50 protein-coding genes (1 of these 50 cut by a window edge) are annotated in these 57,671 nt (G+C 59.3%); 29 read left to right on the top strand and 21 right to left on the bottom strand.

Features of this window, described 5'->3' with window-relative positions:
- Positions 1-12: 12 nt before the first annotated feature.
- The 3 genes from RTCIAT899_RS26385 (at position 13) to ftsZ (ending at position 3,711) form a co-directional block, all read left to right on the top strand.
- The gene (locus tag RTCIAT899_RS26385) at positions 13-1,056 is read left to right on the top strand and encodes a substrate-binding domain-containing protein (protein WP_015342884.1); all 1,044 of its coding nucleotides are present in this window, start codon (positions 13-15) and stop codon (positions 1,054-1,056) included.
- 73 nt (positions 1,057-1,129) lie between these two features.
- Positions 1,130-2,335: an acyl-CoA dehydrogenase family protein gene (locus RTCIAT899_RS26390; protein WP_015342885.1), complete on the top strand. Its 1,206-nt coding sequence runs from the start codon at positions 1,130-1,132 to the stop codon at positions 2,333-2,335.
- 368 nt (positions 2,336-2,703) lie between these two features.
- On the top strand, positions 2,704-3,711 hold the full coding sequence (gene ftsZ, locus RTCIAT899_RS26395; protein WP_041678393.1) for a cell division protein FtsZ: 1,008 nt from the start codon (positions 2,704-2,706) through the stop codon (positions 3,709-3,711).
- An 86-nt stretch (positions 3,712-3,797) separates the two neighbouring features.
- Here the strand turns inward: ftsZ and RTCIAT899_RS32910 are convergent.
- Both RTCIAT899_RS32910 and RTCIAT899_RS26410 read right to left on the bottom strand, forming a co-directional pair.
- A protein-coding gene (locus RTCIAT899_RS32910) for an IS3 family transposase (RefSeq protein ID WP_376766910.1) occupies positions 3,798-5,167 on the bottom strand; the annotation gives its coding sequence in 2 pieces (ribosomal slippage) (positions 3,798-4,690 and positions 4,690-5,167; 1,371 coding nt in all).
- Between the two features lie 71 nt (positions 5,168-5,238).
- Complete coding sequence (locus RTCIAT899_RS26410) at positions 5,239-6,456, bottom strand: SfnB family sulfur acquisition oxidoreductase (protein ID WP_041678189.1); 1,218 nt, start codon at positions 6,454-6,456, stop codon at positions 5,239-5,241.
- A 508-nt stretch (positions 6,457-6,964) separates the two neighbouring features.
- On the opposite strand from RTCIAT899_RS26410, the gene RTCIAT899_RS33590 reads away from it, so the two are divergent.
- Positions 6,965-7,327: a hypothetical protein gene (locus RTCIAT899_RS33590; protein ID WP_154660811.1), complete on the top strand. Its 363-nt coding sequence runs from the start codon at positions 6,965-6,967 to the stop codon at positions 7,325-7,327.
- Positions 7,328-7,556: 229 nt separating this feature from the next.
- A complete protein-coding gene (locus RTCIAT899_RS33910; protein WP_015342889.1) occupies positions 7,557-7,715 on the top strand; it encodes a hypothetical protein in 159 nt (52 codons plus the stop codon).
- Between the two features lie 73 nt (positions 7,716-7,788).
- Here the strand turns inward: RTCIAT899_RS33910 and ampC are convergent, their stop codons facing one another.
- Together ampC and bla are read right to left on the bottom strand one after the other, a co-directional pair.
- Entirely contained in the window at positions 7,789-8,976 is a 1,188-nt protein-coding gene (gene ampC, locus RTCIAT899_RS26425) for a class C beta-lactamase (RefSeq protein ID WP_041678394.1), read from the bottom strand.
- Between the two features lie 100 nt (positions 8,977-9,076).
- Positions 9,077-9,970, bottom strand: coding sequence for a class A beta-lactamase (gene bla / locus RTCIAT899_RS26430; protein WP_015342891.1), 894 nt, complete (start codon positions 9,968-9,970; stop codon positions 9,077-9,079).
- Positions 9,971-10,140: 170 nt separating this feature from the next.
- On the opposite strand from bla, the gene RTCIAT899_RS26435 reads away from it, so the two are divergent.
- Entirely contained in the window at positions 10,141-11,016 is an 876-nt protein-coding gene (locus RTCIAT899_RS26435; RefSeq protein ID WP_015342892.1) for a LysR family transcriptional regulator, read from the top strand.
- Between the two features lie 96 nt (positions 11,017-11,112).
- Here RTCIAT899_RS26435 and RTCIAT899_RS26440 read toward each other — a convergent pair whose 3' ends face one another.
- Entirely contained in the window at positions 11,113-12,612 is a 1,500-nt protein-coding gene (locus RTCIAT899_RS26440) for a globin-coupled sensor protein (protein ID WP_015342893.1), read from the bottom strand.
- Between the two features lie 340 nt (positions 12,613-12,952).
- On the opposite strand from RTCIAT899_RS26440, the gene cml reads away from it, so the two are divergent.
- Positions 12,953-14,149, top strand: a complete 1,197-nt coding sequence (gene cml, locus RTCIAT899_RS26445; protein ID WP_015342894.1) for a CmlA/FloR family chloramphenicol efflux MFS transporter — start codon at positions 12,953-12,955, stop codon at positions 14,147-14,149.
- A 103-nt stretch (positions 14,150-14,252) separates the two neighbouring features.
- On the opposite strand, the gene RTCIAT899_RS26450 is transcribed toward cml, so the two are convergent.
- Entirely contained in the window at positions 14,253-15,275 is a 1,023-nt protein-coding gene (locus RTCIAT899_RS26450) for an LLM class flavin-dependent oxidoreductase (RefSeq protein WP_015342895.1), read from the bottom strand.
- Between the two features lie 360 nt (positions 15,276-15,635).
- Here RTCIAT899_RS26450 and RTCIAT899_RS26455 point away from each other — a divergent pair, with 360 nt between their 5' ends.
- The 8 genes from RTCIAT899_RS26455 (at position 15,636) to RTCIAT899_RS26490 (ending at position 24,865) form a co-directional block, all read left to right on the top strand.
- Entirely contained in the window at positions 15,636-16,136 is a 501-nt protein-coding gene (locus RTCIAT899_RS26455) for an invasion associated locus B family protein (RefSeq protein ID WP_015342896.1), read from the top strand.
- 180 nt (positions 16,137-16,316) lie between these two features.
- Entirely contained in the window at positions 16,317-17,246 is a 930-nt protein-coding gene (locus RTCIAT899_RS26460; RefSeq protein WP_015342897.1) for an ArsR/SmtB family transcription factor, read from the top strand.
- Positions 17,247-17,464: 218 nt separating this feature from the next.
- A complete protein-coding gene (gene arfA, locus RTCIAT899_RS26465; protein WP_015342898.1) occupies positions 17,465-18,973 on the top strand; it encodes an arabinosylfuranosidase ArfA in 1,509 nt (502 codons plus the stop codon).
- Positions 18,974-19,166: 193 nt separating this feature from the next.
- Positions 19,167-21,068 (top strand): ABC transporter substrate-binding protein, encoded by a 1,902-nt coding sequence (locus RTCIAT899_RS26470; RefSeq protein WP_015342899.1) that lies wholly within the window; start codon positions 19,167-19,169, stop codon positions 21,066-21,068.
- Positions 21,069-21,185: 117 nt separating this feature from the next.
- Positions 21,186-22,190, top strand: a complete 1,005-nt coding sequence (locus RTCIAT899_RS26475) for an ABC transporter permease (protein WP_015342900.1) — start codon at positions 21,186-21,188, stop codon at positions 22,188-22,190.
- A gap of 3 nt (positions 22,191-22,193) precedes the next feature.
- Positions 22,194-23,051: an ABC transporter permease gene (locus RTCIAT899_RS26480; RefSeq protein ID WP_015342901.1), complete on the top strand. Its 858-nt coding sequence runs from the start codon at positions 22,194-22,196 to the stop codon at positions 23,049-23,051.
- A 3-nt stretch (positions 23,052-23,054) separates the two neighbouring features.
- Positions 23,055-24,044, top strand: a complete 990-nt coding sequence (locus RTCIAT899_RS26485; protein WP_015342902.1) for an ABC transporter ATP-binding protein — start codon at positions 23,055-23,057, stop codon at positions 24,042-24,044.
- The gene (locus RTCIAT899_RS26490) at positions 24,041-24,865 is read left to right on the top strand and encodes an ABC transporter ATP-binding protein (RefSeq protein WP_015342903.1); all 825 of its coding nucleotides are present in this window, start codon (positions 24,041-24,043) and stop codon (positions 24,863-24,865) included. The genes RTCIAT899_RS26485 and RTCIAT899_RS26490 overlap by 4 nt, the downstream gene beginning before the upstream one ends.
- 9 nt (positions 24,866-24,874) lie before the next feature.
- On the opposite strand, the gene RTCIAT899_RS26495 is transcribed toward RTCIAT899_RS26490, so the two are convergent.
- The gene (locus RTCIAT899_RS26495) at positions 24,875-25,306 is read right to left on the bottom strand and encodes an Lrp/AsnC family transcriptional regulator (protein ID WP_041678395.1); all 432 of its coding nucleotides are present in this window, start codon (positions 25,304-25,306) and stop codon (positions 24,875-24,877) included.
- 138 nt (positions 25,307-25,444) lie between these two features.
- Here RTCIAT899_RS26495 and RTCIAT899_RS26500 point away from each other — a divergent pair, with 138 nt between their 5' ends.
- The gene (locus RTCIAT899_RS26500) at positions 25,445-26,548 is read left to right on the top strand and encodes a saccharopine dehydrogenase family protein (RefSeq protein ID WP_015342905.1); all 1,104 of its coding nucleotides are present in this window, start codon (positions 25,445-25,447) and stop codon (positions 26,546-26,548) included.
- A gap of 81 nt (positions 26,549-26,629) precedes the next feature.
- Here RTCIAT899_RS26500 and ydiJ read toward each other — a convergent pair whose 3' ends face one another.
- The 4 genes from ydiJ to hglS all read right to left on the bottom strand — a co-directional run bounded on the left by ydiJ (position 26,630) and on the right by hglS (position 34,028).
- Positions 26,630-29,665 (bottom strand): D-2-hydroxyglutarate dehydrogenase YdiJ, encoded by a 3,036-nt coding sequence (gene ydiJ / locus RTCIAT899_RS26505; RefSeq protein WP_015342906.1) that lies wholly within the window; start codon positions 29,663-29,665, stop codon positions 26,630-26,632.
- A 135-nt stretch (positions 29,666-29,800) separates the two neighbouring features.
- Positions 29,801-31,036 (bottom strand): pyridoxal phosphate-dependent aminotransferase, encoded by a 1,236-nt coding sequence (locus RTCIAT899_RS26510; protein ID WP_015342907.1) that lies wholly within the window; start codon positions 31,034-31,036, stop codon positions 29,801-29,803.
- 5 nt (positions 31,037-31,041) lie between these two features.
- Positions 31,042-32,574, bottom strand: a complete 1,533-nt coding sequence (gene amaB / locus RTCIAT899_RS26515; RefSeq protein WP_015342908.1) for an L-piperidine-6-carboxylate dehydrogenase — start codon at positions 32,572-32,574, stop codon at positions 31,042-31,044.
- Between the two features lie 59 nt (positions 32,575-32,633).
- Entirely contained in the window at positions 32,634-34,028 is a 1,395-nt protein-coding gene (hglS, locus tag RTCIAT899_RS26520; RefSeq protein ID WP_015342909.1) for a 2-oxoadipate dioxygenase/decarboxylase HglS, read from the bottom strand.
- A 104-nt stretch (positions 34,029-34,132) separates the two neighbouring features.
- On the opposite strand from hglS, the gene RTCIAT899_RS26525 reads away from it, so the two are divergent.
- A complete protein-coding gene (locus RTCIAT899_RS26525; RefSeq protein WP_015342910.1) occupies positions 34,133-35,032 on the top strand; it encodes a LysR family transcriptional regulator in 900 nt (299 codons plus the stop codon).
- Positions 35,033-35,053: 21 nt separating this feature from the next.
- On the opposite strand, the gene RTCIAT899_RS26530 is transcribed toward RTCIAT899_RS26525, so the two are convergent.
- Positions 35,054-35,971, bottom strand: a complete 918-nt coding sequence (locus RTCIAT899_RS26530) for an ornithine cyclodeaminase family protein (protein WP_015342911.1) — start codon at positions 35,969-35,971, stop codon at positions 35,054-35,056.
- 37 nt (positions 35,972-36,008) lie between these two features.
- The gene (locus RTCIAT899_RS26535; protein ID WP_015342912.1) at positions 36,009-37,256 is read right to left on the bottom strand and encodes an argininosuccinate synthase; all 1,248 of its coding nucleotides are present in this window, start codon (positions 37,254-37,256) and stop codon (positions 36,009-36,011) included.
- A 127-nt stretch (positions 37,257-37,383) separates the two neighbouring features.
- Here RTCIAT899_RS26535 and RTCIAT899_RS26540 point away from each other — a divergent pair, with 127 nt between their 5' ends.
- The 4 genes from RTCIAT899_RS26540 to RTCIAT899_RS26555 all read left to right on the top strand — a co-directional run bounded on the left by RTCIAT899_RS26540 (position 37,384) and on the right by RTCIAT899_RS26555 (position 41,031).
- Positions 37,384-37,854, top strand: a complete 471-nt coding sequence (locus RTCIAT899_RS26540; protein ID WP_015342913.1) for an Lrp/AsnC family transcriptional regulator — start codon at positions 37,384-37,386, stop codon at positions 37,852-37,854.
- A 220-nt stretch (positions 37,855-38,074) separates the two neighbouring features.
- Entirely contained in the window at positions 38,075-38,731 is a 657-nt protein-coding gene (locus RTCIAT899_RS26545; protein ID WP_244441563.1) for a nucleotidyltransferase domain-containing protein, read from the top strand.
- A 134-nt stretch (positions 38,732-38,865) separates the two neighbouring features.
- Positions 38,866-39,951 (top strand): LLM class flavin-dependent oxidoreductase, encoded by a 1,086-nt coding sequence (locus RTCIAT899_RS26550; RefSeq protein WP_041678397.1) that lies wholly within the window; start codon positions 38,866-38,868, stop codon positions 39,949-39,951.
- 417 nt (positions 39,952-40,368) lie between these two features.
- On the top strand, positions 40,369-41,031 hold the full coding sequence (locus tag RTCIAT899_RS26555) for a hypothetical protein (protein ID WP_015342916.1): 663 nt from the start codon (positions 40,369-40,371) through the stop codon (positions 41,029-41,031).
- A 150-nt stretch (positions 41,032-41,181) separates the two neighbouring features.
- On the opposite strand, the gene RTCIAT899_RS26560 is transcribed toward RTCIAT899_RS26555, so the two are convergent.
- The 8 genes from RTCIAT899_RS26560 to RTCIAT899_RS26595 form a co-directional block, all read right to left on the bottom strand.
- On the bottom strand, positions 41,182-42,021 hold the full coding sequence (locus RTCIAT899_RS26560) for a mechanosensitive ion channel family protein (RefSeq protein WP_015342917.1): 840 nt from the start codon (positions 42,019-42,021) through the stop codon (positions 41,182-41,184).
- A 123-nt stretch (positions 42,022-42,144) separates the two neighbouring features.
- Complete coding sequence (locus tag RTCIAT899_RS26565; protein ID WP_244441560.1) at positions 42,145-43,614, bottom strand: sensor domain-containing diguanylate cyclase; 1,470 nt, start codon at positions 43,612-43,614, stop codon at positions 42,145-42,147.
- Between the two features lie 216 nt (positions 43,615-43,830).
- On the bottom strand, positions 43,831-44,280 hold the full coding sequence (mntR, locus tag RTCIAT899_RS26570; RefSeq protein WP_015342919.1) for a manganese-binding transcriptional regulator MntR: 450 nt from the start codon (positions 44,278-44,280) through the stop codon (positions 43,831-43,833).
- Positions 44,281-44,432: 152 nt separating this feature from the next.
- Positions 44,433-45,503 carry an LLM class flavin-dependent oxidoreductase gene (locus RTCIAT899_RS26575; RefSeq protein WP_015342920.1) on the bottom strand — a complete coding sequence of 357 codons (1,071 nt, stop codon included), beginning with the start codon at positions 45,501-45,503 and terminating at the stop codon, positions 44,433-44,435.
- An 84-nt stretch (positions 45,504-45,587) separates the two neighbouring features.
- Positions 45,588-46,442 carry an ABC transporter permease subunit gene (locus RTCIAT899_RS26580; RefSeq protein ID WP_015342921.1) on the bottom strand — a complete coding sequence of 285 codons (855 nt, stop codon included), beginning with the start codon at positions 46,440-46,442 and terminating at the stop codon, positions 45,588-45,590.
- A complete protein-coding gene (locus RTCIAT899_RS26585) occupies positions 46,439-47,227 on the bottom strand; it encodes a taurine ABC transporter ATP-binding protein (protein ID WP_015342922.1) in 789 nt (262 codons plus the stop codon). The genes RTCIAT899_RS26580 and RTCIAT899_RS26585 overlap by 4 nt, the downstream gene beginning before the upstream one ends.
- 55 nt (positions 47,228-47,282) lie before the next feature.
- Entirely contained in the window at positions 47,283-48,263 is a 981-nt protein-coding gene (tauA, locus tag RTCIAT899_RS26590) for a taurine ABC transporter substrate-binding protein (protein ID WP_376766871.1), read from the bottom strand.
- A gap of 332 nt (positions 48,264-48,595) precedes the next feature.
- Positions 48,596-48,805: a hypothetical protein gene (locus RTCIAT899_RS26595; protein WP_244441561.1), complete on the bottom strand. Its 210-nt coding sequence runs from the start codon at positions 48,803-48,805 to the stop codon at positions 48,596-48,598.
- A 291-nt stretch (positions 48,806-49,096) separates the two neighbouring features.
- Here RTCIAT899_RS26595 and RTCIAT899_RS26600 point away from each other — a divergent pair, with 291 nt between their 5' ends.
- The 8 genes from RTCIAT899_RS26600 to RTCIAT899_RS26640 form a co-directional block, all read left to right on the top strand.
- Complete coding sequence (locus RTCIAT899_RS26600) at positions 49,097-50,089, top strand: LLM class flavin-dependent oxidoreductase (protein ID WP_015342926.1); 993 nt, start codon at positions 49,097-49,099, stop codon at positions 50,087-50,089.
- A 24-nt stretch (positions 50,090-50,113) separates the two neighbouring features.
- Positions 50,114-51,463: an LLM class flavin-dependent oxidoreductase gene (locus tag RTCIAT899_RS26605; RefSeq protein ID WP_015342927.1), complete on the top strand. Its 1,350-nt coding sequence runs from the start codon at positions 50,114-50,116 to the stop codon at positions 51,461-51,463.
- Positions 51,464-51,478: 15 nt separating this feature from the next.
- Positions 51,479-52,678: a M20 aminoacylase family protein gene (locus RTCIAT899_RS26610; RefSeq protein WP_015342928.1), complete on the top strand. Its 1,200-nt coding sequence runs from the start codon at positions 51,479-51,481 to the stop codon at positions 52,676-52,678.
- An 8-nt stretch (positions 52,679-52,686) separates the two neighbouring features.
- Complete coding sequence (locus tag RTCIAT899_RS26615) at positions 52,687-53,235, top strand: GNAT family N-acetyltransferase (protein WP_041678399.1); 549 nt, start codon at positions 52,687-52,689, stop codon at positions 53,233-53,235.
- A gap of 40 nt (positions 53,236-53,275) precedes the next feature.
- Positions 53,276-55,057 carry an amino acid ABC transporter permease/ATP-binding protein gene (locus tag RTCIAT899_RS34445; protein WP_015342930.1) on the top strand — a complete coding sequence of 594 codons (1,782 nt, stop codon included), beginning with the start codon at positions 53,276-53,278 and terminating at the stop codon, positions 55,055-55,057.
- Between the two features lie 93 nt (positions 55,058-55,150).
- The gene (locus tag RTCIAT899_RS26630; protein ID WP_015342931.1) at positions 55,151-56,095 is read left to right on the top strand and encodes an ABC transporter substrate-binding protein; all 945 of its coding nucleotides are present in this window, start codon (positions 55,151-55,153) and stop codon (positions 56,093-56,095) included.
- A 77-nt stretch (positions 56,096-56,172) separates the two neighbouring features.
- Positions 56,173-57,111, top strand: a complete 939-nt coding sequence (locus RTCIAT899_RS26635; protein ID WP_015342932.1) for an ABC transporter substrate-binding protein — start codon at positions 56,173-56,175, stop codon at positions 57,109-57,111.
- A gap of 12 nt (positions 57,112-57,123) precedes the next feature.
- Positions 57,124-57,671 carry the 5' portion of an LLM class flavin-dependent oxidoreductase gene (locus RTCIAT899_RS26640; RefSeq protein ID WP_015342933.1) on the top strand. Its footprint extends 493 nt past the window's final position, so the window shows 548 of its 1,041 coding nt (coding positions 1-548); it begins with the start codon at positions 57,124-57,126; the stop codon falls past the right edge of the window.

A 57,671-nucleotide genomic window follows, 5' to 3' on the forward strand; every position in this document is an offset into this window, starting at 1 on the left:
AGGATCGCGACAATGAAATTTCTCACACGGCTTGCCCTGACGGCCGTTGCTCCTCTTCTTCTTACGCAGGCTGCGCTGGCTGGCGGTGTGAGTGGCGCTCCAGCGCCCTTTGATAAGGGCGGCGTGAAGATCGCCTTGATCAGCTACATTTCCGCCGGCGACTTCTTCCAGGCCTATCAGGCCGGCGCAGAAGCTCAGGCAAAGGCACTCGACATCGATCTGCGCGTCTTCCCCGGCCGCCAGGATGCGGCTGCGCAGCGCGAGCAGATCCTCCAGGCGATCAATCTTGGTGTCTCCGCCATCGTTATCGATCACGGCCTGCCGGAATCTCTCGGCGATGTCGTTCAGCAGGCGCTCGACAAGGGCATCAAGGTCGTTGCCTTCGACGTCAATCTCAACAATCCCAAGATCCCTCAGGTCGAGCAGAGCGATCATGAGCTTGCCGATCTCGCGCTGAAGCAGGTCGTCAAGGACAACGGCAGCAGCTTCAAGGCAGGTTATGTCTACGTAGCCGGTTTTGCGCCGCTCGATCGCCGCAACGAGGTCTGGGACACGTTCAAGAAGCAGAATGCAGGCGTCGTCGAAAAGGCTCGCTTCGGCAATGTCAGCGATACGACGGCGACCTCGACTGCGGACCAGGCAAAGGCGGCGCTGACGGCCAATCCCGACATATCAGTCGTTTTCGCACCCTATGACGAGTTCGCGCGCGGCGTGAAGCTTGCTGCGACGGATCTCGGCATCACGGGCAAGCTGAAGATCTATTCGGCCGATGTATCGACGGCCGACATTCAGGAAATAACCGAACCGGGTAGCCCGTGGGTTGCGACGGTAGCGACCAATCCGGCTGTCGTTGGTGCGGTTTCCATCCGAGCCGCCGCTTTGCAGGTGGCGGGCCAAGAAGTTCCGCATCAGATCACCGTCAAGCCGACGCTGCTGACGCAGGAAGGGCTTCGCGCCGCCAATGTCCGGACGATCGAGGAGCTGGCCAAGAAAGTTCCGGCCTTCAACGCAAGCGATGCGGTCACCGCCAGCTGGATACCGGAGAAGCTTTTCTAAGCAGCTGTCCACGATCCGCCGGCGAGAGTTTCTTAATCTCGCCGGACTACGTCCATGAACCGGAGTTCATATGATGAGTCAGTCCAACGTCGTCTTTGCGGGCAGCCGAAACGCCACGCGGGAAGACCTTTTTGCCCGAGCGGAAGAGATTGCCGCCGATCTTTCCAAGCGCGCTCCAGAACTTGATCGCGAAGGCCGTCCACCGCTCGGCGAAATCGTCAAGCTGAAGAATGCGGGCCTGCTGAACGCCTTGCATGCTGCCCCGGTTGGCGGCGGCGGCCTCGATTGGGTGGATGGCTTGCGGTTGGTGCGCATCCTTGCGCGCGGCGAAAGCTCCATTGGCCAGCTTCTCGGCTATCACTACGTCAACAGCCAATATGTCTATTGGGCCTTCGAGGAGGCGCGTGCGCAGGAGCTCGGCAACAAGACGGTGGCAAACAGCCTCTACTGGGGCGCAGCCGTCAATCCGCGCGATCCGGGCCTCGTGTTGACGCGCCGTGGCAATGGCTATGTTCTGAACGGCCGCAAATCTTTTTCCACAGCCGCTCACGTGTCGGATTACATCAACGCCAATGCTGCCCTTGATGACAAGATTGTCGGCTTTGCCGTCCCGACCAATCGGGCCGGTTACAGGGCCAATGACGATTGGGACAATTTCGGCCAGCGACTGTCGGACAGCGGCAGCGTCGAATTCCACGATTTTCCCGTCTATGAAGAGGATCTGGACAGGGCAGCAACCGTCGGTGGCGAAGCGCCGGTGCTCGCGACTTTCAATACGCCCCTCATCCAGCTCGTTTTCGTGAACTTCTATCTCGGAACGGCCGAGGGCGCATTGCGAGAGGCGGTCGATTATGTCCGTACCACGACGCGGCCCTGGATCACCTCCGGTGTCGAGCGCGCATCGGACGATCCCTATATTCTCGAGCGTGTCGGCGAGTTCACTGCGGCCTTGAAGGCTTCCGCTGCGCTGGCCGACAGCGCCGCGGCAACGGTGCAGGAGGCGCTTGCGAGAGGAAGTCGGGCAACGGCGCGTGAGCGTGGCGAGGCGGCGGCCGAAGCCTATGCGGCGAAGGTGCACGCGACCCATGTTTCGCTCGATATCACCTCGCGCGTCTTCGAGCTCACCGGCGCCCGCTCGACCGCGGAGAAATATCGTTTCGACCGCTTCTGGCGCAATGTACGGACGCACACCCTGCACGATCCGGTCTTCTACAAGGCCAAGGAAGTCGGGGAGTTCGTGCTGAACGACCGGATTCCCGAAGTCAGTCTCTACAGCTGACACAAGGGCGAGGACGTGGCGCAGTCTAAAAAGGGCATAGGCTCATAATCTCCGCTGGTGCTGACTTCACCTGTACTCAAGATCGGTCAGCGTCATTTATATCCGAGGTGGTGTGGGCCAGGGTTGGAACACACCACAGCTTCAAGCAGGCTCGCCGATTGTGGCCTTTACGCAATGCTGGATGATTGATGTTTCAATATCCGGCTTACAAATCCTGTGCTCAACTCATTATTCTGTGGAGGGTTGCCGGCGCATGCCGCAATCCGCACACGTTCCTCATTAGGATCTCTTCGCTCACGAATCGTTTTCAACCTCCAGAAGGGCAGGCGATCTCGATTGAGAATGAAATCGATCCAATGGAGTCCTTCATGGCTGACACGCGCGCACCACTTTCCGGGGTGATACCGGAGATTTCTGTCGTCGGTGTCGGCGGTGGCGGCGGCAACGCGATCAACAATATGATCGCGCAACAACTTCAGGGCGTTGAATTCATCGCGGCAAACACGGATGCGCAGGCGCTTGCGACGTCCAAAGCCAACAGGCGCATTCAACTTGGCGCACAGGTGACGGAGGGCCTCGGTGCAGGCTCCCTGCCGGAAATCGGACGAGCCGCCGCCGAGGAATCCATCGATGAGATCATGGATCATCTCCAGGGCACGCACATGTGCTTCGTGACGGCCGGAATGGGCGGCGGCACCGGTACGGGCGCCGCGCCGATCATCGCTCAGGTCGCGCGGCAGGCGGGCATCCTCACGGTCGGCGTCGTCACCAAGCCCTTCACGTTCGAGGGCAACCGGCGCATGCGCACGGCCGACGAGGGCATCGAGCGACTGCGCGAAAGCGCGGACACCGTTATCGTCATTCCCAATCAGAACCTGTTTCGCATTGCGGACGCCACGACCACCTTCGCAAACGCCTTTGTGACTGCAGACCGCGTCCTTTATGCGGGCGTCAGCTGCATCACGGACCTGATCATCAAGGAAGGTCTCATCAATCTCGACTTCGCCGATGTCAAATCCGTGATGCGGGGAATGGGACGTGCGATGATGGGAACGGGCGAAGCTTCAGGACCGGGCCGCGCGTTGAAGGCGGCAGATGCCGCAGTCTCCAATCCGCTTCTGGACGACATGAGCATGAAGGGCGCGCGGGGCGTGCTGATCTCCATTTCCGGCGGAACGGACATGACGCTGTTCGAGGTCGATGAGGCCGCCAGCCGTATCCGCGACGAAGTTTTTGCCGATGCCGATATCGTCGTCGGTGCGATCTTTGACAAGAATCTCGACGGGGTGTTCAGGGTATCGGTCGTTGCAACCGGTCTGGAAAGTCTCGCGGCGTCCGCTGGTCAGCCCATGGAAACCAATATGGACCGGCACTAATTGGCTTCAGCGTGGCGCTTGGATCTGTGCCTTTGATTGTGTGAAAGCCCCGTCGCGGGTGAACTGACCCCGTAAAGTTGGACGGTTTATTGGCTTGGCTGATTTAAGGGCTGGGTCCTGTATTGAACAGGGCTCAGCCCTTTAAGCTTTAGCCTGATGCGATCGTTGTTGTAATATCGGATATAGTCCTCGACACCATCACGCAGGCTTTCGATGCTGTCGAAGTGGTTGGGATAAAAGAACTCGGATTTGAGGGTGGCGAAGAAGCTCTCCATGGCGGCATTGTCGAGGCAGTTGCCTTTGCGTGACATGCTTTGGGCAATGTTGCGGCTTTCAAGCATTTGGCCCCAGGCCGGCATCTGATATTGCCATCCCTGATCGGAATGCAGGATCGGCCTCTCGGCATTGCAGAGTTGGTCCAGGGCCTTGTCCAGCATGTTCTTGACCAACGAGAAGACAGGCCGCCTAGCCGTCTCGAAGGCAACGATCTCGCCGTTGTGGAGGTCCATGACCGGCGAGAGGAAGAGTTTTTGGCCGGCGATGTTGAACTCGGTGACGTCCGTCACCCATTTCTGATGCATACGCTCGGCGGTGAACTGCCGCTGAAGGAGGTCCGGGGCCACGCGTCCCGTCTGCCCCTTGTAGGAGCGATACTTCTTCGGCCGGACCAGGGACTTCAATCCCATCTCGATCATCAGACGCTGGACGGTCTTGTGATTGACCGTCTGCCCGAGGGTGCGGATCGCAGCCGTGACCCGACGATAGCCATAGCGCCCCTTATGGGCTTCGAAGATCGCTTTGATCCTGGTCTTCAGCGCTACATGCCGATCGGCCGGGGACGAGACCTTCTGCTGATAATAGAACGTGCTGCGGGCCAGGCCCGCAAGCTTCAGCAGACCGTCGAATGGATAGAGCGGCCTTAACGCCTGGACGGCTTGCGTCTTGTCGGCGCTTGTCGTGCCTGCGTTAAGGCTTCCAGTTTTTTTAGATAGGCATTCTCCATACGCAGATAGGCCAGCTCCGCCAGGAGTTCCTCGCGGCTCTTGGCCTCATCGCTCTGCGGGGCATCCGTCTTGTCGGACAGCACAGGTGGCTCGGGCATCGATCGGGGCCTTCCTCGACGACGTGGCATCAGGGCGTCAATACCACCGGCCTTATAGCGGCGCTCCCAATCCGGCAGGCAACTCTTATTGCGCAGGTTGAACAACGCCGCCGTCCGACGGTAAGAGAGCCCATCCTCCCACATCCGGCGCAGAACCGATAGCTTGAACTCAGCAGTGTAGTGGCCGAACTTCCTGACCAGACCGTCAACTCCATGCGCCGCGTGCATCGCAACCCATGTGCGCACCGTCGAATGCTCGATCCCAAAATACGCACTCACCTCCTGCAGGCTGCGCGCGCCGCCGCCATAAAACGCCACAACACTCTGCTTGAACGACGTGCTGTATTTCGACATGCAAAACCCCCGATGTTGGTGGTCCAACTTTCGGGGGTCAGTTCACGGGCGACGAGGCTTTCGTCTATCCGTTAAAGCGCGCCATTCTTCGGCGGAATGACGTCGTTGAGGTGATAATTGCCGACGACGTGATATTTCCAGCGGACGGGGTCATGAAGCGTATGCGTGCGGGCATTGCGCCAGTGGCGATCGAGATTGAGATCCAGCTTGACCGAGGCCGTGCCGGCGAGCTCAAACAGCGTGTTGGTCGCTTCGATAGCGATTTCCGTTGTCAGCACCTTTGCGGCCGCCACCGCGAGTGTCGCCTCGACGACCCTCTTTTCTGTTGTCTCGACCTGGGCGGCGTCGACCTTGCGACCGGCACGCTCGACGGTCGCGGTTGCGGCTTCCAGCCGGACGGCGATCTGCCCGATCTTGGCGATTGTCAGCGGATCGTCGCTCGCCCGCTCTACGCCGCTATCCATCCAGGGGCGCGATCGGGTCTTCACGAAATCAAGCGTCTCGGCAAAGGCTGCCCGGGCGATGCCGAGATCGACACCCGCATGGATGATCTGGCCGACGGAGCCGATCGTCGTCGGTCGTTCGAAGCCTTTGTGGTGAAGAACGACATGGTCGGCATTCACATAGACATTGTTGAGGACCGTGGTGCCGCTACCGGTCGTGCGCTGCCCGAAGCCATCCCAATCGTCAATGATTTCGATGCCTTCCGTTCCCTTCGGGACGAAGGCCATGACCAGCTTGTCGGCTTCGTCAAGCGCGAAGACGGTGATCCAATCTGCAAAGAGGACGCCTGTCGAATAGAACTTTCGGCCATTGATGCGATAGCCCGGACCATCGCGGGTGATACGCGTATCGTAATGCCCGACCGTCTTCGTGCCGCGCTCGGAAAGAGCGTTGCCGAAGCGATCGCCGGCCAATGCGCGCCCGAAGAAATAGCGCTTCTGATCTTCCGAACCGTCGACGCGCAAGGCTTCGAGGATGTAGAAGTGGTTCTGCGGGATCTGCCCGATCGAGCCGTCGGCCTGGGCGAGCGTCGCCGTGATTTCCGCCAAGGTGGCATTGGAGACATCCAGGCCGCCATGCTCCTCGGGAACCGTAATTGCCAGCAGCCCGGATTGTGCCAGCGCATCCATCTCGGCAAAGGGAAGCAGCCTCTCGCTATCGCGCTCCGAGGCGGTGGCGGCAAAACGCTGGGCCAGCTCCTGCGCAACGGCCAGCGCCTGCTGTTCGGTCTCCAGCACGGTGGCCTCAGGATGCGTGGCGTTAATATGGTGCAGTTGCGCGTTCATAGGCGGGCTCCGATTTCATTTGGCGCCACGATGCCGCATTCAAAGCCGGGCTTCGAGAAAAGGCATTTCATTTTTGAAGATGTCGTCGCTTCTTCATTCCTTTCTCTATAGAATTGATAGTCAATTGCTGCCCGAAACCATGCCGGCGTTGAAAACGATCGATACTCCGGGCTTTCATTGCTGGATGCTCGGCTCGCAGCTCTATCGCCGGTGCCTCCCGCCCCAAGCGCGCAACTGTCCGAATTGTAAAGAATGCGGCATTGATGGCCGGTAGGCTTTCCCATTTATCGGGCCATCGCGGCAATTCCGACAACGGGGTATCGGATGGAGACTTTGCCGGCGTGCACCTGCACAAGCCTTTTGCAGGTGAGGCAAGAGGCATATCGCTCCGCTTGCAGGGAGCGATATGCCGTTCGTATCAGGAGGCCAGAGCGCGTCGCTCGGTTTTTGCCGGCATCGCTTTGCCGTGAACGCGCAAAGGTCGTTTGGCGGCGACGGGAGACATGCGTTGCGTATTGGTCTTCGCAGCTCCGAGCCAGCGAAGAATCGCATCGAAGCCGGGCTGGGCAGCCCGCTTGAACTCGGGGCTCATTTCCTCGTCCATGCCGCAAAGAGAGGCTATTTCCTGGAAATCCACACGTCCTGCCCGGAGAGGAGGGCGCGACTGGAAAACGATAAGGCCGATCATGAAGCCTTTGATATTCTCGAAGCTACGCGGCTGAAGCAGCGGCTTGAGCCGCAGATCGCAAAAATCCGAAATCTTGCGCTGGAAAACGTCAGAGGCAGAGCTTTTTTTTATGGGCATTATTCATTCCTTGCAGGCGACATCATCCAATGGTCGGGGTGTGGCCCGCTAAAGCACGGAGGTTAAGGAAGCGCAAACAACCGACCGATTGGCCGCTTTCAATTCTACGATGAGCCGGGATTTGGCAAGTGGCAGATTGGTCACGCTTCGGTAAACTCCGCGTCGGGTGGAATGCGCTGCCGGCAAGATCAGAGCCTCTTCGGTCGCGCCGCTAAGATCATGAAAAAACTGTAACTTGCCTCCCACGCCATTGAGAGCGACATTTTCCTTGCGCCGGATATATGAGGTGAAAGACATGTCAGTCTTAGAAATATTGGTCAGACGCCGTATGCAGGAAGAATATGCAAAGGGTACACCACCAGAGCGCATTACCCGCCTCCTGCAGGAATTCTTCAACGGAACGGAAGCCTCCCAAGCCGATGTTGCCGCGCGACGGTCTTCCGGCAATCGATAAATGACGGTGGCCGGCCTCGACGCATCGCAAGGCCGGCCGTTTGGTGAGGCAATTAAATCCTCATAACAGCTCTTTACTGGACCGCATTGGATCCCTGCATGTCCTCGACGGCGGTCAGGATTTTGTAGGCTGCCGCGACGCGCGCGGGGATCGGAAAATTCCTGTTTGCAAGCAAAACGATACCGATCTGCTTGGCCGGTATGAAGGCCGCGTATGCGCCAAAGCCGTTCGTTGAGCCTGTCTTGTTGAGCAGGACATCCTTGCGCGGCTGCTGAGGCGGGGCGAGCCGGGTGACCTTGTGGGGCTCAAACGCCATCTCAGACGAGTTGCCCGCAAGCAGCCGGGCAAGCGTCGTTGGATAGGCATAGATCTCCCAACCGAGCGCCTGCGTCGTGTTGTCGACGCGGTAATAGCCGACATGCGTCGCGTCGATTGCCTGCTGAAGCTTATCGTCGAGCTTTGCTTCGCCCATATTCGCTTCCAGAAAGGCAAGCATATCGGAGCTGGTAGTCTTGATGCCATAGGCCTGCGTATCGAAAACGCCGCCGTTGACGCGGATCGGCTTGCCCTGCTTGGAATAGCCATAGGCATAATTGGCCATTTCAGCCGGCGGAACGCGGACATAGGTGTGACGGAGGCCAAGACCAGGAAGAATTTTGTCCTGCATCAGCGTATCGAATGGCTCTCCAACGGCCTGCGCTGCCAGGTAACCGAACAGGCCGATGCTGGGATTGGAATATTGCCTGTAGGCGCCGGGCGCAAAGGATGGATGCCAGTTGCGATAATAGGCAACCATCTTGTCCTGATCCGTCACGCCATTGGGGAACTGCAGAGGCAGACCGCCGGCCGAGTATGTAGCGAGGTCGAGCAGGCTGATCCTGTCGAAGCCGCTGCCCGCAAGTTCCGGCATATATTTCGTCGCCTTGTCGGAGAAGGAGAGCTTTCCGTTGATCTGGGCGTAGGAGCCGAGGGTCGCCGTAAAGGTCTTGCTGATGGAGCCGAGCTCGAAGATCGTGTCGTTCGTCACCTTCTGACCGCTCTCCTTCGAGGCGACGCCGTAGTTGAAGACATAACGCTTGCCCTTGACGGTCAGCGCGATCGCCATGCCCGGCACATCGTTTTCCTTCATCAGCGGGCGGACGACCTCGTTGACGGCCCGCTCCAGCCGATCCTGGTCATTGCCATCGGCAGCGTGTGCGCCGACGCCATAGAAAAGGCAGCCAGCGACGATGCCGAGCTTCTGCAAAGAATTGGTACGTATATTCAAGATGATATCCTCATTGTGATGATCGACCGTGCAGGATCGTACGGTCGAAAAAGAGGTAATGATTGGCGGCGGTTGTTATCCGGCGCGTATGATCTCAGATCGCCGCGGCAATGCGGCCGATTTCGGCAATGATGGCGTTGCGCTCGTCAGCTGTAATGGCAGGGATCTCGCAATAGGCCGTCACGATAATGGGCGCGCGATTGGATGGCCATAGAACCGCGATGTCGTTGGCATTGCCATGCTTGTCGCCGTTTGTTCCGGTCTTGTCACTCACCAGCCAATCCTTCGGAAGCCCGGCACGTAGACGGGCGTCACCCGTCTTGTTGGTGATCAGCCAGGCGGCGAGCTGCGATCGCGAGGCGGGCGTCAGCACATCGGTAAACATAAGCCGCCGCAGGTTCTCCAGCATCGCCGAAGCTGTCGTCGTGTCGCGCTCATCGTTCGGAATGTCATGGTAGTTGAGCGTGGGCTCGGTGCGGTCGAGGCGGGTAATCTCGTCGCCTATGCTGCGGCAGAAGGTCGTAATTGCCTCTGGGCCGCCAAAGCTCGCGAGCAGCAGGTTGGCAGCGGTATTGTCGCTGAGCGTCACTGCCGCCTCGCAAAGTTCGCCAACGGTCATGCCATTGTCTCCGACGTTGGGTTCGGTCGCCGGAGAATAGTCGATGAGATCGCTCTTCTTGTAATGAATGCGCCGGTCGAGCTTCTCTTCTCCCTTGTCGACGCGCGCAAGCACGAGAGCTGCCGTCAGCGCCTTGAATGTGCTGCACATCAGGATGCGCTCGCCGGAGCGATGCTCGACGCGCTTGCCGCTGGCCATGTCGAGAATGCTGACGCAGATGCGGCCTGGATGCTTGCTTTCGAGTGCGGCAAGTTGCGCCTCGCCTGTATTATCGTCTGCAGTACGTCCAACCGAGCTTAGCCCTGCCAGAACAGGCAGCGCAAGCAAGCTGCCGGCAAGGCTTTGCCGGCGCGACAATAGGATCGTCATCTTGTTTCCACTTCGATTTTGCGTTGGGCAACGGTGCGCCTATCAAGCCCGTGGACGTCATTGGGGTCTGGCAAATCACCGTGCGAGGCAGACTATGGCTCTGGTTTCTGCCCTAGACAAACGATCAATTCTGGGCTTAGACATGAGAAAAACTTGGCCTTAGGACACAAATGGACATTTCCCAGCTGCCACTGAACGCGCTGCGGGTTTTCGAGGCCTCGGCGCGGCATGGTAGTTTTACGCGGGCTGGCCTGGAACTCCGGGTCACGCAGACGGCGATCAGCCATCAGGTCAAGGCGTTGGAAGACGTGCTGGGCGTGACCCTCTTCAAGCGCCTGCCGCGCGGCCTCGCGCTGACCGACGAGGGGCATGCGTTGCTGCCGGTCCTGACGGACGCCTTCCGCCGCATGAGCGCCACGCTCAGCCAGCTGGAGGAGGGAGATTTCGCCGAGATCCTGACGATCGGCGTCGTCGGGACTTTCGCGATCGGCTGGCTCCTTCCGCGCCTCGGCAGTTTCAAGGCACAGCATCCCCATGTCGATCTGCGCCTGAAGACCAACAACAACCGAGCCGACATGGTGCTCGACGGGCTGGATTTCTTCCTGCGCTTCGGCGACGGCGCCTGGCATGGAACGGAAGCGATCCATCTGATGGATGCGCCGCTCTCCCCAGTTTGCACGCCAGCGATTGGCGAACGCTTACGCACGCCTGCCGATCTCGTCGATGTCGAACTGTTGCGATCCTATCGGGTCGATGAATGGTCGCTCTGGTTCAGGGCGGCGGGCCTGCCGCCACCGCATCTTCGTGGCTGGATGTTCGATTCGTCGCTGACGCTGGTGGAGGCTGCAGCACGCGGCGTCGGTGTCGCGCTGGTGCCCGTCGCCATGTTTTCCCATGACGTCGAAGCCGGCAGGATCATGCAGCCGTTCCGGATTACCGCGATGACCGGCAGCTACTGGCTGACGCGCTTGAAATCGCGAGCGGAGACGGCGTCCATGAAGGTGTTTCGCCAATGGCTATTGGCTGAAATCGAGGAGATGCCGTGAGGCTGTATAGTTGAAGACAGCCCCGGGTTCCTACCCGGAGCCGTTTGGAATAAGTGGCAATTGGAATGCGGATGATTGCGGTGTGCGGCAACTGTTTCAGCTTGCGAGCCTCAGCCTGACGGCACCGGTCCGCGTTCCCGAACGCACCGTCTTGAACCGTCCGACCAGACCGGCGAGCTCGCTGCTGATGTCAGCGAGGTGCCGTGTCGAGGCATTTGTCTCTTCCATCAGCGCGACGTTCTGTTGGGTCATCTGATCCATGTTGCGCACGGCGGAGTTGATCTCGCTGATGCCGACGGCCTGTTCCTGCGCCGAACGGGCGATGGCACCGACATTCCTGTCGATGGAGGCGACCTGGTCGCCGATCAGGGCCAGTGCCTCGCCGGTCCGGTTGACGAGCTCGACGCCACGGCGCACGTCGTTCGATGATCTGTCGATCAGATCCTTGATTTCCTTTGCGGCGGTTGCCGAACGCTGCGCCAGTTCGCGGACTTCCTGCGCGACGACGGCAAAGCCCTTGCCTTGTTCGCCGGCTCTGGCCGCCTCAACGCCCGCGTTCAATGCCAGAAGGTTGGTCTGGAAGGCGATATCGTCGATGACGGAGATGATATCTGTCATCTTGCGCGACGAGGTTTCGATATCGCCCATGGCGGAGACGGCCTGTTGTACGACCTCGCGCGAGCGTTCCGCCTCCGAGGCGGATTCCTTGACGATCGCCTGCACTTCGCGCGTCCGCTCGGCCGTCTGTTCGGAAATCGTGGTGATCTGGTCGATCGCCGCCGCGCTTTCCTCGAGTGCTGAGGCCTGCTGCTCCGTGCGCCGCGCCATGTTGTCGGCGGCCGACGAGATCGATCCGGCTTCGTCGCGAACGCGGGTCACCGAATCCTCGATGTGTCGCATCGCCGTTCCAAGAGAGGCGAGCGACTCGTTGTAGTTGCTCTTCAGAGCTTCGAACTCGGCCGAAAGGGCTTCTGTGATATCAGCCGTCAGGTCGCCGTTTGCAAGGCCGTTCAGCGCGATGCCGAGTGCGTCAAGCGCGCGTTCCTGCTCGCGCTGGGCAGCAGCCCGCTCGGATTCCGCGCGGTCGCGCTCATCGGCGAGCACCTGCAGGTAAACCGAAATGCCGTAATCCATGTCGACGAGGGCAGCCTTGACGATCGCCGACAGCCGCCGTGACAGGGCTTGTTCACGCTTGCGCTGCATGAAACCATTGAGCTGCTGCGCGACGATCGAACGCACCATCCCTTCGAGGATCAATGCGTAACCGCCAATATACCAGCGCGGCTCGAGGCCAAGACGGGCATGGGTCCTGCCGACCGCCGAGACCGCTTCGACATAATCGGGTCCGTATTTGCCTGACGCGATCGTCTTCCAATGGTCCTGCTGCTTGGATTTGGCGTGGTGTACATGCTGTTGCGACGAAAAGAATTTCGACATCGCCGGATGTTTGGTGATCTTCTCGTAAAAGGTGTCGAGAGAGCCTTTGACGGCGGATTCGATAGTCGGCTGCAGCTCCGAAAGGGCCTGCCTGGCATCCTGTCCCAGTCCAACAAAGTCGAGCCGATCATTCAACTCGTCCATTTTCGATGCGCGCATCTTAACCTGCTCCAATGAAGAAATTACAAGCAGTTAGGGCATGGGTATGGTTAAAAATCTATTAGATTTGCAGCCGATTTTCGCGGCAAGATTGTCATAGGCCCGCAGAGCTAGGTTGCAGTCGTTGGCGCCTTGTAATGTCATTGCCCACCTTCTCGGCATCTGCTAGAGGCTACTGGTCATCACTTATATCGCCATGGGGCAATTGGCATGGGGAACTCCAAGTCAGCAGATAGATAAGCCGCAACAGCTTTTTGTTGTTGCGGCGTGCTGTCGAATTCATTGCAATTGAAGCCAGTGGCAGGCGCCGCCCGAACTCTCTTTCGAGCGGAATTTTCTCATGTCTGATATACGCCCGTCATGGGCCTACTCGCTGCCGGCGGCACTGCTGCTGATGGCGCCTTTTGATATCCTCGCCTCGCTGGCCATGGATATCTACCTTCCTGTCGTGCCGTCGATGCCCGCTATTCTCAACACCACACCTGCTGTGATCCAGCTGACACTGAGCCTCTACATGATCATGCTGGGTCTCGGGCAGGTGGTGTTCGGCCCGCTTTCGGATCGTATCGGCCGTCGCCCAGTCCTGCTTTCCGGCGCGCTTGTGTTTGCCGCATCTTCCTTTGGGGCAGCTCTTGCAGGAAGCGCTCCCATCTTCGTGCTATGCCGCCTGCTGCAGGCCATCAGCGCGTCGGCGGCCTTGGTCGCGACCTTCGCGACCGTGCGGGATGTTTACGGCAATCGTCCGGAGCAGGCCATTATCTATGCCACATTCGGATCGATACTCTCCTTCGTGCCGGCGCTCGGTCCGATAGCCGGCGCGATCATTGCCGAGCGGTTCGGGTGGCGCGCCATTTTTATATTGCTCTCGCTTCTGGCATTGGCCGCGACCTTTCACGCCATGGCGAAGTGGCATGAAACAAGGCCCCAAGGCTCGACCGCGCCGCGCCGGTCTATCTGGCCGATCTTCAGAAGTCGATCGTTCTGGACCTATACGCTCGCCTTCAGTGCCGGCATGGGGACATTCTTCGTGTTCTTCTCGACCGCTCCTCGCGTGCTGATCGGCAGGGCCGGCTACTCAGAACTCGGTTTCAGCATTGCCTTTGCAACGGTTGCCGTCGTGATGATTGCGGCGGCACGCTTCGCCGGATGGTTTGTCGAAAGATGGGGTGTCGCAGGCTGTGTTGCGCGGGGCATGGGACTGCTTCTTATCGGTGCGGCAGCTCTTGCGCTTGGCCAACTCCATGGAATGCCGTCCTTCGCAAGCTTCGTGCTGCCGATGTGGATCATGGCGGTCGGCATCGTCTTTGCGGGATCGGTTACGGCGAATGGGGCGCTGGCGGAATTCGGCGATATCGCCGGATCGGCGGTGGCGTTCTATTTCTGTATTCAGAGCCTGATTGTGAGTCTCGTCGGAACGCTGGCGGTCACCGCACTGGATGGCGATAGCGCATGGCCGCTTGTGGCTTTCTCCGCTGTCATGGCGCTGCTGGTATTGGCAGCACTTCATAGGCTGCGGCGTCACACCGCCTTGGCTTGATCCGTCAAGCATGCGCCCTTCACGGGGTAAAATCAGAAACGACCGCCCGCGAAGGTGAGCTTCGCGGGCGGTCGGTTTTGTCTCGTCCTGTTTCAGAACCCTCCTAGCGCCACCCCAATGCCGGTGCGACATGCGTCAGGATGCTTTCGATGACATGGGCGTTATAGTCGACCCCGAGCTGGTTCGGCACCGTCAGGAGCAGCGTGTCGGCCGCGGCGATGGCTTCGTCCTTTGCCAGCTCTTCGATCAGCACATCCGGCTCTGCGGCATAGCTGCGGCCGAAAATGGCGCGTGTCTTCTCATCGATGAAGCCGACCTTGTCCGAATCCTTGCCGCTGCTGCCGAAATAGGCACGGTCGAGATCATTCACCAGCGCGAAGATGCTGCGGCTAACCGAAACCCGCGGTTCACGCTTGTGCCCGGCTTCTTTCCATGCCTCGCGATAGAGCCTGATCTGGTCTGCCTGCTGGACGTGGAACGGCAGGCCGCTTTCATCATCCTTCAGTGTGGAGCTCTGCAGGTTCATGCCGAGCTTCGCGGCCCATACGGCCGTGGCATTGGAGCCGGCACCCCACCAGATTCGCTCGCGCAGGCCCTCGGAATAAGGTTCCAGGCGCAACAGGCCGGGCGGGTTGGGGAACATCGGCCGAGGGTTGGGCTGTGCGAAGCCTTCGCCACGCAGCAGATCGAGCAGCACTTCCGTATGCCTGCGGCCCATATCGGCATCGCTTTCGCCCTCCATCGGTGCATAGCCGAAATGGCGCCACCCGTCGATTACCTGTTCAGGAGAGCCGCGGCTGATGCCGAGCTGCAGCCGGCCGCCGGCGATAAGATCGGCAGCGCCCGCATCCTCGGCCATGTAGAAAGGATTTTCATAGCGCATGTCGATGACGGCGGTGCCGGTTTCGATGTGGCTGGTCTTGGCGCCGACAGCCGCCAGCAGGGGGAAGGGGGAGGCAAGCTGACGTGCGAAATGATGCACGCGGAAATAGGCGCCGTCCGCACCCAGCTGTTCCGCCGCGACGGCAAGGTCGATCGATTGCAGCAGCGTGTCGGCAGCCGAACGGGTTTGCGACTGGGGCGAGGGCGTCCAGTGGCCGAATGAAAGGAAACCGATCTTCTTCATGGTACAATCCTACTATATCCGGTTAGCACGGCCCGATTTTGCATCCCCCATGTCCATCCAGACAGGTGCCGCGTCCAAGGGGCCGCTTGCTTGTCTCTTTATGGCATGGCTCGCAAAAGCCGCTTTTTCAGATGGTTATATGTGCATGGATGCAGCGGATGGAACAGCGCAATCTGTGAACTGATCGTCAATGCCGACGAGGTTGTGTTCTTCCCATATGTGGTTTCCTGCGTGTTTCCTAACATGAACAAATTTTAACGAAGACATTAACAATCAGATAACGCACCGCACCGAAACTGCCGCGCGTGTGAGTGCATCTCTCGCTTTCAATGTCCTTGAAACAAGAAATGGCAGGAAACCATGTTTGCAAGAAATTTCGCCCCCGCTCTGGTCTTCGTCGCATTCAGCGCCGGTATCGCGCATGCGGAAGTGCCCGTCCGTATCGATCAATTCGATCACTGGGGTGCTTATTCTTATAAGTCGGGCGACAGCGTCAGTTGCTATGTTTTATCGAGGCCGGTTGCGCAGCAGCCCGCCAGTGTTGATCATGGCGACAACTTCTTCATCGTCTCGCGTCTGTCGCCCGGCGACAAACTGGTTCCGGAAGCCGCGATGGGCTACGACCTGAAAGACGGTGCGCAGATGACGGCGACGGTCGGGGACAAGACGTTCCCGATGTTTACGAAAGATCGGCATGGGTGGGTGAGGAACGAGGCGCAGGAGCCGACCATGGTCAACGCCATGAAAGGCGGCGCGCAACTGCAGCTGCAGGCGACCTCGAAGCGAGGCACCGAGACGAGTTATTCCTACTCTCTTTCCGGCATTACGGCCGCATTGAAGCGGATAGAGACTTGCCGGTGAGATCGGCGGCGTTCGAGGATCTATCGGTGATTTCGTTGCGGCGAGTTGTGTAGTGGATAGGCGGATTGGCGTCTTCTCATTCGCGGAGAAGGCGCCAGCCGGGGCTTTCGAACTGATATCTCTTGTGAAATCAAAAATCCTGATATAAATGAGATCTGTTGATGGGGAATTCAGGATTTTATGCAGCGCGGCTTTCTGACAATTTATGCGGGTGAGAACGCTGCGGTTTTCCGAGCGCTATCGGCGCCGGCACGTGTCGACATGTTGAAGCTGCTGTGCGCCAGGGGCTCGCTAAATGTCAACGAGATCGCCCGGGAACTGGATCTGCCGCAATCGACCGTCGCGACTGGTATCATGATCCTGGAGGAGGCCGGTCTTGTCGAGACCAAGGCCGCCAAAGCGCGCAAGGGCTACCAGAAGATCTGCACTGCGCTCTATGACGAGATCCTTTTGAGTTTCGAGGATCAGGCCTTCAAGCATGATGAGGACGTGATCGAAGTCGCCATGCCGATCGGCCTTTATACGAGCTGCGAGACGCATGCACCATGCGGCCTGTGCTCGACGGAGGGTGTCATCGGTCTGCTCGATGTTCCCGACTATTTCCTCGACCCTCAGCGCATGCAGGCGGGCCTTCTCTGGTTCGGTCGCGGCCATGTCGAATATAAATTCCCAAACAATGCCAAGATCTTGAACAGGAATGTCAATGCCATCGAATTCTCGATGGAGCTCTCATCCGAAGTGCCTGGCACCAATCCTGACTGGCCGTCCGACATCACTGTGTGGATCAACGGCGTCGCCGTTGGCACATGGACGTCTCCGGGCGATTATGGCGATAAGCGTGGGGCTTTTACGCCAAGCTGGTGGAAGCTGGAAGGTTCTCAATACGGTAAGCTGAAGACCTGGCGAATCTCCAAGAAGGGTACGTTCATCGACGGAGTCGCCTCTTCCGATGTGACGATCGATGATCTCGCCATCAGTCAGCACTCATCGATCCGTCTGCGGATCGGGATCGCGGAGGATGCGCGCAACACCGGCGGCATCAATATTTTCGGCCGCGGTTTCGGCAATTATGGCCGCGATATCCTCATGCGCATCGATTTGGCGCAATAGTATCGTAATTTATGATACATAGCACATTGTCGGGGTTAAATTCCGGTAAGTCATATTTTTTATAAGATGCTGATTTTGCGAGGTATTTTATAAAATCCCAGGCGTTGCTCCTGTGGCTTTTGTGATATTTTCCGTCTCGGGTGCGTTGACGACCTTCCAAAAGTGTATCAAGATCAAGGTATAAGAACGAAATATCTGATATATATGGGAGGAAGGCCGTGAAGGCGCATGTGATCGTCCACCGTGATTTCCGAATTGCCGACATCGATGATCGGCTCTACAGTTCTTTTCTAGAGCATCTGGGTCGGGCGATTTATGGCGGCATCTACGAGCCGGGCCATCCGACCGCCGATGAGAACGGATTTCGCAAGGATGTGATCGAGCTCGTACGCGAGCTCAACTCGCCCTATTGCCGCTATCCGGGTGGTAATTTCGTCTCAGCCTATAATTGGGAAGATGGCGTCGGGCCGCGGTCCGAGCGCCCCGTGCGTCTCGATCTTGCCTGGCGGACGCGCGAGAACAACCAGATCGGCGTCAATGAATTCGTCGATTGGTGCAAGAAGGCCAATACCAAGCCGATGCTTGCGGTCAACCTCGGCTCGCGCGGGCTGGATGCGGCCAGAAACTTCCTTGAATATTGCAATCATCCGGGCGGCACTTATTGGTCGGATCTACGGCGCAAGCACGGCTGGGCCGATCCGCATGGAGTGAAGCTCTGGTGCCTCGGCAATGAGATGGACGGTCCCTGGCAGGTCGGTCACAAGTCGGCTTACGAATATGGACGCCTGGCCGATGAGACCGCCAAGGCCATGCGCGGCTTTGACAAATCGCTCGAACTCGTCGTCTGCGGCTCGTCCAATTCCGACATGAAAACCTATCCCGATTGGGAGGCCGAGGTTCTGGATCAGTGCTATGACAGCGCCGATCACATCTCGCTGCACATGTATTTTGCCAATCGCGAAAAGAACACGCTGAACTATCTGGCCAAGGCCGAGAAGCTCGATCGCTACATCGTCACGATCGGTGGTGTCATCGATTATATCAAGGCGAAGAAGCGCTCGAAGAAAACCATCGGCATTTCCTTCGATGAGTGGAATGTCTGGTATCACTCCAATCAGCAGGACAAGGAGATCCTGGCGCGTGACGAATGGCCGGATGCGCCGCATCTGCTTGAGGATGTCTATAATTTCGAGGACGTGCTGCAGGTCGGCGGCATTCTCAATACCTTCATTCGCCGCTCCGATCGCGTTCGCATTGCCTGCATCGCCCAGCTCGTCAACGTGATCGCGCCGATCATGACGGAGGACGGCGGTCCGGCATGGCGGCAGACCATTTACTATCCGCTCTATTTCGCCTCGAAATACGGTCGCGGCTATGCGCTGCGCCTCGTCACGGATGGTCCGACCTATGACAGCGACGAGGCCGATGACGTACCTTATCTCGATGTGTCGGCCGTTCACGACGAGATGGGAAAAATGGTCACGCTGTTTGCCGTCAACCGCCATCCTGACAGCGCGCTCGATCTAGATACGCGCCTGGAGGGCTTTGCCGGAGCCCGGGTCGTCGAGCAGCATGAAATTGTCAACAACGATCTGCAGGCAACCAACACCGCAGCGCATCCGAACGCGGTCGTCCCGACCAATACGGGCGATGCCAAGATCGAGGACGGCCGGCTTCGTGCCACGCTGAAGCCGCTATCCTACACCGTGATCCGGCTCGCGGTGTGATGCCTTGCCGCCGGGGTAATGCACCCCGGCACCGAAAACGGTCTGATGGTCGCGAGGAGGCGGCCGACGACCCGTTGCAGGCCCGGACCGCCGCACGCTACTTCGAGTGGCCGGCCGGGAAAAGGGGTGAGAATCGCGGTCTGCTCATCATCGCTTGAGTGTGCCGCGCAGTCGATAAAAATGGGAGGAGATCATGAAGCAGTGGAAGAAGCTTGCCTTCGGCGTCGCGCTGGCCACGTTCGGCCTCATCGCGGCAGCCAAGGCTCAAGATTATACCGCCTTGCCTCGCAAGGAGACCTTGATCGTCGAGAACCCTGAGGGGACGATCAAGAATCCGGGCTGGTTCAACATCTGGGTCAATGGCGGCGGCGGCGTCTCGACCGGCCTCCAGCAGCTGACGATGGACACGCTTTGGTACATCGATCCGGAAAAAGGCCTGGGTGGTTCGGCCTGGGACAACTCCCTTGCTTCCGACAAACCGCAATATAATAACGATTTCACCCAGATGACGGTGAAACTGCGCAAGGGCATCTATTGGAGCGACGGCGTCGAATTCACCGCCGATGATGTGGTCTACACCGTCAAGACGCAGATGGATCATCCGGGCATGAACTGGAGCGCCGCGTTCTCGGTGCAGGTCGCGAGCGTTGAGGCGCCAGATCCCTATACGGTCGTCTTCAAGCTGAAGAAGCCGAATTCGCGTTTCCACGCCATCTTCACCGTTCGCTGGAACGGTGCCTGGATCATGCCGAAGCATGTCTTTGAAAAGGTTGCCGATCCGGTTCGCTATGATTTCGCCAATCCCGTTTCGCTCGGCGCCTACAAGCTGAAGGCGTTCGACCCGCAGGGCAAATGGTACACCTGGGAGAAGCGTGACGACTGGCAGCGTACCTCGCTTGCCCGCTTCGGCGAGCCGGCTCCGAAATATGTGAGCTATGTCGATCCCGGTCCGCCGGACAAGCGTACGATCGCGCAGCTCGAACACAATCTCGATATCATTCACGACAACACGCCGGAAGGCATGTTCACGCTGAAGGAGAAGTCGAAGACCGTCGAAAGCTGGTTCCCCGGCTTCCCCTTTGCCCATCCCGATCCGACCCTGCCGGCCGTAATCTTCAACAATCAGGATCCGCTGTTCCAGAATCCCGACGTGCGGTGGGCATTGGCACTGCTGATCGATATCAAGGCCGTCGATATGGCGAGCTATCGTGGTGCTGCCACGCTATCGGCACTCGGCGTTCCGCCGACGGCGGTCGCCATGACGGATTATCAGGCGCCGATGCAGGATTGGCTGAAGAATTTCGAGATCGATACCGGCAAGCGCAAGATCAAGCCCTACGATCCGACGATCGGTCAGCAAATTGCGGATATCCTGCGCAAGCAGCCGAAATACAAGGATCAGATCCCGACCGATCCGGCCGCGATCAGCAGTGCTTTTGGTTATGGCTGGTGGAAGCCCGATCCCCAGGCCGCCGCAGAGCTCTTTGAAAAGGCCGGCTTCAAGAAGGTGGGCGGCAAATGGATGACGCCCGACGGGCAGCCGTTCAAGATCCGCCTGACGGTCGAAGGTGATACCCGCTCCGTCTTTACCCGTGCGGGCACTCTGATCGCCCAGCAATGGGCAGCCTTCGGCATCGATTCCAAAGCTGCTCCATCAACAAGCGTTTGGCAGGCGGGATTGCAGCCCGGCGATTACCAAGTCGCTATTGCATGGAGCGTCGAGACCTGGGGTGGCGATCCCGATCTGTCCTTCTTCCTCGACAGCTGGCATTCGGAGTTTGTCGCCAAGAAGGGCGAGAACCAGGCGCCGCGCAACTGGCAGCGCTGGTCCAATCCGGAGCTCGACAAGATCATCGAAAATATCCGCCGCATCAGCGCCGATGATCCGAAGGGCATCGAACTTGGCAAGGACTATCTGAAGCTGGTTGCGCAGCAGATGCCGACCATTCCGCTGATGTCCTATAACGTCTTCACCTCGATGGATACGACCTATTGGAAAGGCTATCCGACCATTGCCGACCCCTATACGGACCCCGTTCCCAATTGGGCGAACTCCCGGTTGATGATGGTCAAGCTGAAGCCGGCGCAGCCCTGATTTCTCCCGACCCTGATGCGGCAACCGCCGCATCAGGCACCTTTCGCCGGACACTAGGCACGTCCGGCGAATCTTTTGAATTGATGATGAAGCGCAAGCAGCGAGGAAGACGGCGGCATGACGTCCTATCCAGTTTTCGTATTGAAACGATTTGGCCAATTCCTGCTCGTTGTCTTCCTCGGCATATCCGCGACGTTCTTCATCACCCACATGACACCGATCGATCCCGTTGAGGAAAGCATCGGGACGATCCAGCAGATGGGCCAATCCGATCCCCGCGCTGTCGAGTTGATGCGTCAGTCGTTGCGTGAGCTCTACGGCCTCGAGGGCTCCATCTGGCAGCAATATCTGCATTTCTGGGGGCGTCTTGCGACCGGCGATCTCGGGCCGTCGCTTTCGGCCTTTCCCACGCCCGTTTCCGCCATCATCGCGAGGGCGCTGCCATGGACGATCGGTCTGATGACGGTTTCCGTCATCCTGACCTTCATTCTCGGCAACGCGATCGGCGCGCTCGCCGGCTATTGTCGCAAGAGCGCGGTGCTGAAGGCCGTCAGCCTCGTTTTCATCGCCATGCAGCCGATCCCCTATTACATTCTCGCCTTCGTGCTGATCATTCTCTTCGGCTATGTCTGGCCGATCCTGCCGATCAATGGCGGTTACGAAATGAACACCAACCTCAATCTCTCTGTCACGCTGGTGCTCGATATTCTTCGTCATTCCATTCTGCCGGCGTTGTCGCTGATCCTTGTCGGGACGGGCGGCTGGCTGATCGGCATGCGGGCGCTGGTCTCCAATATCATCACCGAGGATTACGTCGTTTTCGCCGAGCTCGGCGGCGTGCCGAAGCGCAAGATCCTGCGCTCCTACATTGCCCGCAATGCCATGGTGCCGCAGTTTACCGGCCTTGCCATGTCGCTCGGCGCGGTCTTCAACGGTACGGTCATCACAGAAATCGTCTTCGGCTATCCCGGTATCGGCAATCTCCTGATTTCGGCCGTGCACGCGGGCGACTACAGCCTCGTCCTGGGGCTCAGCGCGCTATCGATCGTCGGTGTCGCTGCGGCCGTATTCATCATCGACATATTGGGTCCGCTGATCGACCCGCGCATAAAGGTGGAGTAGGCCATGCTGACGATCGTTCGCGACCTTGCTCGCCAGAATATGGAATTCCTTTTCGGTCTTCTGTTGCTCGCCATCATCGTCGGGCTGGTGATCCTGTCTTATTTCTCGCCCTATGGCCCAGCCGATCTTTATCTGCTGCCGCCCGACATGCCGCCGGATGGGCAATACTGGCTGGGTACGACATCGCGCGGCCAGGATGTCTTCTGGCAGCTCACGACGGCGCTTCGCAACACACTCTATTTCGGCATCGGCGTCGCCATCCTGTCGCGCATCATCTCGCTGGTCGTGGGGCTGGTGGCTGGCTATGCCGGCGGTGCCGTCGATCGCGTGCTGATGGCGATCAACGACAGCATCATGGTCATTCCGCAGTTTCCGTTGCTGATCCTGTTCTACTTCGTGCTCAAGGATGAAATGACCTGGACGGTGCTCATCATCGTCATGGCCTCGCTAGGCTGGTCCTACGACGCGCGCCTGATCCGCTCGGTGGCGATCAGCCTGAAGACGCGGCCTTTCACCACGCAGAGCGTCTATTCCGGCATGAGCATGCGCAAGATCCTCGTCGAGGAACATTTGCCCTATGTGCTGCCGATCGTTTTTGCCACGACGATGAACAACATGATTTGGTCGATTGGCATGGAGATCACGCTCGCGGTGCTCGGCTTCACCGATATCGAGACGCCGACCATGGGCATGATGATCTATTGGGCCAATGCGCATTCGGCGCTGATCGCCGGAACATGGTGGTGGGTTGCAGCGCCGGTCGCCGCCATCGTGGTGCTGTTCATGGCGCTCTTCCTGCTGTCGATGTCGATGAATGAATATAACGACCCCCGCAGTCGTTTGAACCGGATGGGAGGCTGAGGGATGGAGGCTGTCGTCGAGGTCAACAACCTCAAGGCATATTACCGGGCCTTCCTTTATGGCGTCGATCGCGAGGTGCGGGCGGTTGACGATATCAGCCTGTCGATCGGCCGCGGCGAGATCTATGGCGTTGCCGGTGAATCGAGCAGCGGCAAGACGACGCTGATCAAGACGATTGCAGGCGCCATCCGGCCGCCGCTTCGTGTCGTCTCGGGCACGGTCAAATTTCACTTCAACAATGGGACGCAGGATATTTACGCGATGACGCCGGAGCAGCGGGCGTCGCTTCGTTGGCGTCATCTCTCCTATATCATGCAGGGCTCGATGAATGTGCTCAATCCCGTGCGGCGCATCCGTCATTCCTTCACGGATTTCGCCTTCCGGCATATGAAAGCCGATCGCGGCACCTTCTTCGACCGGGTTGGCGCCCATCTCCAGCGGTTGAAGCTCGACGCGCATCTCCTTGATGCCTATCCGCATGAATTGTCGGGCGGCATGCGCCAGCGAATGACGATCGCGCTCGCCACCATCCTCACGCCGGAGTTCATCATCGCCGATGAACCGACGACGGCGCTCGATGTCATCGTCCAGCGCGACGTGCTGCAGATGATCCGCGAGATACAGCGCGAGATGGGCTCATCCTTCCTATTCGTCACCCATGACATGGGCGTACACGCCGCCGTTTCCGATCGTATCGGCATCGTCTATGCCGGCCGACTGGTCGAGGAAGCGCCGACGCGCAAGCTTTTTCACCTGCCGCTCCATCCCTACACGCAGCATCTGGTCGCAAGCCTGCCGCGGATCGGCGATGCCTCGACGCGGCCCTCGCTGGAAGGACGGCCGCCCAATCTCGCCATGCCGCCGGAGGGATGCCGTTTTCATCCGCGCTGCCCGAAGCGCATGGACATCTGCAGCCGCGAAGTGCCGCCTATGGTCACCGTGGAGCCGGATCGGCGTGTCGCCTGTTTCGCGGTCACGGGAGGAGCGCGATGAGCGATCTTCTTTCACTCTCGCATGTCAGCAAGATCTATCGTCAGGGCGGCATGCTCAGCCGTCGTCATATCACAGCGGTTCGCGATGTCAGTCTGAGCCTGGGAGAGGAGCCGGAAATCCTCTCCATCGTCGGTGAGTCGGGCTCCGGCAAATCGACCATTGCGGCGATGATCCTCGGCCAGACGGCGGCAACATCGGGCAGCCTGAATTTTCGCGGAAGACCAGTGGCCATTCATGGCCGATCCGAACGGCGCGCCTTCATGCGGGAGGTCCAGCCGGTCCTTCAGAATCCGTTCGAAGCGTTCAACCCGCTCAAGAGGGTCGATCGATATCTCTTTGAAACGGCAAGGAATTTCGCGCCGACAGGCTCAAGGCCAAGCCGAGCGGACGTCGAGCGTATTGCCGACGAGGCGCTTGCCCATATCGGCTTGACGCTTGCCGAGGTAAAGGGACGGTTTCCGCATGAGCTTTCGGGCGGCCAGTTGCAGAGAACCGCAATTGCCCGCGCGCTGATACCGCAGCCCCGTTTGCTGGTAGCCGACGAGCCGGTTTCGATGGTCGATGCTTCGCTCAGAATGGCAATCGTCAATCTCTTCGGTCAGCTGAAGAAAGAGCTGGGGTTGTCGATCGTCTACATTACCCATGATCTGGCGACCGCTTATTATATCAGCGATCGCATCATCATCATGAAGAAAGGCGAGATCGTCGAGCAGGGCGGTGCGCGAGCCGTCCTCGACAATCCGCAGCATCCATATTCGCGGGCTTTGAAGGAGGCTGTCTTGTCCACCACGCCCGAAATGGAGCCAGCATCGCTCGGTTGACCGATGCCTTCAACGCGAGATCCGGGTCGAAAGAATGATGGATGACAGGGTGCGTTCGACGCCGTCGATCGTGCCGATGCCGTCGATCAGCTGATCCAGCTCGGAGATCGACGGCGCCGCAATGATGGCGATCAGATCGAACGTGCCGCTGACGGAATGAAGCGTCGTTACCTCGGGGATCGCATTCAGCGATGCGGTCACCGCCGACAGCGCCTTCGGCGCGATCGTGATCAGCACATGCGCCCGAATGAGGCCGGACAGATAGGTCTCCGACAGCCGCACGCCATAGCCCGCAATCACACCCTCCCGCTCCAGCCGTTCGAGCCTCGCCTGAACGGTGGTGCGCGACAGCGACAGCTTCTTGGCGAGAGTCGCGACGGGCATTCTGGCATTCTGGCCGAGCAAGGCGATCAGTTCGCGGTCTTTATCGGTCACCTGCATGGCATTTCCTGCATTTTGCAAAATAGTTTCGTCGATTTGTATGAATTCATACAACGAAATGCATTTTTCGTCGCTATGAATCGTTCAGCTCCCGCTTACACTTATAAAAATCTTATCAATGAAATGCAGGGGAGTCATATGAAAGACATAGTGGTCATCGGCGCAGGCAAGATCGGTGGGGCGATCGCTCTGATGCTGGCTGAAACGGGCGATTACACGGTTGTTGTCGCCGACCGCAGCCAGGAACAGCTGGACAAGATCGACCACCATCCTGCGATTTCCACCGCCGCCGTCGATATTGCCGACCGCGCCGGGCTTGTCGGTGTTCTGAAGGGCAAGTTCGCCGTCTTGTCGGCCGCACCGTTCCATCTCACGGGCTTCGTCGCGGAGGCGGCGCTTGCGGCCGGCGTCCATTATCTCGACCTCACCGAAGATGTGGCCACGACCAAGAAGGTCGAGGAACTGGCCCAGGGCGCCAACACTGCCTTCATCCCGCAATGCGGCCTGGCACCTGGCTTCATCTCGATCGTCGCTAATGATCTTGCCAAGCGCTTCGACAGTCTCGACAGCGTCCGCATGCGCGTCGGCGCGCTACCGCAATATCCGTCCAACGCTCTGAACTACAATCTCACCTGGAGCACGGATGGCCTGATCAATGAATATATCGAGCCCTGTGAAGCGATCGTCGAAGGCAAGCTCGTCACCGTGCCGGCCATGGAAGAGCGCGAGGAATTCTCGCTCGACGGCGTCACCTATGAAGCCTTCAACACGTCAGGCGGCCTCGGCACGCTCGCCAAGACGCTGGCCGGCCGCGTGCGCACGATGAATTACCGCACCATCCGCTATCCCGGCCATCAGGCCATCATCAAGGCGCTGCTCAACGACCTCAACCTCAAGAACCGCCGCGACGTACTGAAGGATCTCTTCGAGAATGCGCTGCCCGCGACCATGCAGGACGTGGTCGTCGTTTTCGTCACCGTCTGCGGTTGGCGCGAAGGCCGCTACATGCAGGAGACTTATGCCAATAAGGTCTATGCAGGCATTGTTGCGGGCAAGAAGATGAGCGCCATTCAGATCACCACCGCGGCCGGCATTACCACCGTGCTCGATCTTCTCGCTCAGGGTAAACTGCCCTCCAAGGGCTTCGTCTGCCAGGAAGAAATCGACTTCAGCGATTTCCTCGCCAACCGCTTCGGACAGGTTTACAGCCTCGAGAAGATCAGGATGAGAGAAGCCGTCTAAGCGGCTACTTTATTTGATGTTTTGTATGTGGCGCCTTCGGGCGCCACATGTATTTCGGCTGTTGAGGAAACTTTCTGAAGGCTAATCAACCAGCCGCTCGAGGATCTCGATCGGGTGCGGGATGATCTGATGATCGATCTTGGCGGCCTGTGAACGACAGGAAAAGCCGGTCGCCATCACCACCGTCTGATTGCCGTTTTCGGCGATCCTGTCCCGCCAGCTCATCGCATAAAGCTTTTCCGAGAGGGCGCGATTGCGGACCTCGTGGCCGAAGGTGCCGGCCATGCCACAGCAGCCGACATCGGCCATATCTAGCTTGATCCCCAATTTCACGAAGAGCACGGACCATTGCTTGAGTGCAGCCGGGGCATTCGTTCGTTCGGTACAATGGGCAAGCAGCGTGAAGCGTTCGTGCGGCACAGCCTCTGATGCTGATATTCGGTCAATATTGGCCGCAAGCCATTCCTGAAGCAGCAGCACCGGCGCGTGCAGCTTGGCGGATGGAAGAGCTGCATATTCGCTGCGATAGGTCAGCGTCATTGACGGATCGATGCCGACAAGCGGAATGCTCATTTGCGAGATACGATCGAGATAATCACGCGATTTCGCTGCCGCCTTTTCGAAGCGACCGAGATAGCCATGCACATGCAGGGCCTTGCCGTTGTTCTCAGACATAGCGAGCAACGGTTTGAAGCCCATCTTCAGGGCGAGCTTGAGCGCGGCGATGACAACGGCTGGATCGAAATAGGTGGAGAAGACATCGGCTACAATGACGACCGCTTGGGCTCGCTCCTCTGTGGAGAGCTTTCTCAACCGTTCAGGAGTAGCAACCTGCACGCCGAGACGAGCAGCTTCCCTTTCCAGCGATACTGCAGGCATGGCGGGAAGCGCGGTGAGACCGGCAAGCCGCATCAAGCCCTGGCCGGCGGTCGATCCGGTCAGCAGATTGTAGCCTAGTTTGAAACGCGCCATTAGGGGCAGGGTCGTCTCGATGGCAGCAACGATTGGGTCCTTGAAGGGCCTCAGGTATCGGCCGTAATAGAGCTCGAGGAATTTCGATCGGAAAGCCGGAACGCTGACCTTGACGGGACATTGGCCGGCACATGCCTTGCAGGCGAGGCAGGTATCCATTGCCGCCCGCACCTCATGGGAGAAATCATTTCGATTGGCCGGGTTAAGGGAGTTGGCAATCCGCCGCAGGAGAACGCCGAAAGGGTTGCCACGGCGTAGCACCACCGCCTCGCGTCGCGGATCGACCTTCCGTTCGGCGAGCAGGCGCAGCCATTCCCGCATCAGCGCCGCGCGGCCTTTTGGAGAATAGCGCCGATCACTCGTTGCCTTGAAGGAGGGGCACATCGGGCTTGTCGCATCGAAATCGAAGCAGGCGCCGTTCCCGTTGCAATAGGCTGAATTGTCGAAGGCGGCGCGGATATCGTTGCCGATGATACGATCGAAGTCGCCACGCAGAGATACTTCATCGATCTTGAGCAATGGACGTGATGCGCCGGATGCGATCTTGCCGGGATTGAGGCGATCTTCCGGATCAAACGCATGCTTGATGTCCTGCAGGCTCGGATAAAGCTCGCCGAAATATTCAGGAACATATTCGGAGCGCACGCCCTTGCCATGTTCGCCCCAGAGCACGCCGCCATATTTGCGGGTGAGGGCAACGACGCCGTCGCTGATCTTGCGGATGAGTGGCTGGTGGTCGGCGCGGGTAAGATCGAGCGCTGGGCGAACATGCAGCACGCCGGCATCGACATGGCCGAACATGCCGTAATCCAGCCCCTCGGCATCGAGAAGCGCCCGGAACTCTCCGATATAGGCGGCCAGATGCTCGGGTGGAACAGCGGTATCCTCGACGAACGGCACAGGCCGCACCGGTCCTTCGACATTGCCGAGCAGACCGACGGCGCGCTTGCGCATCGACCAGATCGCCTCGATCTCGGTCTTTTCATGGGCAACCGTATAGCCCTTGTGGCAGGCCGCCGAGAGGTCATCAAGAGCGGCGGTCACATCCGCCAGCTTCCGTTCCAGCTCGTCGCGATTGTCGGCCAGCACCTCGACGATATTGATGCCATTGGCGGAGCCGGATGCATCCTCGGGAAAGAAGCGGGCGATGCTGCTCCAGACGATATCGCCCTTCGCCAGACCCAACACCTTCTCGTCGACTGTCTCGACCGAGGCGACCTTCAGCGCCACCAGCTGCCGCGCATCTTCGAGCGCGATGTTGAAATTGTTATAGCGAATGTTGATGAGCGCCGAATGCGCCGGGATCGGCAGCACGTTGAGTTCGGCCTCGGCAATCAAAGCAAGCGTGCCTTCCGAGCCGCACAGCACCGCATTGAGATCGAAGAGGCCGTCGTCGCGCCTGATATGGGCGAGATTATAGCCGGTCATGTAGCGGTTGAGTTTCGGGAAGGTCGCCGCGATCAGCTCGCTTTTGTCCCTGGCAATTGCATCAACGACGCGGTGAATTTCGCCGATCCGATCGTCGCGCGCCTTGATCTCCTCCAGCTCGGTCTCGGCCAGCGGGCGCGACCACCAGTCGCTAGCGTCTGAGAGCACCACATGCAGCCCGAGAACATGGTTGCTGGTCTTCCCGTAGAGACACGAGCCCTGGCCGCATGCATCGGTGGAAATCATGCCGCCGATCGTGGCGCGGTTGGAGGTGGAAAGCTCAGGCGCGAAGAACAGACCGTATGGTTTCAGCGCCTTGTTGAGCTGATCCTTGACGACACCGGCCTCGACACGGGCGATCTTTCGGACCGGATCGATCTCCAGGATGCGGTTCATATGCCTGGAGCAATCGACGACGACGCCCGACGTCAGGGATTGTCCGTTCGTTCCGGTGCCCCCGCCGCGGGGAGCGATGACGAGATCGGAAAAGGCGGGCTCGGATATGGCTTTGGCGATAATTTTCAGATCTTCGACGCCGCGCGGATAGAGAATTGCCGTCGGCTTGACCTGATAGATGGAATTGTCGGTCGAGGCGACCGTCCTGGCACCATTGTCCATCTCCACGTCGCCGCCAAAGCCGAGTGCTGACAGCCGACGGGTGAAGGCGTCGGTCTGATGTAGCGAACTGTCTTTCGCCGAAATGAGGCGTGGTATCATGATGCGAAGACTTCCGGCGTTTTACGCGGTGATTGGAGCACTCCCGCTTTTAAACAGAATTACGGGAATGCTCTATCTCTTTGTTTTCACGCAGTTCCGGATGGATAGCCGTTTTGTGCGTCGGTCGCAGTTGCTCTAGCGCCGGAGCGCCACGCAGGCCCTTTCGATGCGATCAAGCGCTTCGACAAGATCGGTTTCCGACGTCGCGTAGGAAATGCGGAAATAGGGCGACAATCCGAAGGCCGAGCCGGGCACGACGGCGACATGGGCCTCATCGAGCAGATAGGTGCAGAAATCCGCATCCGTCTCGATCATCTTTCCGGATGGTGTCGTCGTTCCGAGTACGCCGGCGCAGCCGGAGAATGTGTAGAAGGCACCTTCCGGCATCAGGCAATCCAGGCCTTCGATGGCATTCAGCCTGTTGACGACCAGATCGCGCCGGCGCTGGAAGCTTGCCTTGCGACCCTCAAGAAAGTCCTGCGGACCATTCAGCGCAGCGACGGCCGCGGCTTGGCTGACGGAGGAAGGGCAGGATGTCGCCTGGCTCTGGATGACCGCCATGGCCTTGATGAGAGCCTTGGGACCGCCGGCATAGCCGATGCGCCAGCCGGTCATGGCATAGGCCTTGGAGACGCCGTTGACGGTCAGCGTCCGACTCTTGAGGCTGGGCTCGATCGCAACGGGCGTGACGAACTCGAATCCGTCATAGACGATGTGCTCATACATGTCGTCGACCATCAGCCAGACATGCGGATGGCGCGACAGCACCTCGATCAGAGGCATATAGTCGGCCTTGGAATAGGCGGCACCTGATGGATTCGATGGCGAGTTGAGGAGCAGCCAGCGCGTCTTCGGCGTGATCGCCTTTTCGAGCTGATCCGCCTTCAGGCGGAAGCCGGCCTTGGCATCGCAAGGGATCAGAACCGGTACGCCGCCGCAAATCTCGACGATATCGGAATAGGAGGTCCAATAGGGTGTCGGGATGATGACCTCGTCGCCCGGATTGATCGAGGCCATGAAAGCGTTGAACAGGATCTGCTTGGCACCTGCCGCCACGGTGATTTCGTCGAGCGCGTAGTCGATGCCGTTCTCGCGCTGAAACTTTCCGGCGATCGCCTTCTTCAGCTCCGGCGTGCCGTCGAGTGCGGTATATTTCGTTTCGCCGCGATCGATGGCGGCCTTGGCCGCTTCCTTCACGTTGTCGGGCGTATCGAAATCCGGTTCGCCTGCACCGAGAATGATGACGGGCAGGCCGTCACGCTTCATCGCGCTGGCGCGCGCGCCGATCTGAAGAATGGTGGAAACGCCGATGGAGGCGATCCGCGAAGCGGGCTTGAAGCCCGCCTCTTCGATTTTCGTGGCGATCGTCATGGAGGTTACTCGATGTCGAAGGAGACGCCTTGCGCCAGCGGCAAGGCCTTGGAGTAGTTCACGGTGTTGGTCGCGCGGCGCATATAGGCCTTCCAGGCATCCGAGCCGGATTCACGACCGCCGCCGGTTTCTTTCTCGCCGCCGAATGCGCCGCCGATTTCAGCGCCCGAGGTGCCGATATTGACGTTGGCGATACCGCAATCTGAGCCGTCGGCTGCCAGGAAACGTTCGGATTCCTGCATGTCGCGCGTGAAGATCGAGGAGGACAGGCCGGCGGCAACGGCATTGTGCTCGTCGATGACGGTGTCGAAATCGTCATAGGGCATGACATAGAGGATGGGCGCAAAGGTCTCTTCCATGACCGGGCCTGCCTGCTTCGGCATTTCCACCAGCGCCGGCTTTGTGTAATAGCCGTCGGTATGGCCGACATCGATGCGCTCGCCACCGGTGACGGAACCGCCATGGGCCTTAGCCTCAGCAATTGCCTTCTGCATGCCGTCGAACGCCGCCTTATCGATCAGCGGACCGACGAGCGCGGAGGAATGCAGGGGATCGCCGACCGATACGCTCTCGTAGGCCTTCTTCAGCCGCGGAACGAGCTGATCGTAGACGCTTGTGTGAACGAAGAGGCGGCGCAGCGTCGTGCAGCGCTGGCCGGCCGTGCCCATGGCGCCGAAGGCGATGGCGCGCAATGCCATGTCGAGATCGGCCGAAGGGCAGACGATGCCGGCATTGTTGCCGCCGAGTTCGAGAATGGCGCGAGCAAAGCGCTGGGCAAGCCGCGGCCCGACTTCACGGCCCATGCGGGTCGAGCCGGTTGCGGAGACGAGCGGCACCTTCGGATGGTCGACCAGGATTTCGCCGATAGCGCGATCGCCGATCAGTACCTGCGAAAGACCTTCCGGCGCATCGCCGAAGCGGGCAAGCGCACGATCAAGGATGGCCTGCGAGGCAAGAGCGGTCAGGGGCGTCTTTTCCGACGGCTTCCAGACGACAGCGTCGCCGCAGATCAGCGCCAACGCTGCATTCCATGACCAGACCGCGACCGGGAAATTGAAGGCTGAGATGATGCCGACGACGCCGAGCGGATGCCAGGTTTCCATCATGCGATGGCCCGGGCGCTCGGTGGCAATCGTCAGACCGTACAACTGGCGGGACAGGCCGACGGCGAAATCGCAGATGTCGATCATCTCCTGCACTTCGCCGAGGCCCTCGGAGCGGATTTTTCCGGCTTCGATCGACACCAGGCGGCCGAGATCGTCCTTGGCAGCGCGCAGTTCTTCGCCGAGCAGACGAACCAGTTCGCCGCGCTTCGGTGCCGGAACAAGGCGCCAGGCGCGGAATGCGGCATGCGCCTTCTCGATTTTCTTCGCCGCTTCATCGGCCGAAACGGTCTTGAGGCTGCCGATCTTCTCGCCGGTCACCGGAGAGTAGGAGGGCATGTCACCCTCAGTATAAAGCGCCTTGTCGACGCCAAGCTTTTCGAGAATGGCGGCAGCTTCGGCTGCAACGGAAGGGGTCTTGGCTGCGATATTCATCTTGTGAAACTCCACTTGTCTTGATCCGGGTGGCGCGCGGCTGATATCGCCGCATCACCTCACTCGGCGGCGTCTTGTTTGGAAAGGGCTCGTAGGCAGGCGTCGATCGACGCCTGTTCGATGCCGGCGTAATGGTCGAATTCGTTCAGCACCTTCATGCCGAGATCGGCTTCGAAGCGCTGCTGGTTTGGGCTGGCGACGAAGTCCTGCTGCGCGCCATCGCCGAGATTGGACTGGAAAATGCCGGCGGCGCTGACGGGAAGGAAATCCTCGTAGACGATCGGATCGAACTGGACGAAGCCCTGGTCGATCAGCGCGTCGATATCCCCATGGCTCGTTGCGGCGGCCTGGCCCTTGGCGGTCAGCGAATAGGTGAAATAGCCGAGCCCTTCGGCGCGGATTGTTGCCCAGTCATCCGGGAATTTGGCAAAGCTCTGGGCAAGTGCCGCCTCATAATCGCGCGCGTTCGATCCGTCGGCTGCGGGGCGTACGATCTTGCGCGACTGATCGAGCAGCCTGTCATAAAGCGCGCGGCCCTTCGGCGTCAGCGCAATGCCGCGCTGTTCGATCTCGCCGAAGCGCGCGGTATGCGAGCCGGCTTCCCAGACGCCATCGGCATTGCGGAAGGAAACGGGTTCCTCTAGCGCCTTAAACGAGGTCTGGCGTAGCAGGATCGGGCAGTTGCGTGTCGGAGGACCCTCGACGACGGCCTTCGGGGCGATGTCATAATCCGGCATCAATGCCTGCACCTGATCGATATCGAGCGTGCGCGGCGTCAGATGATTGATGTGCGGCCCCTTGAAGGACACGACATCGGCAATCAAGCGATGGGCATCATGGAGGCGATGGTACATGCCGGCATCAACATTGGCCTCGTCATGCCAGCGGAAGGTTTCCAAAACCTCGCCGACGAAGCGCTGGGCGTCGTCCTTGTTCAGGCCGCCTTCGCGCTCTGCCTTTTCGGTGAGTGCTACGGCACCTTCCGTGAAAATCTGGCGCTTGGCGAGAATGTCCGCGGCGGCCTTGCGAAGATCTTCATCGGCGATGAGATCGAGCCGCAGCAGGGAGGTGAAGACGCGGAAGGGGTTGCGCTTCAGCTCCGCATCGCCGATCGGCCGGAAGGCGGTCGAATGAACCGGCACGCCGGCGGTCGAGAGGTCGTAATAGCCGACGGGATACATGCCCATGACGGCGAAGACGCGGGCCATCATCGCAAGTTCCGCCGCCGTGCCGAGCCGGATGGCGCCATGCCGCTCCTCGGAGATACGATCGAGATAATCGGTCGCCTCCAGCCGCTCCTTCAGCTTGGGCTGTGCGATGAGCGTTTCGTCATTGACGCGAGCGACCAGCTCCATGAGCGTGCCATAGGCGGGGACTTCCTCGCGATACATCGCCGACATGGCGGCTGAAAAAGCACTGCGAATATCGCTGGTCGAGACGTGATCAGGCTTCATGGGCGATCTCTTCCTGAAAGACTATGTCATTCCTATCTGGCAGAATATCTCTTGTTCGACGGCTGGTCTTGTGAGAGAAAATTCTAACTTGATGCAAAAATGGAATGATCATGCGCCGCCGCCTCATCCCTGACATCGTCAACCTGCAGGCATTCGAATGCGCCGCGCGCCATCAGAATTTTTCGCGTGCCGCCGAAGAACTCAATCTTACCCAAAGCGCCGTCAGCCGTCAGATCAGCGATCTGGAGCAACAGACAGGTCTGAAGCTGTTTGAGCGTGTTCGCCAGCGCGTCGTGTTGTCCGAGGCCGGGCTTCGGCTGTTACCGGAGGTGAAGGACCTGCTTCTGCGCTCCGAGCGGCTGATGATCGGCGCCGTTGCCGCCGGCCAGATGAAATTATCGCTGAAGGTCGCGACCTTGCCGACTTTCGGTACGCGTTGGCTGGTGCCGCGCCTCGGCCGGTTTCTCGACGAACATCGCGATGTCGCCATCACGGTAGAATCCCGGTCCAAGCCCTTCAATTTTGAGGAGGATAATTTCGATCTCGCCATTCACTACGGTCTGCCGGCATGGGCGGGAGCCGTCGCGACTTTTCTTTGTAACGAAACCGTTCTCCCCGTCGCCAGCCGGGAACTTGCCGGACGACTGGGTCTGATCTCGCCGGACGAGCTGTCAGGAGCCCCGCTGCTGCACCTGACAACGCGTCCGAAGCTCTGGGCGCAATGGTTCGATCTGCAGGAGCTGCCGACGGAGAACGCCTATCCCGGCGCGCGCTTCGACCAGTTTTCCATGATCATCGCAGCAGCCATCGCCGGGCTCGGTGTGGCGCTTCTGCCCACCTATCTCATCGAGGATGAGCTCAAGGCCGGCACGCTTCTGCCGCTGTTTAATCTGCCGATGCCGACCGAGAACAGCTATTACGTCGTCATGCCGGAAAAGAAGCAGACGAATGAGACGGCGACATTGTTTCAAGATTGGCTGCTGAGCGAGGTCACCCCGCAGTAGTCACCGCCTTTTCCAAGGTGGTCAAATCGTGTCGAATATGGCCGATGCTACGATGACTTCCGTGCCCGCGAGGCCGACCGAACAGAAGAGCGTCGTGTCGAGGAGCGACGTTCGACCGGCCGTATGGCCGGCGACTATTGTCGCAAGATCGAGCATTCGCTCCTCGTGCATGGTTCCGGAAAGGAAAAATGGAGACGCATAGGCGCGCGTTTGCTCAAGGGAATCCGTGGCGATGATGCTGGCCATGTTCGCGACATCCAGGCCGAGTTCGTGCCCCTTGAGCGTCTTCGGGCCGATCGTATTGATATGGACGCCGGCTTTTACATCCGAAGCATCGATCACCGGCCTGTCGCTGTTTGTTGCGCATAACACGATATCGGCATTGGCCACGGCTTTTGCGGCACTTGTAACCGGTTCAACGGCAATGCCGAGTTCCAATTGCATCTCTTCAGCGAAGGCGACGCAGTTTCTTGGGTTCCGGCTGAAGACATGGACGGAGCTTATGTCGCGAACGGCGGCAGCGGCAATGAGTTGTGTTCGCGCCTGAGCACCGCTGCCAATGATGCCGACCGTGCGGGCGGCCGCGGCGCTGAGGAGACGGATGGCTACGCCTCCGATTGCCCCGGTCCTGATCTGGCCGAGCCGTTCGCCCAAGATGATCCCTTGAAGTTCAGCGGTATCAGCACGCCAAACTGCGACGACCTGTGAATGCTGGTGGCCATCAAAAGTCTCATAGGCACGAAAGCCGGCAAGCGGCCGCTCGCCATCAATGCCGCCGACCGTGAACACGATGTCTCCACGATCGGGAAAGGAGACGTGATGGCGGGGTGGGGACACCAGCTTGCCGGCGGCCTTGGCTCGGAAAGCTGCTTCCAAGGCATCGATTGCCCCACGCATGACTGCGGCAGGGCATAAATCCTCGTCTTTCAATATCTTCATTGCGGGTCGGCCTCATTATGCCAGCCACTCTGCAACCTCAAGTGCAGTTGAGGTCAATAGCAGAGGCGGCTATTCTAGCGTTTCGCGTTGCCCAGCTTTTCAGGCGCAAGCCATTGAGTTTGATGAAGCCCTCGGCGTCATGGTGGTCGTATGCTCCGGAGCTTTCCTCGAAGGTGACAAGATCGGTCGAGTAGAGCGAAGCGGGCGAGGTGCGCGCGATCACGCTGGCTGAACCCTTGCAGAGCTTGAGCGTCACTTCGCCGCTGACATGGATTTGGCTCCGGTCTATCAATGCCTGCAGCATTTCCCGCTCGGGCGAATACCAAAATCCGTTGTAGATCAGCACAGCATAGCGCGGCATGATCTCGTCCTTCAAATGTGCAGCGGCGCGGTCGAGCGTGATGGATTCGATGCCGCGATGAGCGGCAAGCAGGATCGTGCCGCCTGGAGTTTCGTAAACGCCGCGCGATTTCATCCCGACGAAACGGTTCTCGACAAGGTCAATCCTGCCGATGCCATGCCTGCCGCCCAATTCATTGAGCTTCGTCAGGAGTGTAGCTGGTGCCATTGCTTCGCCATTCAGGGAAACGGCATCGCCCCTTTCGAAGCCGATGATGACGATTTCCGGTTCGTCGGGTGCCTCCAGAGGATCGACGGTGCGCTGGTAGATATGGGATGGCGCGATCTCGGCCGGATCTTCAAGGACCTTGCCCTCGGTAGAGGTGTGCAGGAGATTTGCGTCGGTCGAAAAGGGAGCCTCGCCACGCTTATCCTTCGGCACTGGAATTTGGTGCGCTTCGGCATATTCGATCAGTTGGGTGCGCGATTGGATGGTCCACTCGCGCCATGGCGCGATGATCTTGATTGATGGATCAAGCGCATTGGCCGCCAGTTCGAAACGCACCTGGTCATTGCCCTTGCCTGTGGAGCCGTGGGCTATGGCATCGGCACCCACCTCGCTTGCGATATTGACGAGATGCTTGGCGATGAGAGGGCGGGCGATGGAGGAGCCGAGGAGATATTGCCCCTCATAGAGCGTGTTTGCCCGGAACATCGGGAAAACGAAATCCCGAACGAATTCCTCGCGGACATCCTCGATCCTGATATCTGTCACGCCCAATTGCTCGGCCTTTCGGCGGGCGGGCTCAAGCTCTTCGCCCTGGCCAAGGTCGGCGGTAAAGGTCACGACTTCGCAGCCGTAGGTTTGCTGCAGCCATTTCAGGATGATGGATGTGTCCAGTCCTCCCGAATAGGCGAGCACGACTTTCTTGAGCTTTTTCGACATCAGCTTTCATCTCCATGTTGACGGCTGAAACGATAGGCCAATCCTCGCGCAATGAGCTTGCAAAGAGTTCAAGATTACGAGAGAGTTTGGCATATTATTCCACTGGATCGTTCTCAGGAGCTATATTGTGTCATCGACTCTTGACGAGATAGACCGGCGTATTCTCAAGGTGTTGCAGCGGGATGGACGCATTTCCAATGTCGATCTTGCGAAGGAAGTGGGGCTGTCGCCATCACCCTGTCTTCGCCGCGTGCGATTGCTGGAGGATGCCGGCATCATCGATCGCTATGTTGCCGTTCTGGACCCGGCAAAGGTGGGAGCGGGCCTCACCGTGTTCGCCCGCGTCTGGTTCAAGACGCAGGATGCGCAAGTCACCCTGCAGTTTGCGGAGGCTGTCAGGCGATTTCCTGAAGTCATGGAATGTTATCTGACCACGGGTGAATGCGATGCCGTCCTGCGCATCGTTACGACTGATCTGCACAGCTATTGGCGTTTTCAGGCCGACCACTTGACGCGCATCCCGAGCGTATTGAACGTCAAGACCGATGTGCCGATGGAAACGCTGAAGCGAAGCTTCGAGTTGCCTTTGGCCTCGTAGCATTGCAGCCAGCTGTCGGCCAATTATGGCGGCGGCGAAGTGCCGTTGAGCTTGCGGAGCCGATGCCTGCCTGCTCGGACCCTGGCGGGCATATCGGACCTGCAAGACAATTGATGTTTGGAGAGCGAAATGAGCATATTCGAAACGGCGATGCAGGCGACACGCCCGGTTCGCAAGCCGTTTTCCGGACTATTCCTTTGCCTTTGCCTCAGGGTCGATCATACGAGGCGAGGGAAGAAAGGGCTCCGACATCGATCTGGTCGTGGTCTTCGATCGGCTCGAAACCGCCTGGCGCGAAACCTTTATCGAGGGCGAGTTCCCATTCGAAGTGTTTGTTCACGACCCGGAGACGCTCAGCTGGTTCTTTGAGAGCGATATTGCGCGCGGCTATCCCGTTATCATTCATATGGTTGCGACAGGCCAGATCCTCGGGCCAAATCCTGACAAGGGGCAGATCTGGAGGGACTATGCTGCCAGCATTCTCCATGCCAGCCCACCGGGGCTGGAAGGTGAGAAGCTGAATGCTCTGAAATATCAGATCACCGATCTTCTCGATGACCTTCATGGTGAGCCGGCGGCTCCGGAGATACAAGCGATTGCCGCGCAACTCTACCAGCCTTTGGCTGACCTTATGCTGCTGGGACGAGGAAGATGGTCGGGCAGGGGCAAATGGATTCCCCGCCTGCTTCGTGAGGTGGATTGGCACTTGGCCGATAGCTTCGACGATGCTTTCGGTCGGGCCTCAGCGGGAGATGTTGAGGCACTGTGCAACCTGACGCATACCGAACTGGACCGGCATGGTGGCCCGTTCTTCGCAGGCGACAAGCGCATGGCATCGCAACAGGCGAGACGAAAGAGCCTTGTGCCCGGTGGTTGATTGTTAAGTGCTGATCGAAAAATTTTAAGCTTGAAATTTTTCTTGCCAACGCTCACACATTTTCCTTCGGGTCACTGCAGATTTTCGGCAGGATAGACGCGAGGTGAACTCGGGAGGAGGAAGCCGCCTTGAAGATGCATCCGCTGAAGGGGCCGAACCGGCTGAAGCTCGGTGTTTTTTCTGCCAATGCGGATGGCGGCCTTGCCATCACCGATGTGCCGGAGCGCTGGACGGCAGGCTGGCAGGATAATCTGACCGCCGCACAGATCGCTGACCGGGCTGGGCTCGAGTTCTTTCTGCCGATTGCCCGCTGGCGCGGTTTTGGAGGCAAGAACCGCGTGCGCGAATGGTCGTTCGAGACCTTCACCTGGGCGGCCGCGCTTTCGGCCGCGACCGAGCGGATCGGCCTTTTCATGACGGTGCACGTGCCGCTCGTCCATCCCCTTTATGCTGCGAAGTCGCTTGCGACGGTCGATCACATAAGTCAGGGGCGGGCGGGGTTGAACATTGTCTGCGGCTGGAACCCGAAGGAATTCGGTATGTTCGGCGTGCCGCTAGTCGAAAAGGGCTACGACCAGGCGGGCGAATGGCTCGAAATTGTCGAGAGGCTCTATGCCTCTGATGAGCCGATCGACTATATGGGCACCTATTACAATCTGAAGGAAGCCGTCAGCCGCCCTGCCAGCCTGCAGGCGCCGCGGCCGGTGACGATGAATGCGGCTTTCGGCGGCCCCGGCCGAGACTTTGCTGCCGCGCATTGCGACTATCTCTTCACCACCTTTACCGAGATTGATGAAGCCGGAAAGCATGTGACCGACATCGCTGCACGGGCGGAAGGCACGGGCAGGCAGGTCGGCGTTTATACGGTCTGTCACGTCGTCTGCCGCGAGACGCAAGCGGAGGCGGAGGACTATTACACCCGCTATGCCGTGACCATGGCCGATCACGCCGCCGTCGATCAGCACATGGCCGGCAAGAAGGAGTTCTCGCAATCCCATGATCGCGAGGCCTATGAGCGCTACCGGCAGCGCTTTGCCGGTGGAGCTGGCAGCTATCCGCTGATCGGCACGCCGCAGCGCATTGCCGAAGAGATGATTGCCATTGCCGAGCAAGGCTATGCCGGCATCGCCTTGTCCTTCGTCAACTATACGCAGGAACTGCCTTATTTCTGCGATCGGGTGCTTCCGATTTTGAAGAAGGCTGGGCTTCGGGTGGAGTGAACGACTGCTTCAATGCTTTGCACCTCGCGACTCGCGGGAATGTGATCATCCCTTTGATGGAGACATATTTGTCGCCTCAAGGCTGGTTTTTCAGGCCACTCACAGCAACGTCGCTTTCGTGCCGCGGTGTCGCGGGTGCGACATGTGTGCAACGCAGCAAAAAACTTGAGGTCAAGGGGTTTACAAGCGTGGCCCCGGATGGGATTCTTTTAGACGAAGGATGCTGCTTGATTGGAAGCGGCTTCATTCCCTTCAACCGGATGCCGCTAGTCTTGGCTCCGATGTGCCGCAATTTTGCTGGCGCTTAACCGAACAAAATCAATCCGAAGCCGGAATGCGGTTGCTCCCGTGTCTGGCTGTTGCCTTGTTGCGCCCTGAACATCACGAGGTCGGGGCATAGAGAATGCGGGCTTTAACATGGGCTTCAAGTCAAAACGCGTCCTCCGCGGCGTTCTTGGTCTTCTTGCGAGTGTCAGCTTGCCGCAGGTCACCAAAGCCAGCGATCTGATGATCTGGTCGCCGGTCAAGGTCGCACCCAGAACATACAAGGCCACTCTCGGTTTCCGGCTGCCGATGGCCTGGGACGTCAGCGCCGGCATGGATCTCGGGCTTGGTAGCGCCGCCACCGGCGCGATCTTGCGAAGCAGCAGCCTGGCAACGCTCTGGGGCACGGCAATCGACGATCACAAGCGCTTTTCGACCGTATGGCGCCGCGAGGTGTCGTTGAGGGTCGATGCGCTCAATAGCACGGGAGTGCTTTGCCTTGAGCGCTCGCGGAGCTGGACAGTGTCGGAAAACCTGGACATGAGCACTTCGAGGTCGCTGAACGTAAATTACGCGGGCACGCGGAGCGCGGCAAACTCCATCGTCGCGACGCAGGCCGTTACCGTTGCCGTTCCCTGGACAGGAACTTCGATCTCCGCGATCGGCAACCTGAAGGACGTCGGCAGTGCCTTTTCCAGCACGATCTCATTTCGCCAACCCTTGGCGCCGAACCTGAATTTCTCAGCGTCTTTTGCTGATCCGCAGACTTTGGCGCCAGCTGGCAATGTCCGTCTGGACTATCGCATCAAATGGTAGGGTAACCGCAGAGTTCGGGTGATGCGGAACAAATGCGGCTAGCGGAAGTTTAGACCTCGCAAGAAATCGATCTTGCTTGAGGTGTCGTGCCTCGCAAAGCCTGCCGCTTGCTCAGCTCCCTGCCGGCGGCAGGCTTGGCTTTCGTTGAGGTCATTCGTCGGACCCACCCACGCCTGCGGCCGTTTTGATTGTAATGTCCGGTTCGGCAAGTCGAGCCTTCAGCTTGGACACCACGTCATGCCGGACATCCGACCAGGACGATGTTATCGTCCAGTATTCTATGTCGAGCACGGCTTGATCGGCCGACAGATCATCGAGATAGACCTTCGGTGCAGGCGCGGCCTTGATGCGCTGATCCGCTTTCAGGATGTCGAGGATTGTCTTGCGGGCAAGATCGATGTCGATTTTCTCACCCATGGCAACGGACAATTGCTGGCGGCGGTCCGGCTCGCGGCTGTGGTTGAGGATGGGCGTGTTCCAGAGCGTCGAGTTCGGCGCCATGAGGTAGAGACCGTCGGCCGTCCTCATCTCCGTCGCAAAGAGTCCGATCTCCTTGATATAGCCTTTGACGTTCGTCGTCTCGATATATTCGCCAACCCGGAACGGCCGCAGGATCAGCAACATGATGCCGGCGGCGATGTTTTGAAGCGTGCCCTGCAGCGCCAGGCCGATCGCGAGACCAGCAGCGCCGAGAGCGGCGATGATGGAGGCGGTCTGCACGCCGAACTGGCCAAGCACGGTGATGAACACAAGGATGAGCAAGCTGTAGTGCAGCACATTCTGGAAGAAGATCGCCAGCGTTTCGTCGATGCCGCGAATGCGTGAGATGACGCGATAGGCCGAGCGGCTGATAACGCCTGCAAGAAGCCAACCGCCGATCAGGAGAATGATCGCGCCAAGAAGCGAGAAACCATATTGAACCGCGAGCGCCGAGGCCTGGTCGAGCGCGGAGCGGGTTGCGACGACGATGTTGGCGGCTTGATCGTCCATATCAAAACTCCATCTTTCCCCGGGGGGCAAATGAGAACTCGCGATCTTTGTTCCCGGTGAGCGAGCCTGTGAAAACGGATTGTTTCAATAGACTATAGGGCTGCTCTAGCTGAGTGCCGGGCGTCAGGCGCCGTTCTTTGCCCGATGTGGGCGGGTGGCGGCGGCCGCGGCGTAATGAACCTTCTTCTGCTCGTACATGCCGAGATCCGCGCGCTTGATCATCGCTTCCATGGTCTCGCCAGGCTGGCTCGTTGCAACGCCGACGGAGACGTTGAGTGGCGCGCTGGAATAGAACTGGTTGTTGATCTTCAACAGCTCGTTGATCGTCTCGACCATTGCAGCGGCGGTGATTTCATCGGCGCCTGGCAGAAGAACGGCAAATTCGTCGCCGCCGATGCGCGCCGCGTGATTTGGCAGCGAGACGACGCTGTTGAGCACCTCGCCCATGCGGCGCAACAGCGCGTCGCCGGCGTCGTGGCCGCTTTCGTCATTGGCTTCCTTGAGGCCATCGAGGTCGATGATGATGGCGGAGACAGGCCGAAGCGATTTGCGCTCCAGCCTGTTGAGCTCTTCCATATAGAAGGCGCGGTTGAAAAGCCGGGTGAGCACATCATGCTTGCCGAGATATTCGAGATAGGCTTCCGCTTTCTTGCGGGCGGTAATATCCGTCAGCGCCACCTGCACGAGCGACCAGTCGTTCTCGTAACCGGGAAATACGGAAAATTGCAGGAGAACATGGCGCTCCGATCCGTCGAGAGCGTAGTTCAGCACCTCGCGCTGATGGAAGAGGCGACCGTTCCACAATTCCATCAATTGCCCGCGAAAATGCTTCTCCATATCGCCGCGGAACACTTCACCGATCCGGTGAAGCAAGGTCTGGCGATCCGGCGCACAGAAGAGATCGAGGGTTGCCTGATTGACGTCAAGGACGCTGATTTCGCTCATGCATTGCTGGACGAATTCCGGATGCACATCGAGAAAGACCTGAAAGTCGACAATGCCGCGATCGCGGATTTTATCGAGCAGGATTTTCACGCGGCTGAAATCCTCGACCCAGAGAGAAACGGGCGAATGCTCGAACATGCCTTCCGCATAGCGGCGCTGGCGCTCTTCCTGTCTTCTTGCCTCCTCACGAGCCGTCACGTCCTCCGTGGTCAGCAGCAACCGGCTCCAGGAGCTCTCGTGACCCGGCAGGATGATGCCACGAAGCTGGATGTCGAGCCTTTTGCCGCCGAGCGAGTAGTTGACAGCCGTGCCGGAAAATTCGGTCTTGCCTTCCCAGAGCGCCACAAGTTCGTTCACATGGCTTTGCAGCATCTCGTCCCGGAAGACCTGCGAGAGATTTCCGACAAGCGTTTCGAAGGAAGGCGCCTCGAAAAGCTCAAGCGTCCTGGCGTTGACGGCAAGAAGCCTGATCTTCTGCGAGCAGATCGCAACGCGCTGCAAATCGGCAAGCAGATAGGAACGCAGGTCCGTCACACCTTCAGCGCGCCAGAATTCGAACTGCTCCTTGACGCCGCTGAAGTCCTCCAGCCACATGGCGACGGGGGCAAGATCGAAAATGGTGCTGCTGAAGTCCTGGGCGTTCATCATGATTCCCTGCGCCGGCAATAAAAATCAGTATTCGTAATACAAAGGCCGACAGTTCGCTAAGTTCTGGTTAGCAAGCCTTCGTAAAGCTTGCGTTGACATCAAGTAGCGGGTCAAGCCGGACGCTGCGCATCAATTTCTTTTGAACTCATTCTTGTTGAAAATATGCCCAGAAGAGGCTCTGGCTTGATTGCAATCGGTTTTGCCAGCTACAAGCAGTCACGTCTTCAAGAAACGCTCGAAGGCTTCGAGTGTCCGTTGGCTGACGTGATGTTCAATTCCTTCGGCATCATTTCTTGCCGTATCGGGATCGACGCCGAGACGGCAGAGAACCGCTTCCACGATCTCGTGACGTCGGCGGGTTGCCGCGGCCAGGCGCTGGCCTTCTTCGGTCAGAAAGACGCCGCGATAGGGGCGTTGTGTGATGAGGTTTTCCTCGGCTAGCCGCTTGAGCATCTTGGCAACTGTCGGCTGCGTTACTCCCAGCCTCTGTGCAATATCGGTCTGGCGTGCCTCGCCGGCATGTTCTATCAGATCGGCGATGAGCTCGACATAGTCTTCCATCAATTCCGTGCGTCGATCTTCGCGGCTTTTCTGAAAGGCCTCGGCGTGCGTCTCGATCTCGGTCGACGACAGACGGCTTTCCGCGGCGACAGGCAATTTCGTCAAGGCGGCTCATCTCCCCATGATTAAGAACCGTGTAATGATGTTTAGCCTCGACTATAAATAATTCAGCGACGTTATGAAACCCCGACGGCCGATCTTGGTCGCCTGTGAAATCGAAATAGCCCTGCCTAAGCTGATATGGCGTCTGAGAGACTTCAGCCGCGTAAAAGCGGCAGCAGCTGCTCGCCCTGCCGTTTGATCTCCGGCAGATATGGCGTGTCCGAGAGGACGAAGTGCGTGATGCCGAGATCGCGGTATTTGCGCAAGGAGCGGGCGACATCCTCTGCGGAGCCGACCAGCCAGGTGGTGCCGGCGCCGCCACCGCCAAACTTGCCGGGCGCGGTATAGAGATTGTCATCGAGTATGTCGCCGCGCGCGGCGAGATCGAATAGCCGTTTCTGGCCCACCGCGATCGATTGCCGGTGATCGTTCCAGCCGACGCCCTTATTCTCAGCCATCTCGGCGACTTTCGCCTCGGCATCGATCCAGGCCTGCTCCGTCGTGTCGCGCACCAGCGTCGTTATGCGCAGCCCGAATTCCAGCGGCGGCAGATCGCGATCAAGATCTCTGCTGAGTGTCTTGAGCCGGCTGATCCGCTCAGCGATGTCGGCGAGCGGCTCGCCCCAGAAAAGCTGCACATCGGCCTCCGCGGCGGAGACACGCTCTGCCGCATCCGAAGCGCCGCCGAAATAAAGCTTGGGATGCAGGCGTTTCCCGCGAGGCTCGATACGCGGCGCCGCCGTGGATTCACTGACGCGAAAATGTTCTCCCTCGTAGGTAACGTTCTCTTCGGTCCAGAGCCTGCGGGTGAGCCGCATGAATTCCTTGGTGCGGCTATAGCGATGGGCTTGATCACCCTCGCTGTCGCCATAGGCGGCAAGATTGTCCTTGCCGGAAACGATGTTGACGCGCACCCGGCCGCCGCTCAGCTGATCCAGCGTGGCGGCAGCGGAGGCGAAGTGCGCCGGCCGCCAGTAGCCGGGGCGGATTGCGATGAGCGGCTCGAAGCTGGTGGTGCGTGCGGTAAGTGCGGCCGCGACGGTGAAGGTGTCGGGGCGGCCCCAGCCGGTGCCGATCAATGCGCCCTTCCAGCCGTGATCTTCCAGGGCCTTGGCATGGCTGGTCAGGGTCTCCAGGCTGTTATGATTCTCGACGGCGGAATCGCCGCGATGGCCCGGTTTGACATCATTGGGGATGTACCAAAGAAATTCGCAATTGCTGCTCATGCTGTGCCTGTCAGTCTTCTGAACCCAACGAGGGACTTGATGGTGAGGAGAGCCGTCAGCGATCTCGGCTTCCGGCCGCTGCGACTAAAGCTTGCCCTTCCACGGAACGAGGACCGCCTCGAGGATACGAATGGCGGCGGAAAATGCGAAGGCGCAGACAGCAATGATGCCGATGCCGACGAAGACGACGTCGGTTGCAAGAAACTGCGATGCCGACATAATCATGAAGCCGATGCCGCGCGTCGAAGCGATGAGTTCCGCCGCCACCAGCGTTCCCCAGCCGATGCCGAAGGCGATCCGGATACCGGTCAGGATTTCCGGCAAGGCCGAGGGCAGGACGACATTCAGGAAAAGTTGCAGCCGGTTTGCCCCCAGCGAACGCGCGGCATTGACCCGCTCCAGTGGCAGCGAACGCACGCCGGCCTGGGCGGACAGGCAGATCGGCGCGAACATGGCGAGCACGAGAAGGGTGATCTTCGAGGTTTCGCCGATTCCAAGCCATATGATCATCAGCGGCAGGTAGGAAAGGGGAGGCAGAGGCCAATAGAATTCGATGGGCGTATCCAGAATTCCCTTTGCCCAGCGGTTGAGGCCCATCAGCAGACCGACGGGAATGCCTATCCCGATTGCGATGGCCGCAGCAACGACGATACGAAACAAGCTCGCCAATATGTGCTCGGAAAGCGAGGCGCCGGCATAGCCATCGCGGTAGACGACGCCGATCTGCGTCAGCACCTCGTCAGGTCGAGGCAGGAAGAGGTGCGACACCAGACCGAGCTTGGCGACGAGCCACCACAGCGCCAGGCAGGCGACCGCCGTGGCGATGCTGATGGCGACGGTGGGTTTTTCACCAACACCGAAGCCGGGAATGCGAACCAGCTTCGGGTGTGTTTCCTTTTCAGATCCGGCGATTGGGTGCGTTTCGATAATATCGCTCATGCCGCACTCCTGACGTGATCGGCGCTGTGAAGGATCGCGCGAATTTCGTCCCGAAGATTGCCGAATTCGGGTGATGACAGGATTGCTCTCGTATCGCCGCTGGCGGCAAAGCGATGTACGAAATCGAGTTCGAAACGCGCAACGACACGCCCCGGTCTCGGAGACATGACCAGAACCTCCGTTCCGAGGAAAAGCGCCTCCTCGATCGAGTGGGTAATGAAGAAAATACGTTTGTCGGTTCTGGCCCAGACGGAGACCAGCAGTTCCTGCATCTGCTCGCGCGTCAGGCTGTCGAGCGCGCCGAAGGGTTCGTCCATCAGCAATATGTCGGGATCGGTAGCGAGTGCCCGGGCAATGCCGACGCGCTGGCGCATGCCGCCCGACAATTCATAGGGCAGAGCATTGGCAAAGTCGGTGAGGCCCACCAGCCGCAAAAGCTCGGATGCGCGATCGCGGCGTTCCCGCTTGCCCAGTCCGGCAAATTGCAGGCCGAGCGCCACGTTGTCGATGACGGACTTCCATGGCAGCAGCGAATCCTTCTGGAAGACGACGCCTCGATCGGCACCTGGCCTGGAAACGGGCCTTCCGTCGAGCGTGATCTTCCCCTCGGACAACGGCAGGAAGCCGGCGATCGCATTGAGCAAGGTGGATTTGCCGCAGCCGGACGCGCCGAGCGCTACGACGATACCGCGCTCCGGAATGTTGAAGGAAACGCGATCGAGCGCGTGAACGGTTCTGCCGTCACGCGCTGCAAAGAAGACGCTGGCATGGTCGACTTGAAGCATGGGCTTTCTCGATATTGCGACGCCGGCGCGACAAGCGCGCCGACGCCAGGGAGGATCAGTTGCTTGCGCTGACAAGCGCGTCAGCAGTGACGAATGCACCATAGTTCGGCAGGACTTCGGAGACTTTTCCCTGGCTCTTCAGGAAGGCCGCAGTATCCTTGAGGATCTTGGCAGCGCCGGATTGGTCGCCACCGCCGAGCCATGCTGCCGATGCCTGCACATCGGGCGTCAGCAGCGTGAGGTTCTTGAGCGCGGCGGCCTGCTGGTCCGCCGTGCCGCCGAGCAGCTTTGCGAGCGCCTTGGCGTTGTCGCTGTCCGGCCCCCAGGCGGCCTTATCCGCTGCGAACGAGGCGTAGTATTTGTTGATCACCGAGGCGTAGGCCTTCAGGAATTTCGGATTGTCTGCGGCAAATTTCGAGGTTGCGACCCAGGCGGAAAACGTCGGAGCGCCTTTGTCAGCGACGTCCTTGGATGTCACCAGCACCTTGCCGTTCTTCTTCAGCTCGGTGAGCGCCGGGTCCCAGACAAAACCGCCGTCGATATCGCCGCGATTGTAGCTTGCGACGATTTCCGGCTGCGGAACGGCGAAGACCTGTACGTCCTTTTCGCTCAGGCCAAGAGACTTGATGAGAGCGAGCAGCTGATAGTGGTCGGTGGAAACGGGGGCCGCCGCGAGCTTCTTGCCCTTCAAATCGGCGAGTGTGTTGATGCCGGAGCCATTACGCACCACGAGCGCTTCATCGACGCCGGAGATGGACGAGAGGTAGAATGCCTTCACCTCCAGCCCGCGCGAGGCGGCAGCGGCAAACGGGCTTGAGCCGACATAGCCGATCTGGACGTCGCCGGATGCGATGGCGGCGAAGATCTCAGCTCCGGAATTGAATTTGCGGAAATCGATCTCATAGCCGGTCTCTTTGGCGAACTCGCCGTTGGCGATCGCGACAGAGGAGGGCAGGGCATCGGTCTGATAGGCGACGACGACCTTCTTGTCGGCAGCGGCCGCGCCGACCGCCATCGAAATGCTGGCGAGACCCATCACGGCCGCAGTGATCAGTGTGTTGAACTTCATAACTAGTCCCCTTGGCCGGATCAGATCTGCCGGCGGTTCCGTGAGTGCAATGCGCAGAACCTAGCGAAATCGGGGAGTGGATCGATAGAAATAGCAAACTATTTTTATAGACTATAATAGGAATTGTTTGTCTGAATTCGTACAGACTGCGACCGTGGCATCTTTCCAGCAAAGGAAACAACCGGCAGCCATCAACATATGAACTGTAGCGCCTACCCTCGTGAGGACAGCCGACCCACGCCTCGATAGCGAAAGAGCCGAAATTTAAGGTCGCTTGCGACGTGACCCGGATGGGGCCATCAGGTCATCCGCCGGAGCAATGCAATCAAAGCATCTGCGTTGTCATTGGTTTCAAGCGAGAGCAGGTGCTTGTCCGCGAGCTCACCAATCGCAAGAACGACCTCGCGTTCCGCCCATCCCGCCATGATCGCAGCGCTCACCAATTCTCGATAAGCGGCTTGAAGCGCGTCCTGGCAGCGAATGTCCCGATCAGGGTCATCATCGGTCACGAATGGTCGTGCGATATCTGGCATGGCCGAAAGGTGAACTGATTTGCGGGGTTTGGCAATCTATTGCATGCAATTGCTGTAGACATGGCCTCCACGGCTGAACTGGCTATCCGTCGAGGTTCTCGCCGGGCATCGTCAATGCCGCTACGCAATTTTCTCGAGCAACTGCCGATTTTTTCCGCATCCGGCGGAAGAAAAAGAAAGCTGTTTCTTAAATAACTTAAAATCTATGTTTTTTATAGACTATAGCGCTCCATGGTCGACATTGAGCGAAAACATGGATGAAACGGCATGTCTTATCTCCTTAGTCTTCTCGACAAGAGTCCGATCGAACAGGGGCTCAGTTCCACCGATGCGCTTGGCGCCACGACACGGTTGGCCGTTAGGGCCGAAGAACTTGGCTATCATCGCTTTTGGGTCGCCGAACACCATAATATGACGAACCTTGCAAGTTCAGCGCCAGAAGTCCTGATTGCCCATCTTCTTGCCCGAACTTCGAGGATCCGCGTCGGCTCCGGCGGCATCATGCTGCAGCATTACAGCGCCTACAAGGTTGCCGAGACTTTCAATCTCCTGGCTTCGTTGGCGCCGGGGCGCGTGGATCTCGGTGTCGGCAAGGCGCCGGGTGGATTTCCGCTCTCGACGCGGGCATTGCAGCGCGCGTTCGATCAAGAAAAGAAGCCTGACTTCGCCGAGCAGCTTTCCGATATCAACAGCTATCTTGCGGCCGACCTTCATTCCGATGGCGCGCTGGCGACGCCGTTTCCGCCACGCGCGCCGGAGCGCTTCCTTCTTGGCGCCAGCGTCGAGAGTGCGAAGCTCGCCGCGGAGAAGGGCTGGAGGCTGGTGTTTGCCGGCCATCTGAACGGCGATCCGGAAAATCTGCGCAATACCTTCGAAGCCTACGCAAATGCGACGGGCGGCAAGGTGCCGATCCTGGCGCTCGCAGCCTTTGCTGCCGAAAGCCAAGCCCATGCCCGTGAGCGTGTCGGTCAGCTGCGCATCGTCAAGCTCTTCCTGCCCAACGGTCAAAGCGTCAATGTCGGCACCCAGGAGCAGGCGGCGGAATTTGCGCGTCAGGCGGGCTTTTCGGAATTCCGGACCGAGGAGAAGGCGCCGAGCGTGCTGCATGGCACGGCGGCGCAGATCCGCGCCGAGCTTGACGCGCTCCATCACCGTTACGGCGTCGAGGAATTCGTGCTCGACACGCCGGCGCTGACCGCGATCGAACGGCTCAACTCCATAGAATTGCTCGCCAAAGAACGCCTTTCCCTCGTTGCCTGAGCGGCCTGTCCCAGGAGGATCATCATGGCTCAAAAACACGTCACTTTCGGTATCATGCTGCAGGGTCCCGGCGGCCACATGAATGCCTGGAAGCATCCGAGCGTTCCGGCCGATGCCAGCACCAATCTGAACTTCTTCGTCAGGACCGCCCGCAAGGCCGAAGAGGCGGGTATTGCCTTTGCCTTCGTCGCGGACGGACTTTACATCAACGAACAGTCGATCCCGCATTTCCTCAATCGCTTTGAGCCGCTGACCATTCTGTCCGCGCTTGCCGCCTTCACGACGAAACTTGGGCTGGTTGGCACAGTTTCGACATCCTATAGCGATCCCTTCACCATCGCACGGCAGTTTGCCTCGCTCGATCTCATCAGCGGCGGCCGCGCCGGCTGGAACGCGGTGACCTCACCGCTCGAAGGCTCCGGCCGCAACTATAGCCGCGAGCATCCCGAGCATGAGTTGCGCTACGAGATCGCCGACGAATATCTCGATGCGATCAAGGGGCTCTGGGACTCGTGGGACGACGATGCCTTCGTGCGCGACCGCGAGACCGGCGTCTACGCCGACAAATCCAAGCTGCATCGCCTGAACCACAAGGGCCGTTTCTTCCGCATCGAAGGCCCCCTCAATATCGGTCGCTCCAAGCAGGGCCAGCCGGTGGTCTTCCAGGCCGGCGCCTCCGATTCGGGCATCCGGCTGGCCGGCAAACATGCGGATGCCGTCTTCACCAATGGCGGGCCGCTGGAAGACGCGAAGATCTTCTACAAGCAGGTCAAACAATCCGCGATCGCGCATGGCCGCAGCGCCGCCGATGTCGGCATCTTCCCCGGCATCGGCCCGATCGTCGGCGCGACCCAGGAGGAGGCGGAAGCCAAGTATCAGGCGATCCGCAATCTCGTCACCATCGAGGAGGCGCTCGTCTATCTCGGTCGCTTCTTCGATCATCACGATTTCAGCGCCTATCCGCTGGACGAGTCGTTTCCCGATCTTGGCGATATCGGCCGCAACAACTTCCGCGCTACGACCGATCGTATCAAGAAGACGGCGCGGGAGAAGGGGCTCTCCTTGCGCGAGGTGGCGCTCGATGCGGCAACGCCGCGAACCTCCTTCATCGGCACGGCCGAGCACATTGCCAGTGAAATCATCCGCTGGGTGGACGAAGAGGGCGCCGACGGCTTCATCCTCGGCTTCCCCGTTATCGGTGAAGGCTTCGACGATTTCTCCAGGCATGTCCTGCCGATCCTGACCGAGCGCGGCTATTTCGATCCCGCTTTGAAAGGCGAGACGCTCCGTGATCATCTCGGGCTCCCATATCGCGAAAGCCGTTATGCGGCAGAGACTGCCGATATCGAACCCGCAAAGGCCGTAGGCGCTTGAGCCAGGACGATCACCATGAACGCCATCATCAAAACCGCTTCGATTACCGATCCAATCGAGACAGGGATCGCCGCCTATCTCGATGAAATCATCGCGCTTAGGCACGACCTGCATCAATATCCCGAACTGGCCTTTCAGGAGCATCGCACCGCCAAAAAGGTGGCCTCGCTGCTCGCGGAATGGGGATACGACGTAGCAACAGGTATCGCTGGTACAGGTGTAGTCGCGACCCTGAGGCGAGGTAACGGCAACCGCAGCATCGGTATCCGCGCCGACATGGATGCCCTGCCGATCGAAGAGGCGTCCGGGCTCGCCTATGAGAGTGCCAATCCCGGCGTCATGCACGCCTGCGGTCACGATGGACATACGTCGATCTTGCTGGCCGCTGCCCGCTATCTTGCCGAAAGCGGCAATTTCAGCGGCACGGTGCGGTTGATTTTCCAGCCGGCCGAAGAAATCGGCGCAGGTGCACGCAAAATGTTGTCGGAGGGACTTTTCGATCACTTCCCGGTCGATGCGGTCTTCGGCCTGCACAATTGGCCCGGCGTGCCGGCGGGGCAATTTGGCTTCGTTGCCGGCCCGGCGATGGCCTCAGTCGATAAGGCGGTCATCACGATCGTTGGAAAGGGCGGGCATGGTGCCGAGCCGCATCGTGCGGTCGACCCGGTGCTGGCTTCGGCCTCGTTCATCACGGCCCTGCAAAGCGTCGTCTCGCGCAATATCGATCCTCAGGAAATGGCGGTCGCAACGGTCGGTTCCATTCATGCCGGTTCGGCTTCGAACGTCATCCCGGAAAGCGTGGAGATGAAGCTGACCGTGCGTGCCTACAATGAGACTGTTCGGGCGAGATTGCAGGAACGAATTTCCGCCCTGGCGCGCGCGCAGGCGGAAAGCTTTGGCGCCGTGGCGGAGGTCGATTACCGCCTCGGTTTTCCCGCGCTCGTCAATCATGCCGAAGAGACGGAATTCGCCCGCAATGTCGCCTTGCAGGCGCTTGGGGCCGCTGCCGTGGAGGCGGATTTCCGGCCGCGGACTGCGAGCGAAGACTTTGCCTTCCTGCTGCAGGCAAAGCCCGGAAGCTACCTCTTCGTCGGCAATGGCGACAGCGCGCCGCTGCATAGTGCCCGCTACGATTTCAACGATGCCATCATCGCGCCGGCAGCCCGCTACTGGGTGCGGCTGGCCGAAACTTTCCTCGCGAATGACAACGGGTGACGAACGACATGAGCGACACGTTTCTTTATACGACCACGCTGGACCCGCGCGCCAAGCCCCTGATCGACGAACTGATCCACGAATATGACAGTCGCTACGGCAGCTATTTCAATGCTGAAGGGGCGGCTGCCGAACTCAACCGCTATCCGCCGGAGGCCTTCGCGCCACCGCATGGCAATTTCCTGCTCCTTCTCCGAAACGGGGAGACGATCGGCGGCGGCGCTTTCAAGCACTATGACGAGCAAACCGCCGAATTCAAACGGATTTGGACGCGGCACGATCTCCGTCGTCAGGGATTGGCGCGTAGGCTGCTTGTCGAACTGGAGGTCCAGGCGGCGCGGCAAGGCTATCGCCGCATCTACCTGACGACAGGCTTTCGCCAACCCGAGGCGGTCGGGCTTTATCTCAACAACGGCTACACAGCCCTGTTCGATACCTCCGTCGATCCGGAAATCTACAAGAGCCTGCCTTTCGAGAAGGATATCAGCCATTTGGCTCTGGCCTATATCGCCGAAACCTCGGGCTCGCAGCAGCGCTTGGCAGCTGCGGGCCGGTAATGCGTAGCGGATCAACGACAATCAAAAAGGGGTAAGCATTATGGCGCTGACGACGGGTTTTGCAGATGTCGATCGAAGCACTGGAGCCGCCGAGACGAAGACTGATTATTCGCGTTATCGCATCGTGCCGGCGAGGCACCCTGGGCGAACCGCCGGCACGATCTTTGCCGCACTCGTCATGGCGGTCGTCCTCTACTCCACCTTTACCAATCCGCGATGGGGCTGGGGCGTCTTCGCCGAGTGGTTCTTTGCGGAGCCGGTGCTGGTTGGCCTTGGCAGGACGCTGCTTCTGACAGCGCTTGCTGCGGTCTCGGGCTCCATCCTCGGAACGGCATTGGCTCTGGCGCGTGTATCGAAGTCGCCCCTGCTTGCGAGCCTCTCTTGGGGCTATATCTGGCTGCTGCGTTCGATCCCGATGATCGTGCTGCTGCTGGTTCTCAACAATCTCGGCTATCTCTATGAAACCATTAGCATTGGAGTCCCGTTCAGCGACAAGGTTCTGTTCGATTATCCGACCACGCAGCTCCTGACGCCGTTTGCTGCGGCCTTTCTCGGGCTGACGCTGAACCAGTCGGCCTTCTTTGCCGAAATCGTGCGCGGCGGCATTCTTTCGGTCGATCAGGGGCAACTGGAAGCGGCCGCGTCCCTCGGTCTGTCGCGCCGCCGTCAGGCGTTCCGCATCGTTCTGCCGCAGGCGATGCGCTCCATCCTGCCCACGGGCTTCAACGAGATCATCGGCCTCGCCAAGAGTACCTCCATGGTCTACGTGCTGGCCCTGCCGGAACTCTTCTACACGGTGCAGGTCATCTACCGCCGCAATCTGGAAGTCATTCCACTGCTGATGGTGGCAACCGTCTGGTATCTCGTCATCATGACCGTGCTATCGATTGCCCAGCACTATATCGAGCGCTATTTCTCCAAGGGTGCGGTGCGCAATCCGACACCTTTGCCGTTTCAGGCATTCTTCAAACGCTTCCAGCGGCCGCTGCCCGCTACTGTAGACGGTAGTTCGGACACCAGGGCATTCGCCGCTTTTCGGAGCGTGACAGATCTTCGTGCCAAGGGCGGTGCCGTGCGCATTCACGGTATTTCGAAGAGCTTCGGCACGCTGAAAGTTCTCGACGATGTCGAGCTTAACCTGCCGGCCGGCAGCGTGACGGCTATCATCGGCCCGTCGGGCTCGGGAAAATCGACGCTGCTGCGCGCCATCAATCATCTCGAGCGCGTCGACAGCGGCTTCATCTCCGTCGATGGCGAACTTGTCGGTTACACGCAGAAGGGCGAGGTGCTCTATGAGCTCAAGGAGAAGGATATTCTGAAACGCCGGACCGACATCGGCATGGTCTTTCAGAACTTCAACTTGTTCCCGCATCTCACAGTTTTAGAAAACATTATCGAGGCACCCATCCAGGTACGTGGGGTGAGCCGCGACGAGGCGACCGCCTTGGCGCAAGAGCTTCTCGCTCGCGTCGGCCTTAGCGATAAGATCGATGCCTATCCCCGCCAGCTCTCCGGCGGCCAGCAGCAGCGTGTTGCCATCGCCCGTGCCTTGGCACTGCGGCCGAAGGTCCTCCTCTTCGACGAGCCGACCTCCGCACTTGATCCTGAGCTCGTGGGCGAAGTGCTCGATGTGATCAAGGAGCTTGCGCGCACCGGCACGACGCTCGTCATCGTCACCCACGAGATCGGCTTTGCCCGCGAGGTCGCCGATAGCATCGTCTTCATGGAGGGCGGCCACGTTATCGAAGCCGGCACGCCCACACAGATCCTCAACGATGCGAGGCATCCGCGCACGCGCGCTTTCCTCGCCAAGGTTCTCTAGCAGTCGCAGGCAAGCATTCGACGCTCCGACGCGGCAGGCGTCCGGATCATTATAACAGCATCAACAACTTATAATTGAAAAAGGAGAAGGAAAATGACATTCATTGAGAGAGCAAGATATATCGTTGCCGGCGTTCTGACGGCGGTAGCGATGAGTGGGACGCCGACGATTGCGGCCGAAAAGTTCAACCTGAGCCCGGATACATCCAATCGCATCCGTGCCGAGAAGGACGAGGCAGCGATCAAGGCGATTGCGCCGGGCTTCAAGTTCGTCAATCCCGGCAAGTTCACGGTCGCGATCAACCCGTGGGATCCGCCGATCGCTACCTACGCGACCGACGCGAAAACGGTCGTCGGCACCGATCCCGATATCGCGCAGTTGCTCGCCGACTCCCTCGGCCTGCAGCTCGACCTGGTACCGGTCGCCTGGGAGGACTGGCCGCTCGGCGTTTCCTCAGGAAAGTATGATGCTGTCATTTCCAACGTGACGGTTACGGAAGAGCGCAAGCTGAAGTTCGATTTCTCCACCTATCGCAGGGACGTACTCGGCTTCTACGTGAAGGCCGACAGCAAGATTACCTCGATCAAGGAACCCAAGGATGTCGCGGGTCTCAAGGTGATCACCGGGGCCGGCACCAATCAGGAGAAGATCATTCTGGAATGGGACCGGCAGAATGTGGCAGCCGGCCTGAAGCCCATCGAGGTTCAATATTACGACGACCGTGCCGCCGCCGATCTTGCCTTGCAGTCCGGTCGTGCCGATGTCGAATTCAATCCGAATGCGACCCAGGCCTATAAGGCGGCCATCAACGGCACGAGGAAGCTTGTCGGCACCGTCTCAGGCGGTTGGCCGCTGACGGCCGAAATCGCCGTGACGACGAAAAAGGGCGCCGGCCTTGCCGATGCCATCACCCTCGCACTCAACGATCTGATCAAGAACGGCAAGTATGGCGAAGTGCTGAAGCGCTGGAGCCTGACTGCCGAAGCGGTCGATCAATCCAAGACCAACCCTGCGGGCCTGCCGAAGAGCGGTTCGTAATGTTGGTCGGGCGGACCGGCGTCAGTGGGGCTCACGTCGGTCCGCTCCCATCCATCTCAAATGGAGATACAGGTTCCGTGACTATCCGCACTATTTTCAGAACTGCGCTTGCTGCCACAGTGATGGTTGCCCTGACCGGTCTTGCTCCGGCAATGGCAGCCGAAGATTTCGATCTGAGCCCGGAACAGCCGGGACGTCTTCACGCGGCGAAAAACGAAGCGGCGATTGCCGCTATTCCGAAGGATTTCAAGTTCGTTACATCAGGCACATTCACCGTGGCGGTCGCACCAGGCGGTCCGCCGCTTGCCACCTATGCGACGGACGCCAAGACGGTGGTCGGTGCCGATCCCGATTATGCCTATGCGGTTGCCGATGTGCTCGGACTGAAGCTCGAGCTTGTCCCGGTCGCCTGGATCGACTGGCCGCTCGGGCTGACCTCGGGCAAATACGACGCCGTCATCTCCAATGTCGGCGTTACCGAGCAGCGCAAGGAGAAGTTCGATTTCTCCACCTATCGACAGGGCCTGCACGGCTTCTTCGTCAAGAACGACAGCAAGATCACTGGTATCAAGGAGCCGAAGGACGCTGCCGGCCTGCGCATCATTGTCGGCGCCGGTACAAACCAGGAGCGCATCCTGCTGAAATGGAGCGATGAGGATGTCAAAGCCGGCCTGAAGCCGATCGAGCTGCAATATTACGACGACGAGGCGGCGAGCCTTCTGGCTCTGCGTTCTAACCGCGCCGATGTCATCGTGCAGCCGCACGCCCAGCTTGTCTACATCGCCGCTCGCGACAAGAACATCAAGCGCGTGGGCACGCTGAGCGCCGGTTGGCCGGATCGCTCGGATGTCGCGATCACCACGCGAAAGGGCAGTGGCCTTGCGCCGGCCCTGACGCTCGCGACGAATGGACTGATCAAGGATGGCACCTATGCCAAGATCCTCGATCATTGGCATCTTGCCGAGGAAGCCTTGCCGACGTCGGAAACCAATCCGCCAGGCCTGCCGAAATTTTGAGGAGACAGCCGCATGAGCCGCCAAGCCCCATCGATCAACCATATCGGCTTTCTCACACCTGGAAATTATCCGGACGAGGATCCACTCGCCGGTCTGGAACAGACCCTGCAATTGCTCGAATACGGAGAGCAGAGGGGATTCAACAGCGCCTGGGTTCGCCAGCGGCACTTGGAGCCCGGGATTTCCTCGGCGAGTGCCTTTCTGGCGGCTGCGACCCAGCGCACGCGCCGTATCGAGCTTGGCACCGCCGTCATACCCATCGGCTATGAAAGCCCCTATCGGCTGGCCGAGGATCTGGCGACCGTGGATGTGCTCTCCCGCGGCCGGTTGAACATCGGCCTCAGTGCCGGCCGTCCGTTGCATGCGGACCTGATCGGGCCGCTTGCTTTCGATGGCGATTGGGAGAACCATGATTTCTCCCACCAAAGGGTGCTGCGCTTTGCCGATAATCTGAGAGGAACCTATGTCGGCAATCACGATACGCTTATCAAGACACCGTTCGGCCCGCAGCGTCCGCGCCTCCAGCCCTATGCGAAAGGGTTGATCGATCGCATCTGGTA

It is taken from the genome of Rhizobium tropici CIAT 899 (assembly GCF_000330885.1).
GTDB lineage: Bacteria > Pseudomonadota > Alphaproteobacteria > Rhizobiales > Rhizobiaceae > Rhizobium > Rhizobium tropici.

Bases quoted from the DNA above. Each gene is read 5' to 3' on its own strand.
- RTCIAT899_RS26385 (WP_015342884.1), top strand. From the start codon at position 13: ATGAAATTTCTCACACGGCTTGCCCTGACGGCCGTTGCTCCTCTTCTT.
- RTCIAT899_RS26390 (WP_015342885.1), top strand. From the start codon at position 1,130: ATGAGTCAGTCCAACGTCGTCTTTGCGGGCAGCCGAAACGCCACGCGG.
- ftsZ (WP_041678393.1), top strand. From the start codon at position 2,704: ATGGCTGACACGCGCGCACCACTTTCCGGGGTGATACCGGAGATTTCT.
- RTCIAT899_RS26410 (WP_041678189.1), bottom strand. From the start codon at position 6,456: ATGAACGCGCAACTGCACCATATTAACGCCACGCATCCTGAGGCCACC.
- RTCIAT899_RS33910 (WP_015342889.1), top strand. From the start codon at position 7,557: ATGTCAGTCTTAGAAATATTGGTCAGACGCCGTATGCAGGAAGAATAT.
- bla (WP_015342891.1), bottom strand. From the start codon at position 9,970: ATGACGATCCTATTGTCGCGCCGGCAAAGCCTTGCCGGCAGCTTGCTT.
- RTCIAT899_RS26435 (WP_015342892.1), top strand. From the start codon at position 10,141: ATGGACATTTCCCAGCTGCCACTGAACGCGCTGCGGGTTTTCGAGGCC.
- RTCIAT899_RS26440 (WP_015342893.1), bottom strand. From the start codon at position 12,612: ATGCGCGCATCGAAAATGGACGAGTTGAATGATCGGCTCGACTTTGTT.
- cml (WP_015342894.1), top strand. From the start codon at position 12,953: ATGTCTGATATACGCCCGTCATGGGCCTACTCGCTGCCGGCGGCACTG.
- RTCIAT899_RS26450 (WP_015342895.1), bottom strand. From the start codon at position 15,275: ATGAAGAAGATCGGTTTCCTTTCATTCGGCCACTGGACGCCCTCGCCC.
- RTCIAT899_RS26455 (WP_015342896.1), top strand. From the start codon at position 15,636: ATGTTTGCAAGAAATTTCGCCCCCGCTCTGGTCTTCGTCGCATTCAGC.
- RTCIAT899_RS26460 (WP_015342897.1), top strand. From the start codon at position 16,317: ATGCAGCGCGGCTTTCTGACAATTTATGCGGGTGAGAACGCTGCGGTT.
- RTCIAT899_RS26470 (WP_015342899.1), top strand. From the start codon at position 19,167: ATGAAGCAGTGGAAGAAGCTTGCCTTCGGCGTCGCGCTGGCCACGTTC.
- RTCIAT899_RS26475 (WP_015342900.1), top strand. From the start codon at position 21,186: ATGACGTCCTATCCAGTTTTCGTATTGAAACGATTTGGCCAATTCCTG.
- RTCIAT899_RS26480 (WP_015342901.1), top strand. From the start codon at position 22,194: ATGCTGACGATCGTTCGCGACCTTGCTCGCCAGAATATGGAATTCCTT.
- RTCIAT899_RS26485 (WP_015342902.1), top strand. From the start codon at position 23,055: ATGGAGGCTGTCGTCGAGGTCAACAACCTCAAGGCATATTACCGGGCC.
- RTCIAT899_RS26490 (WP_015342903.1), top strand. From the start codon at position 24,041: ATGAGCGATCTTCTTTCACTCTCGCATGTCAGCAAGATCTATCGTCAG.
- RTCIAT899_RS26495 (WP_041678395.1), bottom strand. From the start codon at position 25,306: ATGCAGGTGACCGATAAAGACCGCGAACTGATCGCCTTGCTCGGCCAG.
- RTCIAT899_RS26500 (WP_015342905.1), top strand. From the start codon at position 25,445: ATGAAAGACATAGTGGTCATCGGCGCAGGCAAGATCGGTGGGGCGATC.
- ydiJ (WP_015342906.1), bottom strand. From the start codon at position 29,665: ATGATACCACGCCTCATTTCGGCGAAAGACAGTTCGCTACATCAGACC.
- RTCIAT899_RS26510 (WP_015342907.1), bottom strand. From the start codon at position 31,036: ATGACGATCGCCACGAAAATCGAAGAGGCGGGCTTCAAGCCCGCTTCG.
- amaB (WP_015342908.1), bottom strand. From the start codon at position 32,574: ATGAATATCGCAGCCAAGACCCCTTCCGTTGCAGCCGAAGCTGCCGCC.
- hglS (WP_015342909.1), bottom strand. From the start codon at position 34,028: ATGAAGCCTGATCACGTCTCGACCAGCGATATTCGCAGTGCTTTTTCA.
- RTCIAT899_RS26525 (WP_015342910.1), top strand. From the start codon at position 34,133: ATGATCATGCGCCGCCGCCTCATCCCTGACATCGTCAACCTGCAGGCA.
- RTCIAT899_RS26530 (WP_015342911.1), bottom strand. From the start codon at position 35,971: ATGAAGATATTGAAAGACGAGGATTTATGCCCTGCCGCAGTCATGCGT.
- RTCIAT899_RS26535 (WP_015342912.1), bottom strand. From the start codon at position 37,256: ATGTCGAAAAAGCTCAAGAAAGTCGTGCTCGCCTATTCGGGAGGACTG.
- RTCIAT899_RS26550 (WP_041678397.1), top strand. From the start codon at position 38,866: ATGCATCCGCTGAAGGGGCCGAACCGGCTGAAGCTCGGTGTTTTTTCT.
- RTCIAT899_RS26555 (WP_015342916.1), top strand. From the start codon at position 40,369: ATGGGCTTCAAGTCAAAACGCGTCCTCCGCGGCGTTCTTGGTCTTCTT.
- RTCIAT899_RS26560 (WP_015342917.1), bottom strand. From the start codon at position 42,021: ATGGACGATCAAGCCGCCAACATCGTCGTCGCAACCCGCTCCGCGCTC.
- RTCIAT899_RS26565 (WP_244441560.1), bottom strand. From the start codon at position 43,614: ATGATGAACGCCCAGGACTTCAGCAGCACCATTTTCGATCTTGCCCCC.
- RTCIAT899_RS26575 (WP_015342920.1), bottom strand. From the start codon at position 45,503: ATGAGCAGCAATTGCGAATTTCTTTGGTACATCCCCAATGATGTCAAA.
- RTCIAT899_RS26580 (WP_015342921.1), bottom strand. From the start codon at position 46,442: ATGAGCGATATTATCGAAACGCACCCAATCGCCGGATCTGAAAAGGAA.
- RTCIAT899_RS26585 (WP_015342922.1), bottom strand. From the start codon at position 47,227: ATGCTTCAAGTCGACCATGCCAGCGTCTTCTTTGCAGCGCGTGACGGC.
- tauA (WP_376766871.1), bottom strand. From the start codon at position 48,263: ATGGGTCTCGCCAGCATTTCGATGGCGGTCGGCGCGGCCGCTGCCGAC.
- RTCIAT899_RS26600 (WP_015342926.1), top strand. From the start codon at position 49,097: ATGTCTTATCTCCTTAGTCTTCTCGACAAGAGTCCGATCGAACAGGGG.
- RTCIAT899_RS26605 (WP_015342927.1), top strand. From the start codon at position 50,114: ATGGCTCAAAAACACGTCACTTTCGGTATCATGCTGCAGGGTCCCGGC.
- RTCIAT899_RS26610 (WP_015342928.1), top strand. From the start codon at position 51,479: ATGAACGCCATCATCAAAACCGCTTCGATTACCGATCCAATCGAGACA.
- RTCIAT899_RS26615 (WP_041678399.1), top strand. From the start codon at position 52,687: ATGAGCGACACGTTTCTTTATACGACCACGCTGGACCCGCGCGCCAAG.
- RTCIAT899_RS34445 (WP_015342930.1), top strand. From the start codon at position 53,276: ATGGCGCTGACGACGGGTTTTGCAGATGTCGATCGAAGCACTGGAGCC.
- RTCIAT899_RS26630 (WP_015342931.1), top strand. From the start codon at position 55,151: ATGACATTCATTGAGAGAGCAAGATATATCGTTGCCGGCGTTCTGACG.